The sequence below is a fragment of the Nocardioides sp. J9 genome (assembly GCF_007829375.1).
GTDB lineage: Bacteria > Actinomycetota > Actinomycetes > Propionibacteriales > Nocardioidaceae > Nocardioides.
Genome location: NZ_VLJQ01000051.1, coordinates 1 through 57,671, shown reverse-complemented (window position 1 = coordinate 57,671; position 57,671 = coordinate 1). Strand labels below are relative to the sequence as shown.

Here is a 57,671-nt window from a genome sequence, read left to right as displayed (position 1 = left end):
GCCGGATCTAACTGGCGTGCTTTCGGCCGAACTTGGCGTGCCGATTCGATGGGTCGATGCTCCCTATGCTGCGCTCTACCCGGGGCTTGAGTCCGGGCGCTTCGATGTGTTGATGGCTGGAGCTGCCGTGACCCAGGAGCGTGTTGACTTGTATGACCCGGTGACCTACCTCGAGGGGGGATCGGCGCTGGTGGTGCCAACTGGGAACCCCGAGGGCATCGACGACGTCGACGATCTTTGCGGCCACACGATCGCCGTGGTGACCGCGACTTCCCAGGAGACTTTCCTCACGGATACGGCAGAGACCTGCAGCGGCGACGCACCGCTTGAAATTCTCTCGCTCGAGTCCGACACGTCCGGGCTTCTGCAAATTCGGCAGCAGCGTGCCGACGGTCTTCTTGCCTCGGCCATCGGGGCGTCCTACTACGTCAAGACCTCTGATGGCGCGTTCGAGATGGTGCTGCCCGACATTGAGCCCGGCCTGTTCGGACTTGTTGCCGCGCCAGACGATCCCGCTCTTGGCGAGACCCTCGCCGAGGGCTTTAACGGCGCGATCGAGTCCGGCACGTATGCGGATGTACTCGCCAAGTGGCAGATGGACGAGCTCGCCATCGACACCAGCGAAGTTGACCCGACCCCAAATTGAAGTAGGTCTGCGTAACATGAACTCAACGCCCTCCGGCGGCTATGCGCGAAGTGATGCGTCGAAGATCGTTCCGACCCGCAAGTATGGACAATGGGTCTCGCTGGCCGTCCTGATTGCGGTTATCGCCCTCCTTGTGTCCGCCTTCGCAAAAGCTGACATTGATTACGGGCTGATCCCTGAATACATCTTCGACCCACTGATCGTCACCGGCGTGGTCAATACGATCAAGCTCACGGTGGTATGCATGGCCGTCGGGGTGGCGCTCGGCACGGTTTTTGCGATTATGGGCCAGTCGTCGAACCTGTTTCTTCGTACAGTGGCGGGGCTTTACAGATGGTTGTTCCGTGCCGTCCCCGTCCTCGTCCAACTGCTGATTTGGTTCAACCTGGGCATCATCTTCCAGACGATCTCAATCCCGGGGGTGTTCTCAGTCCAGACGAACGAGTTCATCACGCCATGGGTTGCTGCGGTCCTCGGGCTCGGAATTGCCGAGGGCGCCTACATGTCGGAGATCGTGCGTGGGGGTCTCATCTCGGTGGGCAACGGCCAGCGTGAGGCAGCCCAAGCGGTTGGAATGACAGGCGCCATGACGATGCGGAGAGTGGTTCTACCGCAGGCACTCCGAGTCATCATTCCTCCCACTGGCAATGAGGCTATCGGAATGCTCAAGTTCACATCGCTCGCATACATCGTTTCCTATTCCGAACTTCTGAGCTCCGCAACCCGGGTGTATCAGACGAATCTCAAAGTGATGGAACTGCTGTTTGTCGCCTCGATTTGGTACATCGCACTAACCACATTGCTGATGATCGGGCAGTACTTCCTCGAGCGACGATTTGGACGAGGCTTCGCTGCCTCGAAGGTTAAGACGAAGACAGCGACGAGAGGATAGACGTGGCCCTCGCTAGGAGCATCATTGAGGCGCGTGGAGTGGAGAAGTACTACGGGTCGCTCCATGTCCTGCGTGGGATTGACCTGACAGTGTCGCCTGGGGAAGTAGTTTGTATCCTCGGCCCCTCGGGATCCGGCAAGTCGACTTTGCTTCGATGCATGAATCATCTTGAGCGCGTCGACGCTGGCGAGTTGCTAGTGAACGGCGAGCCAATGGGTTATCAACTGAAGCACGGCCGTCTCCACGAGCTGCCAGAGCGCGCAATCTGTCGCCAGAGGCAATCTATCGGGATGGTATTTCAGCAATTCAATCTGTTCCCCCACATGACGATCTTGGAGAATGTGATCGAGGGGCCGATTCGGGCGAAGAAGGAGCGTCGAAAGGTCGCGATTGAGCGTGCCGTCGCTCTGATTTCCCGAATGGGTCTCGAGGAAAAGCTCGATGCGTATCCTGGTCAGTTGTCGGGAGGGCAACAGCAGCGAGTAGCCATTGCCCGCGCACTCTGTATGGAGCCTGCGTTGATGCTGTTCGACGAGCCCACCTCAGCCCTTGATCCGGAACTCGTCGGCGAGGTACTCGATGTGATGCGTGAGATGGCAAAGTCGGGACTGACGATGGTCGTCGTCACGCATGAGATCGGCTTCGCTCGTGAAGTTGCGGACACCGTTGTCTTCATGGATGGGGGCGTCATCGTTGAGTCCGGCCCCCCGTCAAGCGTCCTGCAAGCTCCGGAGCACGAACGGACGCGTTCGTTTCTGTCAAAGGTTCTCTGATCGGTGTTAACGGTGAAACGTCGTCACGACCCGTTGTGCCTTGCGCGGCAGTGAGGTGCTTAAGGAACCAGTTCGCGATCGAGTAGGCGCTCGGCGGTCGGCGTTTGCTGGGCGTCCCCGGAGGGCGACCGGCTTGGGCTTTCACCCTGGGCAACAGACGCGATGCTGGGCCGCGCCGGTCACGGCTCCGGCGCCGTGGGGTTGTTAGCCGCTCAGTGGGTTCGATGCGCGACCCAAGAAGCAGTCGAGAGAAGACAGAGCAAGGGGCAATCTCTAAGGAGTAGAAGGTTTCGGTGCCTAGGCCTCAAAAGATCTTTGCGACGGCAGCGTTTAGTACTCCGCCGCGGACGAGCGTCGACGATTCTCCTCGTCCCAATTCAGAAGTGCACGCAAAGGCACTCGGCACGATCACTACTATGTGTGGCCGATCGGCGTTGACTTGGGAGACATTCTGGAATCTGAGGTTCCAAGACGCTCAAGGGATGATGTGTCCCGATTGCGCCAGGTTAGTGATTGAGCCGCGCCGACGTCCAGCGGCCGGCCCGCGGTGACCCGCGAGTGGAATGCGGCGAGCCCTAGTGCTGGTTAGCGCTTCCCCTAATGACCGGACCCCGGCATTTCGAAGCGGTCGGAGAAGCTGACAGTTCCGGGTTGGGCCGCCAAGTCGGGGATTCAACCTGCTGCGCCACCGGGTGTTCAAGGCACGGCCCTGCATTAGTCAGAGAAAAAGCCCTATAAGAGAGGTAGATCGAATGGATCTTGGACTGAGTGAGAAGCGAGTCCTGATCACCGCCGGTGCGTCCGGCATCGGATGGGCGATTGCGCGGCAGTTTGTAGCCGAGGGTGCGCAGGTACTTGTCTGCGACATCGATGCGGAAGCGATCGCAAGAATCGACCCCGGGACTGGCGTCATGGCCATCCGGGCCGACGTCTCCAACTCTGAGTCAGTTGACTATATGTTCCAGGAGGTGCAGCGTCGTCTAGGCGGCCTCGACGTACTTGTTAACAACGCAGGGACGTCCGGTCCGGCGAGGCCTGTCGAGTCGGTAAGCGACGATGAGTGGCGCGCTACGATTGGCGTCAATCTCGACGGCGCCTTCTACTGCGCGCGGTCGGCGGTTCCCCTCTTGAAGGAAGCGGGAGGGGGTACGGTGATCAACCTGTCGTCGGTTGCCGGGCTGTTTCCGTTCGCGTGGCGCTCTCCGTATAGCACGGCCAAGTACGGAGTCATTGGCTTGACTGAGGTCTTGGCACGTGAGCTCGGTAAACACAACATCAACGTCAACGCGATTTGTCCGGGCAATGTCGATTCCCCTCGGATGGAACGCGTTTTCGCGATGAACGCTCAGTCGCGGGGGATTTCCGTCGAGGAAATTTCGGCGGCAGTGCGCAATCAGAACTCAATGCAGAGGTGGGTGAGTGTCGACGAGGTCGCCAGCGTCATTGCGTACCTCTGCAGCCCCCAGGCTCGCATAATCTCTGGGCAGTCGATTGCGGTCGACGGCCACACAATTGCAACGGAGTACTGAAAGCTAGCAGGCCGACGTTACGCACACCCTAGGACCGCGCCGGGTGACCCGGGCACGAGCGCGGCAGTTCCGCGCCAGAGAATCGGTCGTCGGCAGCTGGACGCGATCGACGTCCAGCTGCCGAGCCACCGAGAGCGACCCGGCTCGAACGTCAGTGTCACCTCCGAGCGAAGGCATCGAGGCGGCCGAACTCCCTGGCCACGGCATGTGTCGCGTCTTCTTGCGCGATCTCCCGCAGCACCGTGATCCGTACCCTTGACGCACTCCCCAAGCTCGTGCGCGAGACAGCGGCTGCCTACTCGTATGACGGGGTTCACGTAGATGACCCGCTGTTGCTGGCAAAGGAACGAAATGCGGGCGGAGCGGCACCCGCCCGTGACTTCCATGTGCGCCTTTCCGTCGGCCTTCTTGCGGTCGTAGTGTGCCCGGCCCTCGGTGGGACGGCGTAGCTGTAGCGGGCCATGGTGCGCAGGACCGAGTTGATTTGGCGGTTGCCTCTGCGGGACGGCCGGTGCCGGACCTGGTCGCAGGAGGAGGCAACGCGTGGTGCGGTGCCAGGCCGCGAGGTGCGCCTTGTTCGGGAACCGGGTGAGGTCGCCGACCTCGACCGCCAGCCGCGGCGCGGGTGGGCCCGATGTCGTGCTGATCCAGCAGGCTTGTCCCGTCTCCTTCACGACCTCGGTGAGTTTCGTGTTCGCGGCCTTCTTCTGGGCATGGATTCGCTACAGATCTGCGACCAGCTCAGTAGCAATCCGGCATCAAGTCCTGCCGACTGAGCGAGCAGCGTTTGGCCTACGCGGCGGACAGGTGGCGCTTCGCCCCGCCGGGGATCCGCTCGAGCAGCGGCCCATGCAGCAGATGAATGCCGCCGTTGGCGCAGGCGCGGGGATGAGCAGTGCGACCGTTAGATGGTCGCGGAAGGGCATTGCAATGATCAGGTGTCATACGTATGATGATTGGCGCCGCCATGGCTATATGCGAGCCCGAGCGCCGCGCACGCACAGGCCTCAAGGCGGCGAGCGACCAAGAGTTTCGAGTCCCAAAGGGGAATCCGTGAGCGAAAACCTGACTGCCGTAGGCCGCACGGAGGACGAAGTTGCCTCAGTGCCGCGCGAGACGAGCAGCATGCCGGCGTCTGATCTGCATTCTCCCGTCCTCGACGCCTGGGTTCGCTTCGTAGACGCGCCCGGGTCGCCCTTCACCATTCCGGGACACAAACAGCGCTCGGGCAGAATTTGGGTCGACATGGGTCGCGTCAATGCGGGCGACGTCCCTCTACTGGGGGGCATTGCTCCCTTCAAGGACGCGTATGCCTTCCTGGCGCAGTCCGAGGCCGAGGCAGCGGCGCAGTTCGGAGCGGACTGGTGCCGATACTCGACCGGGGGCTCGACCCATGGCAACCAGACCCTCGCGCTGGCCGTGGGACAGCACGGAGACCGCGTGATCGTCTCGCGCACAGCGCATCGGAGCACCTTGCTGGGTCTGATCCTCGCCGGCCTTGTTCCGGTGTGGGTCCCTGCCGCGGTTGACGAGGCTACTGGTCTGCCCGCAGGCGTTGACATGCACGAGTTGGCGGCGGCGATCGAGGCGAACCCCGACGCTGTCGGCGTGTTCCTGACCGAGTCCAGCTACGTGGGCTCGCTCTCTGACCTGCCAGCCGCTGTCGAGCTCGCTCACCAGGCTGACATGCCGGTGCTGGTGGACCAGGCGTGGGGCGCGCACTTCGGCTCCCACCCGGCCTATCCGAAGCACGCCATCGCTGCTGGTGCTGACGCCTTCGTGATCAGCGGTCACAAGACGCTCCCCGTCTACAGCCAGGGCTCGATCATCGTGGCCAAGACCGAGCGACTGGACCCTGATCGGCTAGAGCGCGCGTTCGACGCATCAGCGACCACCAGCGCAGCGGGGTCCATTCTCGCGAGTACCGACGCGGGTCGAGTGCTCCTCGGTTCAGAACTTTGCACGCGTCTGCTCGACGACCTCCTGGGCGTCGTCGCTGGCGCGCGCACCCGGCTGCGTGCCGCGGCGCCGTTTAAGGACGCGGTGATTGTCGAGCCCTCCGACTTCGGTCCTGGACGGTTTGACCCAGCCAAGCTGGTCATCCTTCTGGCCGGAACCGGACTGTCCGGCAACGAGATCGAAAAGGAGATGATCGCCGCCGGCCTGCCACTCGAGATGGCCGATCGCGATGCGATCATCCCAATCATCACGATCGCCGACGACGAGTCGACGGTGGACCGACTCTGCACCGAACTCATCCGGATCGCCGAGAAGCTCGACGCCGCGCCGCCCAGAGACATCACCGTCGCGGGCAGCTGGCGGTCGCGGATCCCCGTCGCTGCCATGACGCCCCGCGAGGCGTTCTTCGCGCCGCACGAGACCGTCCCGGCCGAGTCCGTGCTGAATCGCATTGCTGCCGAAGTGATCTGCCCGTACCCGCCCGGTGTGCCTGTCGTAGTTCCGGGCGAGGTAATCAGCAGGGAGGTGCTGGACGCGCTCCACACCGCCCAGACCAACGGCGTCCGCATCGCATACGCATCCGATCCGACGCTCGCGACCTTCCAGGTCGTGCGCGACGTCGCCAGTTGCGCATAACCACTCGTCCACTACCGGATTCGAGGAAAACATGACCACAACTCCCACGCTCTGGGGAGCCGGTGTCGAGCACGACGCCGCTCAGCTGAGCGCAACGGCCTACGAGCACCTCTGGATGCACTTCACGCGCCTGTCCTCGTACGCGGACAACCCGGTCCCGACGATCGTTCGGGGCGAAGGCGCACGGATCACCGACGCCAACGGTCGGACCTACCTTGATGGTCTTGCCGGACTGTTCGTAGTCCAGGTCGGTCACGGCCGGGTCGAGCTCGCAGACGCAGCCCACAAGCAGTCGACGGAACTCGCCTACTTCCCCCTGTGGTCCTACGCTCACCCGAGGGCGATCGAGCTTGCGGACCGCCTCGCCGAGTACGCACCGGGCGACCTCAACCGGGTCTTCTTTACCTCCGGCGGTGGCGAAGCGGTTGAGACGGCATGGAAGCTTGCCAAGCAGTACTTCAAGCTCGTCGGCAAGCCGCTCAAGACGAAGGTGATCAGCCGAGCTGTCGCCTATCACGGAACCACGCAGGGCGCTCTCTCGATCACGGGGATCCCCGACGCCAAGAAGGACTTCGAACCGCTCGTTCCTGGAGCGCTCAAGGTCCCCAACACGAACTTCTACCGGGCGCCGGAGCACGGCGACGACCCCGAAGCCTTCGGGCGTTGGGCTGCCGACCAGATTGAGCTCGCCATCGAGATGGAGGGGCCGGACACGGTCGCCTGCGTCTTCCTGGAGCCGGTGCAGAATTCCGGAGGGTGCTTCCCGCCCCCGCCCGGCTACTTCGCGCGCGTTCGTGAGATCTGCGACCGCCACGACGTCCTCCTGGTCTCCGACGAGGTCATCTGCGCCTTCGGTCGGCTCGGCACGATGTTCGCGGCAGACAAGTTCGGCTTCCAGCCCGACATGATCACCTGCGCCAAGGGGCTTACGAGCGGGTACGCGCCACTGGGCGCATGTCTTGTCAGCGAGCGAATCGCGGAGCCGTTCACCACAGGGACCAACTACTTCCCGCACGGTTACACCTTCGGCGGGCACCCGGTCTCCTCGGCAGTAGCCATGGCGAACCTCGACATCATCGAACGCGAAGGTCTGAACGAGCACGTCCTGAAGAACGAGGGCGCCTTCCGTGCGACGCTCGAGCGGCTGCACGACCTGCCCATCGTCGGCGACGTGCGCGGTGACGGCTACTTCTACGGAATCGAACTCGTGAAGGACAAGAGCACCAAGCTCACCTTCGACGCGGACGAGTCCGAGCGGCTCTTGCGCGGATTCATGTCCCGCGCACTGTTCGAAGCCGGCCTCTACTGCCGCGCAGACGACCGAGGGGACCCGGTCATCCAGCTCGCGCCGCCTCTGATCATCGGCCAGCCCGAGTTCGACGAGATCGAGTCGATCCTCCGAGGCGTGCTCACGGAGGCATGGAGCCTCCTCTAGGCCGAGCCCACGCCGGGGATCAGATCGCCGGCTCCCTGGTCAAGGTGACCACTCTCTGAACTACAGTCCAAGGAGTCCGAAGTGCACCAGTTCATCGACGGTGAGCGCCGCGAAGGCAGCTCCGGGAACGACATGCCCATCCTGGATCCCTCGACCGGTCGCACGATCGAGACAATTCGGTTGGCATCCGTCGAAGACGTCGACCATGCCGTGGCTGCCGCACGCAGGTCGTTCCCAGGCTGGTCGCGGACGACCCCAGCCGAACGTTCGGCGATCCTGCTCCGGCTTTCTGCCGTCCTGGACGAGCGTGCTGAAGAGCTCATGAAGGCTGAGAGTGCGAATGCTGGAAAGCCGATTCGCCTCGTCCAGGAGTTCGACGTTCCCGGGTCCATCGACAACGTCAACTTCTTCGCAGGCGCAGCCCGCACGCTGGAGGGCAAGGCAACGGGGGAGTACAGCCCCGACCACACCAGCTCGATCCGCCGCGAGGCGATCGGCGTAATCGGCTCGATCGCACCCTGGAACTACCCGTTCCAGATGGCAGTCTGGAAGGTGTTGCCAGCGATCGCTGCGGGCAACACGATCGTGCTGAAGCCATCAGAGCTCACCCCACTCACGACGCTCATGCTGGCTGACGCCGCGGCAGAGGCAGGACTGCCGTCTGGGGTGCTGAACGTCGTGACAGGCACCGGCCGAGACGTCGGTGAGTACCTCGTCGGACACCCCGACGTCCGGATGGTTTCGTTCACCGGTTCCACCGCCGTTGGCAAGAGCATTGCCGCGACTGCTGCCCAGACCGTGAAGCGAGTGCACCTCGAGCTCGGCGGCAAAGCGCCTTTCGTCGTATTCGACGACGCGGACCTCGACGCTGCCATTCATGGTGCTGTCGCCGCCGCCCTCATCAACTCCGGCCAGGACTGCACCGCCGCGACTCGCGCCTACATCCAGCGACCCCTCTACGCCGATTTCGTAGCTGGCGTGGCTGACCTGATGAGCAGCATGAAGCTCGGGCCCACTGACGACCTTTCGACGGACCAAGGGCCGCTGATCAGCATGGAGCACCGTGACCGCGTCACGCGGAAGGTGCAGCAGGCCGTCCAGGACGGCGGCAAGGTGCTGACCGGCGGGAAGGCGCCGGGCGGGGGCTTGGCGGCAGGCAGCTACTTCGAGCCCACGCTGATCGTCGATGCGGACCAGAAGTCCAACATCATGCAGGAAGAAGTGTTCGGACCGGTGCTCGCAGCGCTGCCCTTCGATGCTGACGACGAGGCGTTCGCGCTCGCCAACGACACCCCGTACGGTCTCGCAAGCTCGGCCTGGACGCGCAACGTCTATCGGGCCCTCCGAGCAACACGCGAGATCGAAGCAGGCGCCGTGTGGATCAACGACCACATTCCGATCATCAGCGAAATGCCCCACGGGGGCTACAAGGGCTCCGGCTACGGCAAAGACATGAGCCAGTACGTACTCGACGAGTACACCCAGATCAAGCACGTCATGTACGACGCCACCGGCTCATCGACCAGGCCGTGGCACCCCATCGTGCTGGGGAACTGAGTCGATCCACGACTCGCTCGTCATGGTCTAGCCCAACCCAAAGAAAGCAGTGTTGAGATGCGCATTGGTGTGCCGAAGGAAGTCAAGAACCACGAGTACCGGGTCGCGATCACGCCGATCGGCGTGAACGAGCTCGTGGCGCACGGTCACGAGGTCGTCATCGAGACCGGCGCCGGTGTCGGGTCCCAGATCCTCGACGAGGAGTACGCCGGCGCGGGGGCGAAGGTCGTCGCCACGGCCGAGGAGGCGTGGGGCACTGACGGCGGCGTCGACATGGTGCTCAAGGTCAAGGAGCCGGTCGCGGAGGAGTACGGCCGGATGCGGGAGGGCCTGACGCTGTTCACCTACCTGCACCTGGCGGCGGACAAGCCGCTGACCGAGGAGCTGCTGCGGCGCGGTGTCACCGGCATCGCCTACGAGACGGTGCAGCTGCCCTCGGGTGGGCTGCCTCTGCTGTACCCGATGTCGGAGGTGGCCGGCTGCCTGGCGCCGCAGGTGGGTGCGTACTCGCTGATGAAGGCGCAGGGCGGTCGCGGCGTGCTGATGGGCGGCGTGGGCGGCGTCGCGAACGCGAAGGTCGTGATCATCGGCGCGGGCGTGTCCGGGCAGAACGCGGCGAACATCGCGCTGGGCATGGGCGCGGACGTCACGCTGCTGGACACCGACCTGGACAAGCTGCGGATGTCGTTCTGGCGCTACAACAACCGGGTCCACGGGCTGGCGTCGAGCAAGCTGGCGATCGAGCAGCAGGTGATGGAGGCCGACATGGTGATCGGCGCGGTGCTGATCCCGGGCGCCGCCGCGCCGAAGCTGGTGTCGAACGACCTGGTGTCGCGGATGAAGCCCGGTTCGGTGCTCGTCGACATCGCCGTGGACCAGGGCGGCTGCTTCGAGGACACGCACGCCACGACGCACGCGGACCCGACCTACGAGGTCCACGACTCGATCTTCTACTGCGTGGCGAACATGCCCGGCGCGGTGCCGAACACCAGCACCTACGCGCTCACGAACGCGACCATGCCGTACGCGGTCGCGCTGGCCGACAAGGGCTGGGCTCAGGCCTGCCGCGACGACCGGTCACTGGCGCTGGGCTTGAACACGCACGCTGGGCAGCTGACCAACGGTCCGGTCGGCGAGGCCGTCGGCATCGACGCGGTCACACTCGACTCGGTCCTGGGGTGATCGGCCATGGCCGCGCAGCCCCGCGTTCTGACAACTGACGCGTTTTCGGTGGCGCTCACCGAGGAAAGTCACCCCGGCATCTGGGTCGACGGGGGCTGGCCTACCGCACGGGCGGCCCTGCTTGCCGATCTCGGCGGGGCTGGGGTATCGGTCTGGGAGATGACCGACGGCGTTGTCTCTGACATCGAGAACGACGAGTGTTTGTTGATCCTATCCGGTGCGGGCACGGTCAGCTTCGAGGACGGCGAACGCATCGAGCTCGGGCCGGGCGTGTGTCTCCGGGTGCACGCAGGTGACCGGACCGAGTGGACTGTCTTGGTCACTCTCCGAGCGCTGATTGTCACCAGCCGCTGATCTGGAGGGACCAGGCGGATAGAAGCCCCTACCTAGGCGCACCCTTCGCAGCGCTAGGCCGGGTCTTGGTTAGTGAGCAGCACGCACGCCTTGGAGATACAAGCTGGACCGCCGCCGCAGCTTGCGGATCGGACCGCATCAACCATCGCGATCCGCTCGCTCGCGACGACACCTTGGAACAACAACCGGACCGGCAGACCGCGTCCAAGAAAGCCATAGGAGAAGGTCAATGACAAGCTCGAGCGAGTTGCGCACGCAAGGCGACGACGCTGCGGTTGGCACCACTCGGGTCAAGCGCGGCATGGCGGAGATGCTCAAGGGCGGCGTCATCATGGACGTCGTCACGCCCGAGCAGGCGAAGATCGCCGAGGACGCCGGCGCGGTCGCGGTCATGGCGCTCGAGCGCGTGCCGGCCGACATCCGCGCCCAGGGCGGGGTCTCGCGGATGAGCGACCCGGACATGATCGACGGCATCATCGAGGCCGTCTCGATCCCGGTGATGGCCAAGGCCCGGATCGGGCATTTCGCCGAGGCGCAGGTCCTGCAGTCGCTGGGTGTGGACTACATCGACGAGTCCGAGGTGCTCACCCCGGCCGACTACGAGAACCACATCGACAAGTGGGCGTTCACGGTGCCGTTCGTGTGCGGCGCGACCAACCTGGGCGAGGCCCTGCGCCGCATCACCGAGGGCGCGGCGATGATCCGCTCCAAGGGCGAGGCCGGCACCGGTGACGTGTCGAACGCCGTCACCCACATGCGCACGATCCGCCGGGAGATCCGCCGGCTCGGCGCGCTCGAGGGGGACGAGTTGTTCGTGGCCGCGAAGGAGCTGCAGGCGCCGTACGACCTGGTCAAGGAGGTCGCGGAGAGCGGCAAGCTGCCGGTCGTGCTGTTCACCGCGGGCGGCATCGCGGCGCCGGCCGACGCGGCGATGATGATGCAGCTCGGCGCCGAGGGCGTCTTCGTGGGCTCGGGCATCTTCAAGTCCGGCAACCCGGCGCAGCGGGCCGAGGCGATCGTGAAGGCCACGACGTTCCACGACGACCCCGACGTGGTCGCCAAGGTCTCGCGCGGTCTCGGTGAGGCCATGGTCGGCATCAACGTCGAGGAGATCCCGCAGCCGCACCGCCTCGCCGAGCGCGGCTGGTGAACGCCCGCTGCCGACGAGACCGGCCCCCGCGCCGACGGAGCCTTCCCGCTCGAGCCCCTGAACCGCAGGAGCAGCGCACAAATTGCGCAGTCTTCGGACTTCGATGTCCAAAGGAGAACCCAGTGACCAGCAGTGAACGGACGCTGTCAAGCCTTCTGAGAGAGGACCGTCGGTTCGAGCCGCCGGCCGAGATCGCGGAGCAGGCGAACCTCGAGGCCGAGGCCTACGGCCGGGCGCGGCAGGACCGCGAGGCGTTCTGGGCCGAGCAGGCCGAGCGGCTGGACTGGGACACGAAGTGGGACCGCGTCCTGGACTGGGACGACCCGCCGTTCGCCAAGTGGTACGTCGGCGGGAAGCTCAACGCGGCGTACAACTGCGTGGACCGGCACGTCGAGGCCGGCCGCGGCGACAAGGTCGCGCTGCACTGGGTCGGCGAGCCCGTGTCCGAGGAGGGGGTGGCCGACTCCCGGGACATCACCTACGCCCAGCTCAAGGACGAGGTGTCCAAGGCCGCGAACGCGCTGACCGAGCTCGGCGTCGGTGCGGGGGACCGGGTCGCGATCTACCTGCCGATGATCCCCGAGGCGGTCGTCGCGATGCTGGCCTGTGCGCGCATCGGCGCCCCGCACACGGTGGTGTTCGGTGGGTTCTCCGCCGACGCGCTCGCGTCCCGGCTCGAGGACTGCCAGGCGAAGGTGGTCGTCACCTCCGGCGGCGGCCCCCGCCGTGGCTCGGCGTCGGCGCTGAAGCCGGCCGTCGACGAGGCCCGGACGAAGACGGCCCAGAACGGGCACGTCGTGGAGAAGGTGCTGGTGGTCCGGCGTACCGGTCAGGACCTGGGTGAGGACGGGTGGGACGACGCGGTCGACGTGTGGTGGCACGACGTGGTCGACTCTGCGTCGGCCGAGCACACGCCGGAGGCGTTCGACGCCGAGCACCCGCTGTACGTCATGTACACCTCGGGCACGACCGGCAAGCCGAAGGGCATCCTGCACACCACGGGCGGCTACCTGGTCGGCACGTCGTACACGCACTGGGCGGTCTTCGACCTCAAGCCGGAGACGGACGTCTACTGGTGCTCGGCCGACATCGGCTGGGTCACCGGGCACTCCTACATGGTCTACGGCCCGCTCGCCAACGGCGCGACGCAGGTGATGTACGAGGGCACGCCCGACTCCCCCGAGCGCGGCCGCTGGTGGAAGATCATCGAGGACTACAAGGTCACGATCTTCTACACCGCCCCCACCGCGATCCGGTCGTTCATGAAGCAGGGCCGCGAGATCCCCGACCGCTACGACATGTCCTCGCTGCGGATCCTCGGGTCGGTCGGCGAGCCGATCAACCCCGAGGCGTACGTCTGGTACCGCCACGTCATCGGCGGCGACCGCACCCCGGTCGTGGACACCTGGTGGCAGACCGAGACCGGGATGATCATGATCAGCCCGCTGCCGGGCGTGACCGCCGGCAAGCCGGGATCGGCGATGACCCCGATCCCCGGGGTCGCGGCCGAGGTCGTCAACGAGGACGGCGAGCCGGTCCCGAACGGCTCGGGTGGCTACCTCGTGCTCACCGAGCCGTGGCCCTCGATGCTGCGCACCATCTGGGGTGACGACGAGCGGTTCAAGGACACCTACTGGTCGCGGTTCGCCAAGGAAGGGTTCTACTTCGCCGGCGACGGCGCGAAGAAGGACGACGACGGCGACATCTGGGTCCTCGGCCGCGTCGACGACGTCATGAACGTCTCGGGCCACCGGCTCTCGACCACCGAGATCGAGTCCGCGCTGGTCTCCCACCCCAAGGTCGCCGAGGCCGCCGTCGTCGGCGCCAAGGACGAGGACACCGGCCAGGCCGTCTGCGCGTTCGTCATCCTCCGCGAGAGTGCACTGGTCGACGGCGCCAGTGATGAGCAGAGCGACATCGTCTCCGAGCTGCGCCAGCACGTCCGCAAGGAGATCGGCCCGATCGCCACCCCGCGGCAGATCATGATCGTCCCGGAGCTCCCGAAGACCCGCTCGGGCAAGATCATGCGCCGCCTGCTGCGCGACGTCGCCGAGCACCGCGAGGTCGGCGACGTCACCACCCTCGCCGACTCCTCCGTCATGGACCTTATCAGTCAGGGCATCGACTCCGGCAAGGGCGAGGACTGAATCCCGTCGAGCTCCGTTACTCACTGCGCGCCCAAAGCGGGCCGCCGAACTGGACTACATCGCGAAAGAGGCATTGATGCATCAGGTGAAGGGCGTGGTCGCCCGAGGCAAGGGTCAACCCATCGAAGTCGTGACGATCAACGTGCCGGACCCGGGGCCGGGGGAGGCGTTGGTGAGGGTGCAGGCGTGCGGGGTGTGCCACACCGACCTGCACTACCGCGAGGGTGGGATCAACGACGACTTCCCGTTCCTGCTGGGCCACGAGGCCGCGGGCATCGTGGAGGCCGTCGGCGAGAACGTCACCGGTGTCGCGCCGGGCGACTTCGTGGTGCTGAACTGGCGCGCGGTGTGCGGTGAGTGCCGTGCCTGCAAGCGCGGCGAGCTGCAGTACTGCTTCAACACCCACAACGCGACCCAGAAGATGACGCTGGCTGAGGGTCCGGATGCCGGCACCGAGCTGTCGCCGGCGCTGGGCATCGGCGCGTTCGCGGAGAAGACGCTGGTCGCGGCCGGGCAGTGCACGAAGGTCGACCCGTCGGCCCGCCCGGCGGCCGTGGGCCTGCTGGGCTGTGGCGTGATGGCCGGCATCGGCGCGGCGATCAACACCGGCGAGGTCTCGCGCGGCAAGTCGGTCGCGGTCATCGGCTGCGGTGGCGTGGGCGTCGCCGCGATCGCCGGCTCCGCGCTGGTCGGCGCGTCCCCGATCATCGCGGTCGACATCGACCCCAAGAAGCTCGAGACCGCGAAGAGCATGGGCGCCACCCACACGGTCGACTCCTCGAAGGAGGACGCCGTGGCGCGGATCAAGGAGATCTGCGGGAAATTCTTCGTCGGCGCGGACGGTGCCGACGTGGTCGTCGAGGCGGTCGGCCGGCCCGAGACCTGGCAACAGGCGTTCTACGCCCGTGACCTGGCCGGCACGGTCGTGCTGGTCGGCGTACCGACCCCGGACATGAAGGTCCCGGACATCCCGCTGATCGACGTGTTCGGCCGCGGCGGGTCGCTGAAGTCCAGCTGGTACGGCGACTGCCTGCCCACGCGCGACTTCCCGATGTTGGTCGACCTCTACCAGCAGGGCCGGCTCGACCTGGACGCGTTCGTGACCGAGGAGATCGGCATCGGCGACATCGAGGCGGCGTTCGAGAAGATGCACCACGGCGACGTGCTGCGCTCGGTGGTGATCATCTGATGACCCACCATGGACCTACACGAGTTGATCACGAGACGACCTTCGGGACCTTTAGCCTCGACGGGGAGACCTTCTACGTCGACAACAACGTCTGGGTTGTCGGCGACGACACCGAGTGCGTCGTGATCGACGCCCCCCACGACGTCGAGGCCATCCTTGCGGTCGTCGGCGACCGCAGACTCAAGGCGATCGTGTGCACCCACGCCCATGACGACCACGTCCGCGTGGCACCCGACCTCCGCCGACGAGCCAACGGGGGAGCGGGCGCGCCGATCATGCTGCACCCCGACGACGAACCCTTGTGGAACCTCACTCACCCAGACCAGAAGTGGGACGTCGACCTAGACGGGGGACTCACTATCGAGGTCGGAGGTACGTCGCTCGAGGTGATCCACACCCCGGGCCACGCACCGGGTGCGGTCTGCCTCTACGCGGCCGACCTCGGCTGCATCTTCACCGGCGACACCCTCTTCAACGGCGGTCCAGGGGCGACCGGCCGCTCCTTCTCCGACGCCAGCGTCCTCAACGAGTCCATCCGGACAAGACTGTTCACCCTCCCCGCGGACACGGTGGTCCACACCGGCCACGGCGACGACACCACAATCGCTCAAGAGCGAGCACTCCTGGCTGCCGAGACCATCAGGGAACGCATGCGCCACCGCCTCCCCGGTGAGGAAGTCGTCCCATGACGACGTCCTGGACCCCAGTCGCGCCGTGACGGACTCCGACCACAACCCTGAGCCGGCGCTGAAAGTCCGAAACCCCCAAGATCACGCCGCTGGGTTGAAAGCGGTCACTATCGCCCTCACTGGGGCCGTACGTGACATGGGTCTCATGCGGGCGGCGCGCACCCTGACACAGGTCAACCAGAAAGGAGGCTTTGACTGCCAAGGCTGCGCTTGGCCGGACCCAGAGCATCGCCATTCAGGTGAGTTCTGTGAGAACGGCGCCAAGGCGGTCACCGAGGAGGCGACGAAGCAACGCGTGACGCGTGAGTTCTTCGCTTCTCACCCCGTTGAGGTCCTCGAGAGCAAGACCGACTACTGGCTGGGACGACAGGGCCGGCTGACTGAGCGATGGTGAGGCGTGCCGGTGGCACCCATTACCAGCCGGTCTCCTGGGACGAAGCGTTCTCCATCATCGGAGGCCATCTCCAGAAGATGGCCTCGCCCGACCATGCAGTCTTCTACACCTCCGGAAAGACAAGCAACGAAGCCGCATTCGCATACCAACTCTTCGCGCGCGCACTCGGGACGAACAATCTGCCTGACTGCTCCAACATGTGTCACGAATCGACTTCGGTGGGGTTGGCTGAATCGATCGGCATCGGCAAAGGCTCTGTGTCGCTTGAGGACATCCACGAGGCCGAACTCATTGTCGTCGCTGGTCAGAATCCTGGAACGAACCATCCCCGCATGCTGAGCGCACTCGAGCAGGCGAAGGATAACGGTGCTCGGATCATCGCGATCAATCCTCTGCGCGAAGCTGGCCTGGTCCGATTCAAAAACCCGCAGCGTGCTCGCGGGATGGCCGGCCATGGCACCGCCCTCGCCGATCTTCACGTACCCGTGCGGATCAACGGTGACCTGGCCTTGTTCCAGGGCATTGCGGCTCGGCTCGTGCAGTGGGATGCGATCGACCGAGACTTCATCTCGCGCCACACAACCGGATTCGACGAGTATCGCGAGCATCTGGCCAAGATCGACTGGTCGCTGATCCAAGCTGCCTCAGGTCTCAGCATGTGTCAGATCGACGAAGCTGCGACCTTCTTCAAGACTGCTAAGTCGACAGTGATCTGCTGGGCGATGGGAATCACCCAGCACCGCAACTCCGTCGCGATCGTGAAGGAGATCGTCAACGTCGCGCTACTGCAAGGGAATATTGGTCGGCCGGGCGCCGGTCTTTGTCCGGTGAGAGGACACTCCAACGTCCAAGGCGATCGAACGATGGGCATTTGGGAGAAGCCTCCGAGCACCTTTCTCGACGCTCTGCGCGACGAGTTCCACTTCAACCCGCCGCGCCATCACGGGTACGACGTCGTTGCGGCGATCGAGGCGATGCGCGACAACCGCGTAGATGTGTTCATCGGTATGGGCGGCAACTTCGTGTCAGCCGCGCCCGACACCGAGGTCACCGAGCTCGCGATGAGTAGCGTCGGACTTACCGTTCACGTCTCGACCAAGCTCAACCGCTCCCACGTTGTTACGGGACGAACGGCGCTCATTCTCCCTGCCTTGGGACGAAGCGAGCGTGACACCACGGGCGGATGGGAGCAACGAGTGACTGTTGAGGACTCCATGTCTGTGGTCCACGCGTCGCGGGGCCCACTCGCACCCGCATCGGACTTGCTGAAGTCCGAGGTTGACATCGTCTGCTCGATCGCGGAAGCAGCTCTCGCTGACGGCCCCGACATCCCGTGGCAGCACTTCCGTCAGGACTACGCGGAGATTCGTAGACGGATCGAACGGGTAGTCCCTGGCGCAGAAGCCTATTGCGCCAAGACTGATAGGCCCGGCGGCTTTGTCATGCCGCATCCGCCACGTGATACACGCACCTTCCCTACGAAGTTGGGAAAGGCCGTCTTCACGTCGAGCCCGCTGGAAGTGCTCAACGTCCCCGACCGAAGTCTGATCCTGCAAACTTTCCGATCGCACGATCAGTTCAACACGACCATCTACGGACTCAACGACCGCTATCGGGGAGTCGTGGGCGGCCGGCGAGTCATCTTTGTCAACCCCGCTGACATCGCCGCCCTTGGGCTGGCTGAGGGGCAGATCGTCGACATCACCAGTCATTGGATCGACGGGACCCGCCGCACCGCGCCAGACTTTCGTGTGATCGGGTACGAGCAGCCACGGGGATGCGCCGCGGCCTACTACCCGGAGACCAACCCTCTCGTGCCGTTGGAGTCCGTCGCAGAACGCAGTAAGACCCCGACGTCGAAGTCGATCATCGTCACCCTGGCTGCTGCTGCCAATCCGGGCCGCTCAAACAACAGCGCGAGCGCAATCGGGGGCAAGGTGCGCTAGGTACCGTCGCGAGGGGCGCGAGCTCAGGGGGCAGCCTCTAGCGCTATGAGGGCTCTGTCGGCCCAGGTGGACAACGCCGCCGGCGGGCCCTCCGCCGCCGGGTTCCGGCTGAGTCGCGGCCACGGGCCGGGCGACGGCTCTTGGGCGACGACGCCTCGGCCAGGCGCGCCGGGTAAGGGGCGAAACCTCGTGCCTGCCCTACCTGCTACTCCCGATCATGCATGTCGGGGTGAGCGTTCGCCCACGGGCCCTCCCGATGACTAAGTCCGTAGAGGCGGAGTCGTCGACTGCCAAGAAGTAGACCTCGTGCAGTCGGGGAGTGACGGTTCCGGCGCGCACAACCACCGTCAGGGATCCTTCGCAGTCGACGCTCGCCGGCAGCTCGAGTTCGTCATAGCCGGCAAAACAACCGGACGTACCAGTAAGAGCACGGGAAAGCTCACGGCGCCCATCCTCAAAGGCTCGAAGGATCGCGGCGGCCGAGAGTGTCGTTCCTGTTCGATCGCCGGCTGGCGTGAGGACTCGTTGGACGGTCAACTCGGTGCGGGCTGGCGCAGGTGCGCTCACGTCGATCATCGTCATCCCCTCTGAGGACGTGTGCGGGCGATCGTGAATCGTGACAACAGACAGGTTCCTAGTGGTGGCCGCCGGACGCGGTGGAGCGGATGCGCCCGTACGTAGAGCCTTGGACCCGAGAGGCCAATCCCGGCCGGCCGCCTCTTGACTCAGGCGAAGGACCGCTCCGATGCGAAGTCAGCGGCGGCGGCCGGCGCGTCGTTGGAGTTACTGACTCAGTGACACCGAGATGTGCTTTCGCTCGGTGTAGCTCTCGAGCATGCCCTCGAGCGAGAACTCTCGGCCGAGGCCGCTGGTCTTGGTCCCGCCGTAGGACTGACCGAGAAACTGGCCACCACCCTGATTGACCTGGACCCATCCCGCCTCAATCCGGTGAGCGGTCCTGAGGGCCTTCCCGAGGTCCTTGCTCCACACGAACGCCGCCAGGCCGTAGTGCGAGTCGTTTGCCATCGCCACAACCTCGTCCTCATCCGTCCACGGGATGACACAGACAACGGGACCAAAGATCTCCTCGCGAGCAACTCGCCAGCTCGGTTCGACATCCGCGATCACGGTCGGGGTGAGGTAGTAACCGTCTGCGCGCTCATCCGGTACGCCCCCGGCCAACAGGCGGGCTCCGGGCTGGGCCGCTCCCTCCCGGATGTAGTCACAGACCTTCTCGAACTGGGCCCGGTTCACGATCGTGCCCATGTCAGTCTTCTCGTCCAGCGGATCGCCGACAACGAACGCGGAGAGTTGCTCAACGAGCTTGGCGGTGAACGACTCGAAGATGTCTGCATGGACGAACAGCCGCGACCCGGCTGTGCACGACTGCCCCTGGCGGAAGAACCTCATCCCAGAGACGACCCCAGAGACGACCCAGTCTTCGTCCGCGTCGGGGAAGACAACCTGCGGACTCTTGCCGCCGAGTTCGAGCGATACGGGCACCAGACGCTCGGACGCCTTCTCCATGACACGGCGCCCGACCGCGGTAGATCCTGTGAACGACAGCTTGCCGACACCCGGATGGGACGTGAGTGCTTCGCCGGCCTCCTTGCCGTAGCCAGTGACGACGTTAAGCACGCCTGGGGGCAGGAACTCTTGACAGATCCGCGCAAGCTTTAGAACTGCGAACGGGGCGTCTTCCGCGACCTTGAGGACCATGGTGTTGCCCATCGCAAGGGCCGGAGCGATCTTGATGGCTGACAGCATGAGGGGCGCGTTCCACGGCACGATCGCGCCGACGACGCCGATGGGCTGTCGCAGTGAATAGTCGAGGGCGTCCGGGCGGATCGGGATGGTCTCACCCTTCGCCTCCTGCGCAAGACCCGCGAAGTAGCGGAATGCGTCGACGATGAAGGCAGCCTCGCCGCGAGTCTGGGTTCGGAGTGCGTTTCCGTTTTCGGCGGAGGAGAGCCGAGCGATCTCCTCGACGTGCGGTGCGACGGCATCTGCAATCTGGCGCAGCAGGTCGCCACGCTGTCGCGCAGATTTCTCCCTCCACCTCGGGAACGCGGCTGCGGCTGCGCGGACCGCGTCATCGACTTCAACCTCGCCGGCTCGCGGAACGCGACCCAGAATTGAGCCATCGCGTGGACTCTCCACGTCGATCCACCCGGCTACCGCCTGTGCGCCGACTCCGTTGACGATCATCTCCTGGTCGCCAACCGTCACAGGCGGCGTCTCGAGCCTTGTGTTCATACCTGCAGGATCGCTGAGACGAGGCACGCTCGGACCAGACGGTATGTCGGTTCAGGCCCGCTATGCCGTCGTATCGTCGCCGTTTAGTTGCAGGGCCACTACGGCGACGTGAAGAGAAGTGCGGATCCGGGGATCGTCCAGGTCGACTCCGAGAATTGACTCGATCCTGGCGATGCGTTCGTAGAGCACCGGCCGCGACAACAGCAACTCCTTCGCGGCCATGGTCTTGCCTCCTGGCGTCTCGAGAAGCGTTGTTAGCAACTGAACCAGCGACGTGCCCTTCTGCTGGTCGTACCTGAGAAGAGGGCCAAGCTCACGGTGCATGAACGCGAGTAGGCGGTCGTCGTCGCGAAGGAGATGGAGCAGTCCACGCAGATGAACATCTTCAAGCGTGATCCAGGGCCGTTCGTCTGCCGAGTCGGCGGCCGCGAGGATGTTGSGGGCGTCCGTCAGCGTCTCGTGAGCCTCCGAGACCTGGCCGACGACTTCTCCGCAAGCGATGGTGAGCCCCGCGGACTTGCGGAGCTCCCTGGTCAGACGGCCCATCATCGCCTCGAGCGTCTGCTGCGCAGGGAAGCTGACGAACGTGATCACGTGATCTGTGTCGACGGCAACCAGAGTCGGAAGGCGCAGCGCCCGCGCAGTGGCGGCGACGAGTGAAGCAAGATCGGCCAGAGACCACGGCCGGTCCGAGCTAGGTGTTCGCTGACGAAGAGCCACGGCCACGAAGTGACGTCCCCGGGTCGGCAAGCTAGCAGCCTCGAGTCGCGAGATGACCTCAGCCGTGACTCGTCGAGCGCGTAGCTCTGCGAGCAAAGCAGTGTGAGTGTTGCGTTCGACGCTGTCCCGGGCCCGGGCCCGCATCTGATGCAACGTAAGAGCCGCCGCGGCGCGCTCGATCAGGGAGTAGTCGCGGCGCCGAGGCACGTGATCGGTCAGTAGGACGAGTCGGCCCCAGTCGTCGCCCCGGGAGCCCACGATCGTGGTGAGCCACCCAGAGCGAGCGTCGTAGCCGGTACGTCCCGAGACCACCACACCCCGGGAGCGGCGCGTCCAGTCGGCGAGAAGGTCCGTGGCTGGGCGTTCGGCCGCGTCGTACCCGATCACCTGGTTTCTCCGCGACTCAAGTACGACCGGGAGACCCGAGAGCCTGACCACAGCGGCCAAAATCTCCTCGGGCCCAGCTGCGTCGACGTCTAGGCGGGTGAACGTCTCATGCATGCGCTCACTAGCGCGCAGGTCCTCAACCTCCGCCTCGTGAATCTGCGCGCCCACCTCTTCGACCACCGCGGCGAATCTCACTTCACGATGCAGCACGACGAAGGTCAGGTCCACGTCGCGACACGCGTCGATAAGGACCTCGGGTGCCTGCGCCCAGCGTCGCCCGAGTTCTAGAAACAAGCCGGCGACCCCCGCGGCCGCCAGCGATTCGGCGTAGGCCCTGACCGCTGTTGGCTCGTCGGACAGGAACATGCCGGTCGTTAGCACAATCTCGTCGCCACGTAGTAGGTGCGCGATGTCCTCCACCTCGGCGGGATGGAGCCAGCGGACTGGTCGATCGAGTTGCTCGTCCCGCGCGTGCACCTCGGGCTGCGCAGCTGTCAAGAGCGGCGTCCGAAGAACGTCGCGGACCGATGGGAGCACCGGCAACCAACTCTCGTGCCGCCCGACGGAAGGTCGGACATAGGTGTGATGACCGACGAATTGTCGGTCCTGGAAAGGATACGCGGCCGCGAGGGTTAGGCGACCCGGAATCGCTGAGGAGGCACTCTTAATGCTGTCGGACCTGATCGTGATCGACATGACGCGAGCGCTGGCAGGGCCCCACGCCGGGATGATGCTTGCCGACCTTGGGGCGCGTGTCATCAAGTTCGAGCCGCCTCAGGGGGATGACACCCGCGGGTGGGGGCCTCCGTTTGTTGGCTCAGAAGGTGATCCTGTCTCCACGTACTTCCTCTCGTGCAACCGCAACAAAGAGTCGGTGGTCGGCGACCTGAAAACCGACGCTGGACGCGAGCTCTTCGAGCACCTGGTCTGTCGCGCCGATGTGTTGCTTGAGAACTTCCGCACCGGGGTGCTGGATCGGCTCGGATTCTCAGTCGAGCGTCTGCACGAGCTCAACCCTCGGCTGGTCATCACGAGCATTACCGGATTCGGCCACGATGGTCCTGAGGGCCACCGGCCGGGATACGACCAAATCCTGCAGGGCGAAGCCGGCCTGATGAGCATCACCGGCGACGAGCATGGTGAACCGACCAAAGCGGGCGTACCGATCGCTGACCTTCTAGCTGGCCTGAACGCGACCGTCGGAACTCTCGGCGCGCTCTACGAACGCGTCAACACCAACCGGGGGAAGGTGGTGCGCGTCAGTCTGCTTTCCAGCATCGTCGGCGTTCATGCCTTTCAGGGGACGCGGTGGACCGTCGCGGGGGAGGAGCCTGGCCGGATCGGCAACCACCATCCGTCGATCTCCCCCTACGGCTTGTTCAGAGCCGCAGATTCGTTGGTGCAAGTTGCGGTCGGTTCGCAATCGCAATGGCGAAACTTCGCTGAGTTCATCGGCGTCGATCCTGACTCCCCAGACTTTGCCGACAACCCCGCGCGAGTAGGAAATCGCGAGTTGCTGACCGAGGCTGTCAATCTGGCGTTCTCTCGGATGTCGGCGGACGCGGTCCTTGCCGAGATGGACCGGATCGGTGTCCCGGCGGGGCGCGTGCGGTCTCTCTCGGAGGTCTATGACTGGGAACAGGTGCACTCTCAGGGGCTCGTCATCGACGTGCAGCACCCGACGCTGGGCCCGATCAGTCTTCCTGGACCGGCCATCCGCTTCGATGGACACGACGGAGCTGGAGCCCGTGGCCAGCACATCGCACCGCCAGCTCTTGGCGCGCACACTGAAGAAGTCTGGCGCTGGCTCAAGGGGGAGGACGATCGCAGTTGCGCTGCAGCAAGGACTGAGGCTCGCCGTCCTGAGTCGGCTGGCCGCCTGACGGACGCACCGTGACCGTGACAACTGGTCGAGTTGAGCGGTCCACGGTTTCCTTCGCGGACATCGTCCAGGCTGTGACGGATGAGCGCGACGCGAGTATCGCTGACATTGCTCGCGCTATGGGCTGGACGGCTCCGCGCCTCCAGGCAGCCGTTGACCTGAACCCGACGGTCCCGGCGGCAGTCGCTGCGGATCTGCTCATCAGCCTCGGGGTGACGCCGCTCAGCTCCAAGGAGCGAGCGGAATGAGGCGGCGTTCCCGGCAGCAGGGGAGTCCTGCGTCTCATGCTGTAGGTTCCGTCTGCCTACTTCGAGGCGAACGTACTCAGGGCCTGTCCGGCCAGCCCATCCGGAGCGTAGCGGTGCCGTCGAGGCTGTCAGCTGAAGTAGGCGTCGGAGAAGAGCCGATCCATGAACTCGTTGTACTGAACGGGATTTGAGGCCGTCTCGTAGTGCGCCACCATCGCCTTAGTGGCAGCCTCCGCGTCACCGGCCTTCAGAGCGTTCAGGATCGGCAGGTGTTCCTCGAGCTCCCAGTCGCCCGAGATCGTTCGCAGCACCGAAGCCGCACTGCTGACGATCGTCAGGTCGGCCATCGGTCGCAGCATCAACGTGAGTGCGGGCATGTGAGCCGATTCGAGGAGGAGAGTGTGGAAGCGGGCGTGGCAAGTGCCGGCCGCCAGGTCGTCGTTGCGTTCGATAGCGTCAGCGAACTCGTCGTACGTGCGCTCCAGCTGCTCCCAGTCCTCTGGCGTCCCGTTGCGAGCGGCGATAGCGACGAGGCTCGTCTCGATCGCCGCTCGAGCGGCGAACACATCCCCCATCGTCAACGCAGAGCGAGCCAGCAGAACGAGCAGCGCGTTGCTGTATGCCTCGCCGCTCGGCTCCGCGACCGTCGTCCCGCGGCCCTGACGCACGTTCACCAGGCCCTGGGCCACCAGCCGTCGCACGGCGTCCCGGATGACGCTGCGACTGACGTTCAACAATTCACACAGTTCAGTCTCGGTCGGCAGCTTCGCGCCAGGCGCCAGTTCGCCGCTTAGGATCTTCCGCTCGAAGGCTGCGGCGATCCGCTCGCTCTTCAAGTCTCCTTGCTGTGCGGCGCCGGCCGCGATGTCGGCCAGAGCCGGAGACACCTCGGGCAACGTCGTTGTCGCTTGCATGGACCATCTCCCTCGTTCAAATTCATCATACATGCGTTAATTGACTCGACCCGGAGTCATCAAGCGCGGCGCTGAACGCGAGCGCCGTCCCAGACCCGTCGTGAACAGGACTACGGCGAACCTGACTTCTGCCGGCCTCGGTTGGCGGCTTGAACCCGGACTAGCGGCCCGAAATTTGCGTTACTAGGCAGCTGAAGCCGTTGCCGAGACCCTATCATCATACGTATGATGCCTTGACGATCAGGTTCCAAGAGGAAGGCATAGTCCGTGACTGAGCGCATCACCGATCCGGCCCGGCCGGTCGGACCGGGAATGGAACGAACCTGTCCGTTCGCTCCGCCGGAGGAGCTCGAGAGGCTGCGCGACAACGCCCCCGTCGCGCCGTTCCAGTTCTTGGACGGTCATGTCGGGTGGATCGTCACGAGTCATGAACTGATCCGCAGGATCATGGGCGATCCGCGGTTTAGTCGCGGCGCTTCCGGGAATCCGCTCACTCCGCCGGAGATCCAGGCCGCCCTGGTTGCACAGGCCATCGACACCGATGACACCTTCCCGGATGACGCCCGCAAGAGGGTAGAGGACCTCCGTGCCGAGAGCCGGCTGGTCGACCTCACTTGGGACCCGGTCGTGGTGCGGGCCTTGCACGACTCGCCGCTGCGGATCCTGCCGTTCTCCAACATGGACCCGCCGCACCACACCCGAATGCGTAGGCTCCTCACCGGCTTCTTCACCGTTCGTAGCGTCACTGCCCATCGCGACCGGATCACTGAGATCGTCGACGAGTGTCTCGATGAGATGGAACGTCGAGGCGGCCCGGTCGACATTGTCGAACTGTTTGCTTTCCCGATCCCGTTCCGGATGAGCTGCGAGATGCTCGGCGTCCCTGAAGAGATGCGTCCAGCCCTGGAGCTCCTGAGCTCCGACCGCAACCGTGCCGGTGCGACCGAAGAGGACGTAGTCAACGTCTTTCTCGAGCTCCGGGAACTGACCGCGAAGGTCATTGAGCTCCGCCGGACCGAGCCCGGCGACGACCTGTTGAGTCGACTCGTCCAGGACGGCGAGATGACCGAGGTCGAGCTGGTCTCTGCTGCAGTGCTCTTGACGCTGGCCGCTGTTCTGACAACTTCGAACACGCTGGCCGGCAGTATCGCTGCACTTCTTCGTGACCGCGAACAGTGGGACCTTCTCGTAGCAGGGGCCGTAGGTCCCGCCGCTGCGACCGAAGAGCTGCTCCGATACACCTCGGCTGTGCAGGCGGCCGAGACCCGCACCGCCCTCGAGGACGTTGAGTTGGCGGGCGTGACAGTCAAGGCCTACGAACGACTTGCGCTGTCGCTGGCCGTTGCCAACCGAGATGAACACGTCTTCGCAAATGGTGGACGGCTCGACCTCACGCGCAAAGCAACCAACCACGTCACGTTCGGACACGGGGTGCACCAGTGTTTGGGACAGCAGTTGGTCCGCCTCGAAGTCCAGATTGCCATCAGTAGGCTCGCCGAACGCTTTCCGACGTTGAAGCTGGCCGGTGACATCACCTGGCCCAACGAGGAGGTCGACATCCACGGCCCGGTGCGGGTGCCGGTCAGTTGGTAAAGGCCTGCTGCATCGAGACCGAGAACGGCTCGGTATCTCCATTCGACCGCGCTAGCGGTCGCCCGAACTGAGAAAGGCGAGATCATGCATATCGAAGTTGACGAGGAGAAGTGCGTGGGCGGCGGGCAGTGCGTTATGGCTGCCGCTCAGGTGTTCGATCAGGATGACGACGGGATTGTCATCCTGCTCAACCAGTCTCCCAGCGAGGAGCTGCACGAGCCGGCACGCGAGGCCGCGATCCTTTGCCCTGCCGCGGCCATCCGGATCACTGAGTGACGCCGGCGATGGACCGGGTCGTCGTCGTTGGCGCGTCGGTCGCAGGCATCACGGCCGTCGAGACACTCCGGAGGCGAGGTTTCGCCGGGTCCATCAGCTTGGTCGGGCAGGAACTGCACTTGCCCTACGACCGACCGCCGCTCTCCAAGCAGGTGCTCACCGGGCAGTGGGATGCAGATAGGGCGATCATCCGAGGCCGATCTGACCTCGAACAGCTCGGTCTCGATCTCAGGCTTGGGGTCCGCGCCAACTCGCTCTTTCTCGACTCCCGTCAGATTGAGCTCTCGGACGGCGAGCGCCTGGGGTTTGACGGCCTGATCCTGGCCACGGGCGTTACACCACGCCAGCTGCCCAACGGGCACGAGCTGAGTGGCGTCCATGTGCTCCGCACGATCGAAGACGCACTAGCGCTCCGTGCCCAATTCGTGCGAGGCCGGCGACTGGTCGTCGTCGGCGCCGGCTTCCTGGGATGCGAGGTCGCGGCCGCGGCAACCCAAGCAGGACTGCACGTCTCCCTCGTCGACCCGCTTCCCGCGCCGATGATGCGGCAACTTGGAGCCGAGATGGGAAGCCTCGCCGCGACACTGCACCGCGATCATGGCGTCGAGGTGCTGTGCCACACCGGTATCGACCGACTCGTGGGCGACAACGCGGTGACCGGAGTAGAGCTGAGTACCGGCACCGTGCTTCCTGCCGACCTCGTCCTGGTGTCAATCGGAGCCGTTCCGGTCACCGATTGGCTCGTCGGGAGTGGGCTCACCCTGGACGACGGAATTGTCTGCAACGACAAGTGCGAGGCCGCGCCCGGGGTCTACGCAGCTGGTGACGTGGCTCGGTGGTGGCACAACGGCCTCAACGCACACGTGCGCGTCGAGCATCGCACCAACGCAACTGAGCAGGCGATTGCTGCCGCTGAGAACTTGCTCGGGAGCGACCGGTCGTTCGCGCCGGTCCCCTACTTCTGGACAAATCAGTACGACACGCGCATCCAGGCGTACGGCACGTTCCCGACCGGCAGTCGACCCACGATCGTCACTGGTAGCACCGAGGAGGGGCGCTTCATCGCTCACTACGTGAGCGATGACCGCATCACGGGCGTGCTGTCGTGGAACATGCCCAAGCAGATCCACGTCGAGCGTGAGGTTGTTGGCAATCGAGCGCAGATCCCGGCTGTGTGACCCGACCTACTGCGATGCCGCCCCTCTAGGCGAGAGAGCCGAAGCTCGCCCCGCCGACCTCGGGTTTCGTCGCTGCTCTGGCTGACGCGTGCTCGAGAGAAGTTGATCCTGCCTCAGACGAAAGGTGTTTGCCGTGTCGACCGCTCGCATCTCGCAGGTTCCGATCGTAGGCCCGCCGTTTCCAGCACATGAATMCCTGCGCCGCCAAGCGAGCGTGCTCGAGGAGATGGCGCAGGCAGGAATTGACGCACTGGTAGTAACTGCGTATGGGCATCTGGAGTACTTGACCGGCTATGACGGGCGCGGGGGCTACTTCGCACCGTTCCCGTTCATCCTTGCGCCTGGAGTACCGCCGACATTCGTTGTCCGTGAGTTCGAAGTTGGTGCAGTGACGACGGAGAGCTGCGTTGATGAGATCTACGGCTACAGGGAGCTTCGCGACTTCGCTCCAACGGTAGCTGAGGTAATGCGTAGGCACGGGCTGCACAACCAGACCGTCGGTTTCGAATTGGGCTGTTGGAACTTGGCGCCGGCGGATCTCTTCGTCTTGCAGGAGCAGATGCCCGACATGCGTGTGGTTGACGCGACCAGGCTCGTCGCCACGATGACGGCGGTCAAGACCGAGCTCGAGCTGCAGACCATGCGCGACGCCATGGCAATGACGGACCTAGCGGTAGACATCTTCCGAAGCGCGCTGCGACCGGGGCTAACCGAGAACGAGTTGATGGAGGCAATCGAAGCCGGGGTGGCGGATCGTGGGGGACAGATTTGGCAGCCGGTCGTCACGCTGGTCTTCGGGGAGCGGACGAAACTTGCGCACGGCGCGCCGACCGACAACCCCATCGGAACGGATGAGCCGGCAATGCTGGAACTCGGCGGCGTCAAGCACGGGTACGCCGCGGGAATCGTCCGCGGCGCAGTACTTGGTCGGCACAAGGAGGCTGAAGAACTTCATGCAGTCGCCGAGGACGCACTGGCTGCAAGTGTGGCAGCCATCCGGCCTGGGGTTACTGCCGGCGACGTAGACGCCGCCGGTCGAGCCGTCATTGCGAGTTCGAACTACCCAGACGCTCTTCGCCATCGAGTCGGCTACCACACGGGGATCAATTGGCTGGAGCGAGGCAACATCAGCATCGAGCCGGGAGCCAATGACGTTCTTCGTCGTGGAATGACGCTGCACATGCCCTTCATCTTGGAGGGGCCGAGCGGCTATCTCTTTGGCACGAGCCAGCACGTGGTGGTGACCGCGAACGGCGCCAGCACGCTCAGCGCTACGCCGCCAACCCTGTATCAATGCTGAGGTCGGGGCTGCATGCGACTGAGCGCTGGGCGTGGTAGACAGCTCCCCGCCCACCGGCAGTCGTCAGTCCTTCCGGGGCCAATCCGCGAAACCTCGCACACCCCCACCTTGGACTGCACTTGCCATCCTGCTGGACGTGCGAGGTCAAGGATCGCGAACTGCGTCCGCGTGGACGCACGGCGAAACTGTCCGGTGCGCCGCCAGCGTACGTGTCGACCTCTGTCCCGCTCGTGCTGTCGCCACACGCGTCACGATCGCGATCTGTCGTCACGGTTAGGTGAAGGATTTCAGAAGTTCATTGACAAGTACGAGGTCATACGTCTTATCTTTGGGCATGATTTAGATCTCTTTGCTCGCGGGCGGACACGTTGCATGACGAGTCCGGTGACCCAGGTGCAGGCCATGTACACAGTCGTTCAACGTCTTCCGGGTCCGCCCGCGGCGTCACTGCATCTGGGGCAAGAGGGATTGCGTTGGTAAGGCCCGATCACAACGTCACAATCGGAGGAATACGGAACATGCGCCGACTTCACCTCACCGTGCACGCAGCCTGTGCCGTCCTGCTCGCCGCAGCGATCGCCGGCTGCGGCGACTCTGAGGACTCGTCCTCGGGAGATTCGTCCAGCCCTGGCTCCGACGCCACGCTCGGCGCAGCGGCAACGCTCGTGCCAGCCGACCTAGAGGGCGAGAGTCTGAGCGCTGTCGTCATGCAGGACTATCCGCCGTACGGATTCGTCGACAACGGCGAGATCGTCGGTCTGAATCCCGACATCATCCGGGCCATCAGCGCGGACTCGGGTCTGGACTTCAAGATCGACGGGTCTTCGTGGGACGCAATGATCCCCGGTCTGCAGGCGGGTCGGTGGGACCTCATGCACGCCTCGGCCATCATTACGCCCGATCGGCTGGAGATCTTCGACTTCGTCAGCACCGACAAGAACTACACCGCCTTCGTCACCGAAGCCGACTCTGATGTCACGATCGAGGAGGCCACCGACGTGTGCGGCCTCAGCTTCAGCGTCGTCAAGGGCTCGGTCGATGGCACCACGGTCGAGGACATCAACGAGAACGAGTGCGAGCCGAATGGCCTTGAGCCCGCCACGCTCCAGACGTTCGCCGGCAACGACGCCGCGATCCTGGCAGCGACGAGCGGGCGGGTAGACGCGGTCTCGATGTCCGGCTCGACGGTCCCCGACCTGATGGAGAAGACGGGCGACAAGTTTGTTGAGCAGCCGTTCCAGGGGGGCGTCACGTACGGCGGAATCGCCCTGGAGAAGGGTAGTCCGCTCGGCCCGGTCGTCCTCCAGGCGATGAAGGACCTGGTCGAGAATGGCACCTACGAGGACATCTACTCCAAGTACAACTCGACCGCCAGCATGCTGGACGAGCCCGAACTGATCACGGGGTAGCGTCCCCCGGCGGTGGTCGCAACGGATTCCGCGGCGCCCACCGCCGGGTCAGATCGGCTCACTTCACCAGCGAACGCTGTACAGGCGACCTGAACTATTCGCACTCTCGTGGCAACTGACATAGCTCAGAAATCAGCAAGGATGAGATCATTGGTCACTCGAAAGACCGCGAACCCGGCTTCGCCCGAAGGCACGCAACAGAGATCTGACGCGGTTGGAGCGCCCGGCGGGCAGAGTCCGTCTGGCATGGGCACCGCGGCGACCGGAACTGGAGTGGCGACTCACGACCTCCCTCGCACGATCCAGATCCCATACCTTCGCGTCGTCGGAGGCGGTCTCGCCCTCCTCGTTCTCTTCGCCATCGTGCGGATGCTTGTCACGAACGAGAACATGGAGTGGGACGTTGTATGGCACTACCTGTTCCACGAAGACATCCTGTGGGGCCTTGTCAGGACTCTGCAGTTAACGGTCATCGCGATGGTGATCGGCGTCGTTCTGGGCGCCTTGATGGCGTTGATGCGGCTGTCCTCGAATCCTGTTCTTTCGGGCGTGAGTCTTCTTTACATCTGGTTCTTCCGAGGCACTCCGCTTCTCGTGCAGATCATCTTTTGGTTCAACCTCTCGCTTCTCATTCCTGAGATCTCCTTCAGCATCCCGTTCGGGCCCGAGCTCTATCACGCTGACACCAACGACTTGATCACCCCGTTCTTCTGCGCCGTGCTCGCGCTCAGCCTGAACGAGGGCGCGTACATGGCGGAGATCGTCCGAGCAGGCATCCTCTCGATCGACCCCGGTCAGCTCGAGGCCGCGCACACGATCGGACTCTCCCGACGTTCGACCACGCGCCGGATCGTTCTGCCGCAGGCCATGCGCGTGATCATCCCGCCCACCGGTAACCAGGTCATCGGGATGCTCAAGACCACAACCCTGGTGAGCGTGATCGCTATGCCTGAGCTCCTGTACTCGGCACAGCTGATCTATGTGCAGACGTACCAGACGATCCCGCTGCTGATCACCGTCAGCATCTGGTATCTCGTCGTGAGCTCGATCATGACCTACATCCAGGGTCATATTGAGCGGCACTACTCCAAGGGTTCACGGGTCCCGACGTCCGCGAGCTACACCACGAGGACCCTTCGTGCGATTCGCGCTTCGATCGGCCGGCGGCGAGTGACTAACGGAACGGAGGCCGGACGATGACGCAGTCGGTAATCCGCGCAGTAGATGTTTGCAAGTCGTTCGGGGATCTCGAGGTCCTGCGCAAGGTCAGCTTCGAGTTGAACCTGGGCGAGGTGCTTTGCCTCATCGGGCCGTCGGGCTCCGGCAAGAGCACCCTGCTTAGGTCGATCATCGAACTCGAGACCATCGACAGTGGCGGGGTCTATCTCGAAGGTGAACTTCTCGGATACCGAGCTCAGGGCGGAAAGCTGCACCGACTGAGCCCCAGCCGTGCCGCGAAGCAGAGACAGCACCTGGCCATGGTGTTCCAGAGTTTCAACCTCTTTCCCCACATGACTGTCCTCGACAACGTGATCATCGGGTTGACCGTGGGTAGGGGAGTCGCGCCCGAGGTGGCCAAAAAGCGAGGGTTGGCGCTTCTTGATCGAGTGGGGCTGGCTGCGAAGAGCGGTGCGTACCCGCGGACACTGTCGGGCGGTCAGCAGCAGCGGGTGGCTATCGCGCGAGCTATGGCGCAAGACCCTCGCGTCATCCTGTTCGACGAGCCCACGTCGGCGCTGGATCCGGAACTGGTTGGCGAAGTCTTGGAGGTCATCAGGGACCTCGCCAGCGACGGGATGACGATGATGGTCGTGACGCACGAAATGCAGTTCGCCCATGATGTTGGGGACCGATTGATCGTTATGGATCAGGGAAGCATCATCGAGGAAGGCGCGCCGCGGGAGGTCATGGCGAACCCGGTCCACGAGCGCACGAAGCGGTTCCTGGGGATGATGCAGATCGCTGGCTAGCCCAGTCTGGTTGGCTGGCCGCGCGGATAGTGCGGTATTGGACGGCTGGAGCGCGGTCGGCTTGCGCCGTCGGCGACCTCACGCACCGATGTCGTCTTAACTCGGCAGCATGGCTCTGTGGGTCAACGGACGTGGGACGAGGGTAGACGACGATAAAGAGGGCAGGCGCTGGTGTAGAACAGCCGCGGGTGCACGCCTTGGCCGAGTGGAAAGCACTTCTGAATGTGATCTTCAGTCATCACACCGACGGAGCGCTCCGAGCAGCCGTCTCACTCGCAAATAGCATGAGCAGCCAGGAGCTACTTTCGACGGAGCATCTCAAGAGGTTCTACGACGAGTTTGGCTACACGGACCGTCGCGACGGCGAGCAAGAAGAACTCTCGACTGTCCAGGCAGTCCGTCCGACCCTGCGAGCTCTGCTCACAGCCAGAGGCGAGGATGCTGTCGCGATTGTGAACAATGTGCTGTCCGAGATTCGGGCTGTACCTCGGCTCGTCCGGCATGACCCATGGGGCTGGCACGTGCACGCAGTTGCCCCTAGCTGCGACTTCGCTACGAGGGTGCTCGTCGAGACCGCGATGGCGATGATCGACGTGATCCGGGCAGACGAGCAATCGCGCCTCAGCACGTGTGAGCAGGCAAACTGCTGCCGTATCGTCCTTGACTTGTCCCGAAACAGATCGAAGCGCTTTTGCTCGACCGGCTGTGGCAACCGCGCAGCGGTCTCTGTATACCGTGCACGCAAGAAAGGTCATGCGGTCGCGAAGTCGCCCAAAGTGGATCGGCAGTGAGCCGAGTCAAGTCGCGACGATGTCCACCTCGAGCTAGGGCGTGTACCCCCGACTTGCCCCCGCGGTGCAATTCCTGCGGACTACCAGTTGCAGGGCTTGATGCCAAGCGCTCGTAAGCGTGCACGGCCCTTGCTCAGGCCATTCGCAATGAGACGGCTAGGCAACCCAGGCTCGTCGGCTCACCTAGACCCTGGTGATTCCAAGCTTGCCCCGGGCGTACCCCGCCGCACCTTGGTGCAGCGGGACGAACTCAGGTCGCCAGCAAACCCTGTGTGCGCGGTCGGGTGAATGGTGATCGCCAGGGGTGCTGTCCTCGCCATAGGTGAATGCAAGAACTGGCACTCATTGGGAGGCACAGCATGTCGCAACAGACAGCTAGACAACGAGCACGGCGGGCCGCACGAGAGTTTGCTTCAAGACGCCGCCGCGAACTCATAGAAAGGGAGAAGCGGATTGTCGCTCTCGCGGAGGAGGTGATGGTCGCGATCGCAGAACGTGACTTTGCCGTTGCGGAAGCGGAGGCGCGAGCCGGTGAGGCACTTCGGCGATTGCTGGCAGAGGAGCATCTTGCCTTATGCGAGGCGCTGGTGTGGTGTGGGGATGTGGTGCCGGCGCGGGAAGCTCGTCGGTTGCGCCGGCTCGCTGAGATCGTAGACACAACGGACTCGAACGCCAGCTGAATGCGGTTACAACACTCAGGTATGAACCGCCGAGTTATGTCTGAACGACGCGGAGCGTCGCGACAGCTGGAGGTGCCTTAGAGGCGGGTGCTGCTTGCATGCTCCGAGCGATCATCTGGCCCTCCGCGGGGCGTCAGTCGCGATCAGCAGGTCGGTGCCAACGACTACTGCGGGCGTCGTAGGAAACTTGGCCTGACTTCCGGAAGCCTGCTGCGTCGTGGCAGCCGGCTCGACTCCGCTTGCGCCGCTCAAGGCGCCCGACCGGCTCGAACGGCGGAGTCGACTTCGGCCGATGTGATCGCTGCCGGGCCCGGATGACACCTAGGTGACTGCGGGACCCATCAGCGTCGCGCAGTCACCCAGGAGGAAGCCATGTCCACCACCGTCACCTTCGCCGGCAACCTAGCCGAGTCGCCGGAGCCGTACCACGCCCGGGAGAGCAAGCCGTTCGTCACCTGCCGCGTCCTGGTCAACCGCCGGGTCCAGAACGACCAGGGGGAGTGGGTCAGCGACGAGCTCACCGCCCACTACGTCAAGATCTTCGGCTCGGCCGCCACCCACGTGCACGACAGCTGCGGATCCGGTGCCCCGATCTTCGTCCACGGCCTCGAGCGCACCGAGAGCTGGCCGGACAAGGAGACCGGGGAGAAGCGCACCGAGGACGTCGTGGTCGTCGACAACCGCTTCGGCGAGGTCGGCATCTCGCTCAAGTACGTGTCCGCGCGCATCGACCGCGCCCCGCACGCGGCCCAGGCCAGCTGAGGAGGTTTGCTCCGATGGATCTCGTCGTTCAGTCCCCGGACGAGCTGCTCGCCGCGGTGCCGCACGTCCTCGGCTTCAAGCCCGAGGAGTCGATCGTCCTGGTGCCCTTCCGGCCCGGACTGCCGATCACCCGCGTTGACCTGCCCCGGACTGCCGCCGATCGCGAGGAGGTCTGGGACGCACTCAGCGGCCCGTACGGCCGCCACGCCCGGCCCGGTGCCCGCCTGGCCATCATCTGCATCACCGAGGACCGCCGCAGCGCCGAGCTGGCCAGCCAGCACCTGTCCAATCGTCTCCAGGACGTCGGCATCACCACCCACATCAGGCTGTGGGCCAACGGCGAGCGCTGGCGCGAGTTCAACACCGGCCAGACCGGGCTGCAGACCCCGTTGACCGCCGAGCGGATCGCGGCCGCGACCGTACTGACCGGCGCCGCCCAGCCGGCCGCCAGCCGCGAGTCCCTGGCTGCCTCGATGGTCGGCGACCGTGAGCCGATCGCCCAGCTGATCCGAGTGGCCCGAGCCGTGGCCGAGGCCAGCACGCCCGCCCTCGAGCGGGACTGGGCACTGGACCGAGTCGAGCAGTTCCACGCCGACGGAAACCGGCTCTCCGACCTCGACGGCGCACGGATGCTCGTGGCCCTGGAGACGATCAGCACCCGCGACGCCCTCTGGGAGGACATGAGCCGGGAGAATCGCACCTCCCACATGGCGCTCTGGAACGACCTCACCCGCCGAGCACCCGACGAGGTCCGCGCGGCGCCGGCCTCCATGCTCGGCTTCGCCAGCTGGCTGCACGGCGACGGCGCCAAGGCCTGGTGCGCTCTGGACCAGGTGCCCGGCGACCGGCCCTACTCCATGGCCGCCATCGTCGCCTCGGCCTTGCAGAACGGCATCCACCCCCGCGAGTGGGAGCGATACCAGACCCAGATGCGCGAAATCGCCGCCGACCTGGACGAGTCGTTCGTCCCCAAGCCACCCGGCCAGCAGCGCGACATCCCGGGCACGCAGCCCGTCACCGACCGCCCGGCCCCGGGCCGCTGAGGAGGACTGCGATGAACCCCGACGACGACACCCCGGTGCAGGACAGCGCCACCGAGCGAGAGCTGCGACGCCTGGTCGTGCCCGAGCCCGCGGCCTACGCCGCCGACAAGCGCCTGGACGTCATTCACGAACCCGACCTCGACCTGCTGTGGGGAGACCAAGAATGAGCACCCCGCACCCCGCGCGCCGACGTCGACGTCGACAGGGTGGCCCGCGTTGCCCGGTGCGACCCATCCGCTCAGCTTGAGAGAGTCGGCCGAGCTTGCCGCGCTGCTCGTCGGCGCCGATGACCACCCGTGGCCGCTCGAGCTCAGCACCCGCTAGCTGGGGCGGTTCAGCCGCGAGCCGGTTGCTCGGCGGCGAGCGGATGGCGGCGTATTCCCGGTCGCGAGGTGCTGACCGGCGATCACTCTGGTGGCTCCGAGGTTGGTCGTCAAGGTCGAGGCAGATACGGCGTTCGAGTACGGTCGCTGGCGGCACTTGACCCGTTACTGCGGCGTGCGACGGGATCTGTGCGGCTTAGCTGCGGTCGACGGCGGGGTGCGCAGGATGCGGCCAGCTCTTCGGGGTATGCGCGCGCTACGGCGCTGCGGATCAGTGCGTCGCGGTACGCGCGCGGCACGCGTCCTGCGGGCAGATGTGGCGGACGCTGGCGGTGTCCGTGCTCGTGTTGAGCAGGAGCGCGAACTTGCAGCCCTCGACGAGACCGAACTTGGCGGCGACCGCGCGCAAGCTGGAAACCTGGGCATTGCTCGTCATCCGCGTGACGCGCACCTCGCCGTGGCCCTCGGGGAAGGTAAAGTACCTTGTCGACGGCGCGGTTCTGAGGCCCAGATGCCAAGTGAGCCAGCGATTCACGGGTATGCCGCTGCCGCGAAGGATCTCGCGGTCGACTACGAGTTCGATGCCCACCACGTCTCCGCTGGTCTTAATGGTCGGAGGCTGCTTGGGTTCCGTGTCCTCGACGGGGACAGCGCCCCGTTCGGCCAGGTCATACAGGCCGGCGGGGTTAAGCCCGATGAGGTTGCTCGACAGGCACTGGTTCACGCGCCAATCACTGACGGGGTAACGGCGCTGTGTCTCAACGCGGAGTTGGTCGACGGGCAGCGGCCCGAGATCTCGGAGAACCTCAACCAGGGCGTCAACGGCGGAGCTATAGCGGTTCTCTGCGCCGGGGACGCGCCAATCGGAGAGCGCCCAAGTGCCCTCTGGTCGAACTTGTGAGAAGGCAGGGTCTCGTCGCATGTTCTCCCGCGCGGCATGTTCGCTGCATCCTGCCTGTGCTGCGATCTCATCCGCAGGTCGTGGTTCGCCTTCAAGCTTGAGCCAGAGATACGCCACGTCCCGGGTGACTCGCGCGGGACGAATCCAACCCAGATTGTGGGCGGCCAGTTTCCTGTTGCTCTGCGCGAGAACACTTCGCCAATCGAGATCCTCGGGGAGGCCAAGCTCGGCGGCGGCTTGATCAGCTTCCTCGTGGGTCAGGGGTGCGAGCTCGACCATGCGTCCCAGTTGTTGTCGCAGTCCGTTCGGCCGAAAGGTCCAGTACTCGGAGAGCGCCTCGGCCCAGGTGTGGGGATGGCTGACACCCAGGGTCTTGAGCAGACACCCCAGCGCGGTCGCGGAGCGAGCGTCCACAAGCGTCGCGATGCGACGGTCCGCCACGGCCGGGGAGTCGCCGAGCTCCGTGTGCAAGGCGGACATGAGCTGCGGGGCCTGTTGTTCCATCGCGCTCACGAGCGCGCTTTCAGAGGTCTTCTGTACCTGCCGGACGCGTTCGCGGGTGAGCTCCAGAGCCAGTCCGATCTCATATAGTGTCTCCCCAGCGAGGCGCCGGCGCAGGATGTCACGGCTGCGTTCCGGGAGAGTCGCCCAGGCGTCATCCAGCCACCCACGAGGCCCGAGGTAGCCTTGGTCATCGACCGTCTCGGCGCCGCCAGCTCTGGGCTCACCAGCGCGTCTGTGCTCATCCTGGGCCGACTCATCCGGCGCTCGAGGCGGGAACATGGTGACCCAGTCGGGTTCGGCGGGATGGTCGTCGCTCATAGTGAAACGTGCACGAGCCGGAGGTTGCATCGCTCGGCGAGTCGAAGGTGCGCCTTCTTCTCGTTGGCTGGAGTGGGTCTGGTGAAGGTCTCGATCACACAGATCACCCACGGCCGATGATCGCCCTCGGCACTCGCTGTCAGGGCGGCCCAGCACAGGTGCTTGAGGTCGCGGGCTTGAGCCCAGGTCAGGACGGTTTCCTCCTCCCCTTTGCGGGCGGTTAGGCGGAGTGGCTTGGAGCGGATGGTCTCGGGGTCCAGTTCCCAATCTGAGCCCAGCGCCTTACGTACCAGGGCTACTGGCACGTTCTGGGCACCGTCGACCAGCCGCGCGTACTTGCCGACACCACTGAGGGACCGACTCCATTCCTTCATGGGCCCGTCCTTGATCCAAACGCGCGTGTCGCCGTCAGAGAGGTACTCCCGTAGGCGGCCGCCGACCTCAGGGTCATCCACCCACTTGGCGTACTGGGCCGAATGCTCCTGCGGCGTCAGGCTCGCCCAGTCGAGCTTCTTTGCGTCGGCGTAGAGGCGCGTGACCACCTTCGTCTCTACTTCACGGGGAATACGCATCATTCGAGACCGATCGCTGTTGGGAATTGGAGGCGTACCTCATCCGCCGCTGTTTCAAGGTCGGCGGCGTCGCGGATCCAGTAGTCGAGGAGCGTGCCGGCGGTCTCGTCGTTGAACGTGATCTGCGAGCCACCGGAGAGCGGGAGGGAGAGTTCCTCGATGTCTCCGCCCCGGATCGCCGCAAGGGTTCGCTTGAGGTCCAGGCCGGCGGCGACGCGCCGCACGTCGGTGACAAAGTCGAGCACCTTCAGACTCTCCTTGCCCTCGCGCAGTCGGAGGCCGCGGCCGAGCTGCTGGACGAAGATTCGTCGGCTGTGGGTAACACGGAGGAAGGCGATGAGGTTGACGTCGGGTACGTCGACTCCTTCGTTGAAAACGTCGACGCACGTGATGATGGGAACCCGGCCGAGTCGGAAGGCATTGAGCAGGATCTGACGTTGCTGTCTGCTGAGCCCGCTGTGCAGGTACGAGGCTCTGCGCCAGCTCTGATCCGCGCCAGCGAGCAGAGTAGCCATACGCTCCGCGTGCTCGATTGTCTGGCAGAAGACGATGGCCCGCGGGTCGCGGATCTCCCGCCAGGCCTGCCTGAACTCGTCGACGATCTCCTCGTCGCGTTGCGGCAGGAAGAGAGCCTTGTTGAGTTCCTTGATGGAGTAGCCGTGCTCGCTGGCGTGGCGGACGAAGTCCCAGTCGAGGTTGTCCACGTACATGCGGTAGTCCACTTGGGCGAGATACCCGTCCGCCATGCCTTCGGCAATGCCGAGGCTGTACGAGGGTTGCCCGAATCTGGACGTGATGTCGAACTTGTCACCTCGCCATGGCGTAGCCGTCACCCCGAACTGGCGGGCGTCCTGACACTCGTCGAGGAGCTGGGCAAACATGCCCGTCTCTCCGACGTGGTGGGTCTCGTCAATCATGATCAGCGATGGACGCCAGCCCGTTCTGACAAGGCCAAGCACTGAATCGATTGTCGCCACGGTGACGCCTTCAAAGGAAGTGGGTCTGGTGTCGCCGGTGAGGACCTGGGTTGGCACTGACTTGTCCAGGTGACGCCATAGAGCCTTCTCGAGCTGCTCGACGAGTTCCTTCATGTGGGCGACGACCAGGATCCTGGCGTCTGGGTGGCTCTCGAGGTGACGCCGTATGACCTCGCCACCGACCACCGTCTTACCGAGTCCGGTCGCCAAGACGAGCAGGGCTCGGTTTGTGTCCTCGAGGTCCGCTTGAATCCGTTCGGCCGCTTCAAGCTGGTAGGGGCGCAGCTCGTACTTAGACAGGACGCGTGCGGGCATCTTCGCGTAGATAGCCTCAAGGGTCGGGCCAGCCCAGGCGTCGACCTTTATGCCGATCCCGCCGAGGGCCTTGCGACGTGCCTCGGCGGTGGCGTTGAGGCTCGTGTTGGTGACGACGACGGCATGGTCCGCTCCGTAGCGCGACCGGGCCCGCTCGGCGTCGTCGACGCCCGTGCGGTCCACGGCGCCTCTGCTCGAGAACTTGCACTGCAACACCCACTGCTCACGGTCCCGGACCGCCAGGATGTCCGCTCCCTCGTCGCCTGCGCCGTCGATGATTCGGACGTCCGTGAACCCCAGGTGCCAAAGCGTCCGCTCGGTTGCGAGGGTGAGTCCTCGTGGGCCGCCCGCGAGGAGCGCGCGAGGGGCAAGGAACCCGCTCACTGCTCCTCCGGAGCGAGTTCTTGCTGGAGGAGTTGGAGGCTCAACCGCGTCCGGCGAAGCTGGCTGACGCTCGGCGATGCCTGGAAGGTGAGGAGTGTGGCGACGTCGTTGAGGTATCCCACCACGCGTGCGAGGCTGAGTCGCCTCGAAGAGGGCGACGTCAAGGAGGTGTAGGGACCTGCGAAGACGTTGCCCTCCATGAAGGGTTCCGGCCAGTTCTCCAGCAGTTTCACCAGGTAGAGCGGAGGGGCGTGGAGCAGGAACCGGCCGCTTCCTACCAGCGACGCGGTGAGTGTGTCGCCCCCGTCGGCGATCAGAGCGTTCTCGGTCTGCGTCTGCTCGTCGGGGTCGAGGTAGCTCAACGCCCGCTGAGTATCCGAGTTCACGTTGTCTGCCATGCGCTGTCTGATGTCGGCCAGTAGTTCGGCGGCCTGCGCGCGGATGACGGCGGGGTCCACGGCTGTGTCCGGCAAGCAGCTTGCGCGCAGCCGTGCTGCGATCTGCGAGTGGGTCAGGTGACTGTCCGCCTTGACCTTGAGTGCCGCACTCACTTCGGCCACCAGCAGTTCGGCGGGCTCGAGGCCGAGCTTGGTGAACGCTTCGTGCGTCAGGTCGATGAGGGCGGTGGCGGTGCCTCCTGGCCCGAGCGCGAGCCAGATCGGTGTCGGGTGGTTGTCGGCGTCCTCGATGTGTTCATGGAGCGTGCGCGTCTCGACCTGAAGCTGTCCCAGGTCGGGTAGTCCGAATGTGCGACTCAGTTCCGGCATGATCTCGCTGGAATCCACGTATCGGGCGAGCCGCTCCTGGACCGTTTCCGGCTTTGCCGGCGCGGTGCGTTCGGGTTCGGGTGTGGTTTCCTCCGTCGTCGAGGGTTCGTCGGTGGGAGTGGAGCCCTCTCCTCCGAGCGCGGCGATCACCGCATCTTCGTCGGCCTGGTCCTTGGAGTCGCCGGTCGCTTTCGCCAACTTGGCGGTCTCGACACGCTCTTCGTGGATGAGGACCTGTGCCCACCACTTCTCGTCTGTTTGGTAGTCCGGATCGCCAGCCCAGAACTTGCGCGCCCACTGTCGAGTCTCCTCGTGCAGCGGCCGGTTACCGTCGCCGGGGACCAGACACCTGCGCCCGGCGGCGTTCCTCCGATATCCCTTGTGGAGCCGGGCAAGGGGGGAGTTGTTCTCCGGGTATCCGGCTGCCTTGGCCTTCTCGGGCTGAAGCGGGGCCTCGCCGCGCAGGTAGTCGACAGCTGCCTTCCAAGCGCGGTCGCTGTACTCGAAGGCGGTCTTGTCGTAGTGAACTGGGACGTAGTCGAGGTGGATCTCACCGATCAGCCGTCCCCCCTGGTTGACCAGCTCGATCGGGTACTCGACGTCCACGCCAGCGGTCGGGTCGTTCGGATTGGTCCAGTTGAACAGCCGCTTGTCGTACTGCAGGATCTTGCGTCCGTTGCGCAAGAAGTCGATCCCGAACTCGCGCTTGTCGAGGTGTCGTTGCACTCCGAGCCAGCCGTGCAGGCGCCGTTCGCGCTGACGGAGTTCGGAACTGCCGCACTGGTCGCAGATGTCCTTGCCGAGGTTCTGCCAGTTGCCACATATCTCGCAGGCGTCTGCGGGCTGGAAGGTCTGGTCGATCTCGATGTACGCCGGGATTTTCTCGGCGCTCGCCCCGTTGCCGTAGATGATGAATCGGTCGTCGCCCCAGCGGCATAGCTTTCGAGGCTTGACCTTGGTCCCCTGGACCCATAGCTCGTACGGCTTGTTGTCCAGGAGCCAGCCGTATACCCGCCCCAGGGTCGTGCGGAGGTTCTCGGCGTTGCGTTGGAGCCATTCGGCTCGAGCGAGATGCAGATTGCTGACGATGATCTTGGTGCCGTGCTCGCTCGGGTCGTCCTTGGGTTCGTTGATGTCTGGTGCCTCGAAGTCGGGGCCGAGCTTGTCGAGGTCGATTTCGACACCGATCCACTCCGGGTCGCCTTCGCGAGTCGTGAGGACGCGCGTGCGGCGTCCGAGCCGAGCGGTGCTCACGTTGAATCCCATGCCGAACAGCCCCAGCTTGTCGAACCTGTCGTTGCTGGACCATCCGGCTTTGACCGCCTGCTCGAGCGTGGTCCGGGTCATGCCCCGGCCCGTGTCCTTTACGACCACTTCGGCCCCAGCGAGGCTCGCGCCGGGCCCGGGGAGGGTCACGCTGACCTTGTAGCCTCCAGGCCAGGAGTGACCGCCTTCGATGATGTCGGTGAAGTCGTCGAAGGCGTTGTCGACGAGTTCGGCGATGCACTGCCACTCGTCGAACTCGATCTCGCCGAGCATCCGAAGGATGCGTGGGGAGGGGGTGATGTCCATGAGCGCGGTGGCCCTTTCAGGTCGTGGGACTCAGGGCCGCAGGCGGCGCCTGTGGGTTGTCTGCGTGGACGCGGTTCCATGCGTCGCGTAGCGCGCTGGACCGTTCGGCGTTGTCGGAGACGTCTCCGATGTACCGCTCTGCGGTCCGTCCGGAGCCGTCCGACCACCGGAGGTATGCGTAGACGCGCCGGCTGTCGCTGTAGCAGCGCAGTGCGACGCTTCCAAGAGCCGTGGCGCCGTCCTGGCGTCTGATCAGGCGCGCTTCATGGCCACCGGCAGCCATATCCTGCTCTGCCGCGCGTTCGCTGCTTGTCAGTCCCTTCGCGGGCAGATACAGGGCGGGGTCGGGCTTGGTTGCTCGGACGCGTCGGGTCATAGGTCTTCCCGCAGGGCGATAATGACGCGGTCGGCTGCTGCTTCTGGATCGGCGATGATGTCGCTCGCCCAAAGGCGCAGCACCCTCCATCCCCGTTCGGCCAGCTCGCGGTCGACGTCTTGGTCCCGTCGGACGTTCCGCTCGATCTTGTCGACCCACCATTGGGTCCGGGTGGGGAACAAGCCAGCCAGATCGTCCTTGCCTCGACGTCGCCACTCTGCGGGGTTGCCATGCCAGAGGTCGCCGTCGACGAAGATTGCGATCTTCTTGCCGCGCACCACCAGGTCTGGGCGCCCCGGCACGTCCGCCGCGTGCAGGCGGTATCGGCCGCCGCGCGCATGCACGGCGCGGCGGAGTAGTAGCTCGGGCTTGGTGTCTTTCGCGCGAACCGCGCTCATGATGCGACTGGTCACGGCCGGATCGCGCGGCCGGGCTACTTGCGCTCTGGTCTTGGTCATCGTTCGCGCAGAACCTTCGCGATCTCGCGACCCATCACTGCACCGAGACCGACGGGGACGGCGTTTCCAAGTTGGCGCATTTGCTCGCCCCGCGGACCCTCGAGCCGCCAATCGTCGGGGAACGTCATGATGCGCGCGACTTCGCGGACAGTCAGGTATCGGATGCTCCCGTCATCACGCCGAAGAACTGACTCACCGCCAGGTACGCCGTGTACGCCTGCCTTCACGGTCTTCGCCGGCCTGTCCAGCACATTGGCGGTGTGCCCGGGATACTCACGAGCGCCTGGCCAGCCGATGTGGTGGATGTAGCCCGGCGTCTCCTGGCGCTCCACCGGTTCGGGCAGGTCGTGGATGGCGTCCCTCAGGGTCTTCCATGGCCGGAGACCGTCCTCCGGTGGCGTGACGCCGGGATGCTCTTTGATCGGCGCCTGGGGATGCCGATCTGAGTACTCTCCGGACAGCTGGGCGCGCAGAAGAGCGCCGGCACTGTGAGTGGGATCGGGGAAGTTCCACGAGATCCCTAGATCCTTGCGGAAACCGACCAGCACAACTCGCCACCGATTCTGCGGAACGCCGTAGTCGGCGGCGTTGACCAGCTTGAACGCGATGTCGTATCGCTCGGTCGGATCGCCGCCGCCACCGCGCAACGCCTTGACCAGACGGCGGTCATGATCGGCCCATGGTTCCCCGTCGACGCGCTGCTCGAATGGGGCAGCCAGTTCTCGGCGGATGTAGTCCCAATAGGGCTCGAAGGAGGGCCGGAGGAGGCCCCGCACGTTCTCGGCGAGGATGACCAGTGGTCGTGTTTCCCGGACACAACGGTTGAACTCAGGCCACAGGTTGCGTTCGTCGAGGTGACCCTTGTGGGCCCCGCCAAGGCTGAACGGCTGGCAAGGTACGCCGCCAGCGACGACGTCGACGTCTCCCAGGAACGGCGTGAAGTCGACTTCCCCAATCCCTCCTTCGATGAGGGGCCACGGGTCGGCGAGCGTCGCGGGAGGTGTCTCGTCGGGCAGGTAGTCCACGGCGTTGTTGGCCCTGAGGGTCGCGCAGGCACGCTTGTTCAGCTCGTTGAGCAGAAGGTGGCGAAAGCCAGCCTCGTGCAGCGCCATTGCGAGCCCACCACCACCGGAAAAGAGCTCGATACAAGTGCCAGAGTCGGCGTCGTCGGCTGCCTCCGGAGCGTCGTGGACCATACCGCGGGACGCTACCGCGGACCTCCGACATGAGGGGCGTGAACACGCGTCTTTAGGAGGGCATCGTCCGACCCGGACGGCACCTAGCTGGTTGAACGACTTTGACCCGTCGTATCACCCGTCATCGTCTTGGGGGAGCACCCAGACGCAACCTGCGAGGTCGTAAACCGCTCGGCCGTCAGTGGTGGTACCAACCTTTGGAAACTCGTCGACGTAGTCGTTGGCGTCGGACCGGGTGCAGACGAGGGTGTCGCCAACCTCGGTGACGTAGCCCCAAATGCCGTTGGGGTCGTTGGCCCGCCAGGCGTGGAGGAACTCGCCGAGCGCCTCTGCGGTCGCGAGGGGTCGCACCCACCCGTTCCAGCGCTCTTCCAAGACACCCTCAGCGTTCAGGGTCAACTCGTGGACCATGTCCTCCGGAGCGCTGTCTATGTAGTTCATCGCCTTCCTCGCCCTCGGAGTCGTCGAGCGCCGATAAGTTACCTTTCGTCGCCCGACGCCGGGCGACATCGCCTGCTGTTGGCTGCGGCGGGCAGCGAGCCTCCGCTCGGATGAGATTCGAGCCATGCCGCGTTTATGTCCCGAAAACGGTGTCGCAAGCCATCTAGCGACGTCAGATAGCATCAAGAGGATTGAGCGCCGTCGCCTCGTTCGCTGTGCGTTTGCGCAGGTCAGAGCGCGAAGCAGCAAGAATCAGCAAGCAGGCTCGCAACCCGTCACCACCGAACTGTGAGTCCAGAGGTCGCAGGTTCAAATCCTGCCCCCGCTACTGGAAAGTGGCCCGTGACCTGCGTAAATGCAGGTTACGGGTCACTCGTCATTTTGAGCCATTCCGGCTTGTGTCGCGCTTTGTGACCCATAAACGGCTAGAGGACCTGGCGCCCGTGTCGGTACGGGGAGGTAGATGTCGTGGTGAATTGACCAGACGACTGGTCAGTTGCGACATGGCGGCGCTGGTTCGAATCGTTAATCGCACTCGGACTGGGGTGTTCCGGTCAGCGAGCATCTTGCGGGCAGACGAGTTCCGCAGTCACGCCACTTGGACGGTCTAGATTCATATAGAGATTTGCTGATTCCTAGGTTGATCTTGACGTCCGAGCGGACCCCGGAGCAGCCTGCTCGCGGCTGTCTGCTGACGTCGCCTCTTCGGGATCCGCGGGGGCAGGCTGGTGCCGCCGCACCGGACTCTCAGGGATGCTGGAGGCGCTGAGCGCTACGGCCTCCATGCGGGGATCGTCGGCTGCGCCAGTCCGCGGTCACCGGCCGGTCGCTCTCCGGGACGCCCCTTCGGGCAGGCTGAGAGAAGAAGGGCTGAGCGGTTAGGCGCGAATGCCGTAGGCCTTGATCTTGCGGTACAGGCTCGAGCGTGCCATGCCGAGGTGTGCGGCGGCGGCGACCCGATTGCCGTGGTGCTCGCGGAGCGCGTTCACGATCGCGTCGCGCTCGGCCGTCTCGAGCGGAGTCAACTGGTGCCGAGCCGCCGTCTGGCAGTACGCCGGCAGGTCGTCAGCCTGAATCTCGCCGACCGGTCGCTTGCGGAGTGCCTGCTCGAGCGCTTCCGAGAGCTGTGCGACGTTGCGGGGCCAGGAGTACCGCGAGACCAGGCGGTGAGCTTCAGGGCTGAGGCGGACCCGCCGGTGCGGTGCCAGGGTGCGCAGCAGCGAGCCGATGATTCCGGTCAGGTCCTCGGTTCGGCACCGTAGCGGGGGCACGGTCACGGAGACGTCGAAGTGCTCGAGTAGTGGGTGGAAGGGCAGGTCGGAGTCGAGCGCCGAGTCGGACAGGGTGGCGACACACCACGCGGCAGTCTCGCTGGTGCGGATCCGCTCCAGGAATGAACCGAGCTGGTCGGCGGCTGCGGTTGAGGCGGCGTCCAGGTTGCGCAGGATGTAGAGGGTCGGATCGCCGTCGGTGGCCAACAGTGCGTCCATGTCGGCGGGCTCGCCTGCCACGGTGACGTCGGCCGCATCGACCGCGACGCTTCGGCCTCCCGGCAAGGTGCTGTGGAACAGCTCGCCGACCAGCGTGAACTTGCCGGTGCCGGTTTCCCCGAGCACGACCGTGGCCTGTTGGTTGACGAGCGCGGTTCGGAGCTCGTCGCAGGCCCGCAACCAGGCGGGGGAGCGTCCGGCGCTGATCTCGTCGTACGGCTTGCCCAGGTCGCCCGCGATGCGTGAGGTCGAGCTGGTCGCGACCGCGACCGGGGGCAGCACGTGTTCGACGAAGTCACCACCGGTGCTCGGCTTGGCCTCAGCCACCACCTCGGCGATCACCACGAGCCCTGCGACTTCCGAGCCTGTCAGGATCCGGGTGCCACGAACCTGCACCATGCGGCCGGTCGGCAGCTCGAGAGTGTCGCTGGCTCGGTCGCGCCGCCCGGTCATGAAGGAAGCGTGGTCGCGCAGGATCCGCTGTTCAGACGGGTCGAACTGTGCCTCGGCAGCCGGGTTCGCCATGAAGATGGAGTCGCCGAAGGCGAAGACGGCCTGTCTGGTGGACTTCGCTTGGACCTGCAGGTAGGTGTCGAAGATTGCCTGCTGGGACTGGCTCCGGTCGAGGAGGAGGTTGCGGCTGATGTCCTGCGCCGCGCTCTTCGCCAGGGTGTGCATGAGTGGGCTCCAGCTCTGACTGAGCGTGGAGATGTCGAGCACCCCTTCGATCCGGCGGGTCACCGGGTCGATGATCGGTGCACCCGTGCAGGCGAACGCGTGCAGGTTCTCGGCGAAGTGTTCGGGGCCCACGATGCTGACCGGCTGTCCGGACTCGAGCACCGTCCCGACGCCGTTCGTGCCCATGGTGGACTCGGAGTAGCTGAATCCTGGCGCGAATTCGACCCGGTCCAACAGCCGAGCAACGGCGTTCGAGGTGTCGATGCGCTGGACCAATCGGGCTCGGTGGTCGGTGACCGCCACGACGATCGGTACGTCCGCCGTGTCGCTCCCGAGCTGGCGCAGGACCGGCCGCGCGCAGCGCACCAGCAGTGAGCTGGTGTCGATCTCGTCGGTGAAGTCGCTGTGCGGTCGCGCGCTGTCGACGCCGGCTTGTTGGCTTCGCTCCCACGAAGCCGCGAGCAGGCCGGGGATGCCGGCGGCTCCGGGAAGACCGCTGTCGAGGAAGTCCGCGCGCGCGGCGGCAACCCGCAGCATGCGCTGAGCAGAGTCCGGCACGGCGCCCCCGTCGGTGTTGGTGTTCCTGACACTTCCATCGTGGCCGTGATGGGCGCCACATGAAAGCCCCTGGCTGTTCGATCTTGGGACACCGGCTGCGCCCGGGACGGCCCGCAGAGTGGTCGTCGTCACACCGTCACCGACGAGCCGCAGCCACTCGGCTCATGACCGAAGGAGCGCGATGAGCACGCTCATCAACATCGACAACGGGGGCACCCTGACCGACATCTGCGTCTGGGACGGGGACGGGTTCACCTTCACCAAGACCCTCACCACTCCGCACGACCTCTCCGAGTGCCTGTTCGCCGGCATCGAGAAGGTGTCCGCCTCCCTCTACGGCGAGGCCGACACCGAGCGCCTGCTCCACGCCACCCAGCACATCCGCTACTCGACCACCCAGGGGACCAACGCGCTGGTCGAGCGGCGCGGGCCGATGATCGGCGTCCTCACCACGCTGCCGGAGCTCGAGACCGCACTGCGCAAGTCCGAGGCGGAGCAGGAGCTCTTCGACGACCTCGTCGGCGATCGCGTCCTCACTCTCGACCCCGACGCCACGGCAGAGGAAGTCGAGTTCGAGGTCGTCCAGCGGGTCAACCGGCTCACCACGCTCGGCGCGGCGCGGGTCGTCGTCGCGGGCAGCAGCCCGGAGGAGGAGCAACGGCTGCGGACCGTGCTGCTGCGGAAGTTCCCGCGCCACCTGCTCGGCTCGATCCCGCTGATCTACAGCTGGGACCTCGCCGGCGACCGGGAGGACGCGCGCCGGGTCTGGTCGTGCATCCTCAACTCGTTCCTGCACCCGACCATGGAGCGCTTCCTGTACGGAGCCGAGCGGCGGCTGAAGGAGTACCGCGTCAGCAACCCGCTGCTCGTCTACCGGAACGACGGCGCCTCCTCGCGGGTGGCCAAGTCGGTGGCGCTGAAGACCTACTCGTCGGGACCGCGCGGCGGCCTCGAGGGCACCGCGGCCCTGGCCCGCGCCTACGGGCTCTCCCGGGTGGTGATGATGGACATCGGCGGCACGACCACGGACGTGGGAGTGGTCGAGGGCGAGCAGGTCGACGTCCAGGAACGCGGCGCCATCAAGGGGGTGCCGATCTCCTACCCGATGAGCAACGTGCACTCGCGCGGCGTCGGCGGGTCGTCGGTGATCGCCGTCGAGGGCGGACGGATCACCGTCGGGCCGCAGTCGGTCGGCGCCGCTCCCGGGCCCGCGTGCTTCGGCTTCGGCGGCAAGCAAGCGACCATCACCGACGTCAACCTCCTGCTCGGCGTGCTCGACGCTGACACCTACCTCGACGGCACCTTCCGACTGGACGCCGCCCGATCGCGGGCGGTGATCACGGAGACCGTCGCCGAGCCGCTCGGGATCTCGCTCGAGGAGGCCCTGGTCCGGATGGAGCAGGCCTACTTCCAGGCGGTGTCGGCGGCCTTCGCCGACCAGGTCGACGGCGACACCACGCTGGCGGCCTTCGGCGGCGCCGGCCCGATGAGCGCCACCGGCGCGGCACGCCCTGCGGGCGTCCGCAAGGTGCTGGTCCCGCGCAGCGCCGCCGTGTTCTCGGCGCTGGGCATCTCCTTCTCCGACGTGGGCAAGACCTACGAGGTCGGCGTCAGCGAGCCGACGACCGCGAGCGCCACCGCGACCTACCGCGACCTGCTCGCCCGGGCCGAGCGCGACATGTTCCAGGAGGGCTACGCGCTGGCGGACTGCACGGCCGACTGGGAGCTCATCGTCGAGGACGTCGATGGCTCGCAGCTGCACCGGGCGCCGTACGTCGAGGGGAGCCCGGCCGACCACCCGGGACACTTCGCGTCCCTGCGGCTGACCGTGACCGCGCCGCTCTCGCAGCCGGACCTGGTGCCGGACGAGCCCGTCGACCCGGTCCCCGCGCCCGTGGCCGGCACCCGCGAGGTCCGCTCCGCGGTCGACCGGGTCGACACCGTCCCGGTGCACGTCCTGGAGCAGCTCTCGCCCGGCCACGCCGGCGACGGCCCGGCGATCGTCGAGGGCCCCTTCTTCACCGCGCGCGTCCTCCCGGGCTGGTCGTTCCGGGTCACCGCCGCAGGCGACCTGGTCCTCGACGACCTCAGCTGATCCCACCCACCCCAGGAAAGGAGGACTCCCGTGCGAGTCCCCATGACCGAGTACCTCGTCATCGACCTCGAATCCGAGCGCTGGGTGTGCCGCGTGTGCGCCCACGATCTCGGGTCCGCCCACGACAACTACAAGCCCGGGACGCTGGTCTACGACCGCGACCCGCGCGAGATCCACCAGCCGATCATCGACCCGGAGCGCTACGAGTACACGTTCAGCCCGGACCCGACGTACTGCCGGATCCTCGAGTACTACTGCCCAGGCTGTGGCACCCAGATCGAGGTCGAGTACCTCCCGCCCGGCCACCCGCCGACCGTCGACCTGCTGATCGACGTCCCGGCGCTGCGCGCGCAGTGGGAGGAGCGCGGAGTCGACGCCGAGGAGGTCCACAACTACGGGCCCGGCGACGACGCCCAGCAGCAGACAGCGGCCCTCAGGGCCATCGGCCACGTGCGCTGACGCGCCGAAGCAGAAGGAACAGACCCCGTCATGAAACGAATCTCCGTCGACATCGGTGGCACCTTCACCGACTGCTTCTTCGTCTGGGACGACCTGTACGTCGACGCCAAGGCGCTCACCACCCACCACAACCTGGCCCTCGGCTTCAACGAGGCGCTCGACCTGGCCTGCACCCGCGCCGGCCTCGACCGGGCGACCGTCCTGTCCGAGGTCGACTCGGTGCGCTACGCCACCACCCTCGGAACCAACGCGCTGATCGAGCGGAAGGGACCGAAGGTCGCCGCGATCGTGACGCACGGCTTCGAGGACACCATCCCGCTGTCCCGCGGCCGCGGGTACGGCGAGGGCCTGGACTACTCGATGCAGCAGAACCTGCCGGCCGCCGAGCGTCCCGAGCCGATCGTGCCCCGCTCAATGATCCGCTCGGTCAAGGAGCGGATGAACTCTGCCGGCAAGGTGGTCGCTCCGCTCGACGCCGAGGACGTCCGCAAGATGGTGCGCGAGCTGGTCAACGCCGGCGCTGAGGCGATCGTCGTCTCCCTGGTCAATGCCACCGAGAACCCGGCCCACGAGCTCGCCATCCAGGAGATCATCCTCGACGAGTTCCCGCCTCACGAGCTCGGCGCGATCCCGGTGCTGCTGGGCCACCAGGTCTCGGGACGCAAGGGCGAGTACGTGCGGTCAACCTCGACCATCATCGACGGGTTCCTGCACGAGATCATGTTCCACGCCCTGAGCCAGCTGTCGAACAACTTGCGGGACTCCGGCTACGACAAGCCGATGCTCGTCATCCACAACTCCGGCGGTATGGCGCAGATGAACTCCACCGACGCGCTGCAGACGATCCACTCGGGACCGATCGCGGGCGTCGGCGCGGCCGAGCACCTCTCGACCGAGACCGGGCTCGGCCATGTCATCTCCACCGACATGGGCGGCACCTCCTTCGACATCGGCCTGGTGCCCGAGGGAGGCGTGAAGCACTACGACTTCCTGCCGACCATCGACCGCTGGCTGGTCTCGGTGCCGATGGTGCACCTCGACACCCTCGGCGCCGGCGGGGGCTCGATCGCGTCGTACGACCGGATCCACAACTCGATCAAGATCGGTCCCGAGTCGGCCGGCTCCAACCCCGGACCTGCCTGCTACGACCGCGGCGGCCTGCGCCCGACGGTCACCGATGCCGACCTCCTGCTCGGCTACCTCGACCCGGACAACTACGCCAACGGCTACATCAAGCTGAACCCGCGGCGTTCGAGCTTCGCGATCGAGGAGGCGCTCGCCGATCACCTCGACATGGACGTGCTGGACATCGCCCGGGTCATCAAGGACGGCGTCGACGAGCAGATGGCGATCGGGATCGGCAAGGAGCTGCGGGTCCGCGGATACCTGCCGGAGGACTTCACGATGCTCGCCTACGGAGGAAACGGCCCGCTCCACGCGTGCGGCATCGCCCGGCACGCCGGCATCAAGCGGGTCCTGGCGCCCCCCTTCTCGTCCGTCTTCTCCGCCTGCGGCGCCGGCAACATGAAGCAGCTCCACTTCCACGAGCGCGGCGTGCACGTGACGATGTACAACGCGACCACCCGCGCCCTCTACGACCGCTACGACGAGTTCAACGCGGTGGTCGCCGAGCTGGAGGCACGTGGCCGGGAGGACCTGGTCCGCCAAGGCTTCGACGCCACCGACGTGCGGCATCGCCTCGAGGTCGACATGCGGTACGGCAACCAGCTGCTCACGCAGGCGGTGGCGCTGGAGGACATCAGCCGGATCGACGGCGTCGGCGACGTGCTCGGGATCATCAAGACCTTCGGCGACGTCTACAGCCACCGCTTCGGCGCGGCGTCGGCCGCACCGGAGGCGGGCATCCGCTGCAACACGATCCGGGTGGCGTCGTACGTCGATGGGGACGTCGTGAACTTCGAGCCCCTGGACGCCGGCGGGGAACGGACGGAGCCGAGCCCGGTCTCGCGCCGGCAGGTGCACTTCATCGGCCACGACGCGGCGTTGGACACGCCCGTCTACGACCAGGGCGCGTTGACCCACGAGCGGGTGATCCATGGCCCGGCGATCGTGACGACCGAGAACACGACGTTCCTGGTCGAGCCCGGCTGGCGGCTGGAGCCCACCCGCCAGGGCGCCGTGTGGTTCCTGCAGGACTGACCCGCCCACCCGCTATCCAACGCAAGGAAGACTGACATGACCGCAGTGCACGAGAACCCCGGCCGGGTGCTCACTCCGCAGGAGCAGGAGTGGGTCGACAAGTTCATGGACGAGACCACGCTGTTCCTCGGCCCCGACCCCGAGATCATGCGCGACCACGGCATCGCGCCCCGCAGCGACCACGAGGAGCTGGCGATTGCTGCCGGTGTCGACCGGCTCGAGGTCGAGCGGATCCGCAAGCGGATCGCCGGCGCCCTCGACGAGGGCTACGAGATGTGCGAGGCCCAGGGCGCGGCACCGGGCGCCAAGTGGGGCGACCTGACGACTGCCATCTACACGGCGTCGGGCGACGTCTCGTACCTGTCGTGCCACGGCGTGATCGCCTTCAGCGCGATCCTGCACCACCCGATCCGCTACATCATGAAGTACTGGAAGGACGAGCCGACCGTCGGCATCAACCCCGGCGACGGCTTCATCCACAACGACGCGCGGTTCGGGAACGTCCACAACACCGACCAGTCGATGATCATGCCCGTGATCCGCGACGGCCGGATCATCGCCTGGGTGGCCGCGACCATCCACGAGGGGGAGAACGGCGCCTGCGAGCCGGGCGGCATGCCGTCGGGCTCCGAGACGCCCTTCGACGACGGCCTGCGGATGAGCCCGTTCAAGATCGTCGAGGGCGGCGAGCTGCGCCGCGACCTGCTGACCTTCCTCCAGCACTCGGTGCGCGACCCGAAGCTCCAGCTCGCCGACCTGAAGGTGAAGATCACCGCGGTCCGCAAGATCATGGAGCGGGTCGACGCGGTGATCGACGAGGTCGGCGTGGATACCTTCGTCGCTGCGCTTCGCACCACCGTCGAGGACGTTGAGGTCGAGGTCCGACGGCGGATCAGCGAGCTGCCCGACGGCACCTACCGCTTCGACCAGTTCATGGACTCGACGCTGAAGGAGAACATCCTCATCAAGTTCGCCTGCAAGATCACGGTCAAGGGCGACCAGATGACCGTCGACCTGCGCGGCACCGGCCCGGAGATCCTGAACCGGGCCATCAACTCGCCGTTGTGCTCGGTGAAGTCGATGTTCATGCAGGCGATCCTCGCCTTCTGGTGGCCCGACCTGCCGCGCTGTACCTCGGCGATGAGCTGCATCGAGATCATCTCCGACGAGGGGACGTGGGCCGACGCCTCGTACGACGCCCCGATGGGCCAGTCCCTGCAGGCGTCCTTCCGCGGTTTCTCGGCGTTCCAGGCGCTCTACAGCCGGATGTCCTTCTCCACCCCGCACAAGTACAGCAACGTGGTGGCCAACTGGTTCAACCAGATCAACACCTTCCTGTGGGGAGGCATCACCCAGCACGGCGACATGGTCGGCAACCTGTGCGCCGACCTCAACGGCATGCCGGGCGGCGCCAAGCCGTTCCGCGACGGCGAGGACGCCGTGTCGCCTCTCTTCTGCGCGATGGCCGACACCGCCGAGCAGGAGGTCATGGAGGAGGAGGTGCCCTTCATGCAGCTGGTCTCCAAACGCCTGGTCCGCGACAACATGGGCTTCGGGAAGTTCAACGGGGGCATGGGCTACGAGATGATCGTCGCCGCCGAGGGCACGCCGCAGTGGGGCTTCATGACCGTGACGTCCGGCGCGAAGTTCTCCTCCATCTACGGCATGTACGGCGGCTACGGCTGTGGCACCTACCCGCTGGCGATGGTCAAGGGAACCAACGTCTACGACCACATCCGGCGGGACCCGTCGAAGTTCGACCTGTCCATCGAGAAGGTCATGAACGAGCGTCCGTTCGAGGAGGGCCGGTACTCGACGTACCACATGGGCCTGCAGTTCGACATCGCCAAGGACGGCGAGCTCTACATGATCAGCCAGGGCGCCGGCGGCGGGTACGGCGACCCGCTCGAGCGCTTGGCCGAGTCCGTCGTCCGGGACGCCGAGCTGGGCCGGATCACGCAGAAGGTCGCCGAGGAGATCTTCGGGGTCCGCTACGACCCGACGAACTTCCGGCTCGACGTCGAGGGCACAGAGGCCGCGCGACGGACGGCGCGCGATGCGCGGCTGCGCCGTGGCAAGCCTTTCGCTGAGTTCTGCGAGGAGTTCGTGACCCCGGAGCCGCCGGAGAGCCTGCACTACTACGGCTCGTGGGGCTCCGAGACCGACGACATCACGGCCACCGTATTCACGATCGACGGCCCGGAGCGCGTGAGTGCCCCGCTCGCCGAGCTGCCGATCGTGATGATCCCCGACCGGCGTGAGGTGCGGATCGCCGAGCTGGAGGCCCGGGTCCTCGAGCTCGAGGCAGCCCACGGCGTGGAGGTCAAGCGGCTGGCCTGAGGCCGGACCTTCCCGCCACCGGCGGTGGGTGACCGGGTGGTCGACCCCGGTCGCCCACCGCGTCCCTGAACGTCATCGACCCCGCCGGATCGGCGGGGCGGAAGGAACCCACCATGTCCTCCCTGTTGAGCCTCGTCAGTGCCGTTCCCAGCGGCCGTCCGCGGCCGGTGCTGCTCGACCACCGCGACTACGCCACGGCCGTCATCCGCCAGGGTGCTCCCGTGCCGTGGACGGACCTGGCGGCGCTGACCGGCCACATCCAGCAGGTGCACGCTCTGCTCGATCCCGACACCACGTGGATCGACGGCGGTGCGCTGTACGCCGCACACCTCGCCGCCCATCCGGAGATCGTCGAGCAGATGGGTAGCCGGTCCCGGACCTGCTCGCCGACGACGCCGGCGTGGAGCGGGTGGTGCGCACCGCCCGCACCCTCGCCGAGGCGTGCCGCCGGCCGCTGGTCGTGTCGGTGCCCTCGCCCGCCGTGTGGCTGGGACGCGCGCACGCGCTGACGGGCCACAGCCTCCCGGGTATCGACGAGATCGCCGCCGACACGGCGTCGATGTACCTCGCCGAGTGGCTGGGGAAGCTCGGTGCCCTTCCCGTTGCGCTGATCGTGCTCGACGCCCGCACATCCCCGGGAGATCCCGTCGTGGAGGTTCCGGAGCGGCTGGGGGCGCTCTCGGCCGTCACCAACGTGGCAGCGCACTTCGAGTGGAGCGTCGCTGTCCGCCGCGACAGCGGGGTGGAGGTTGAGGGAGTCGCCGTCGGTGTGGTGCCGGACGGCTTCTGGGCGGGGGCTGCGGACCTGCCGGACGGCGATGCGCTCCTGGCCACCATCCCGGCGTCGGCGACGCCTGAGCGGGTCCTCGACCAGCTCGCGGCCCTCGGCTGAGGGGACAGCGGTGGACAAGACAGTGCTGAGTGCCGCTGAGGCCGTACGCCGTGTGCGCGACGGGATGACAGTGGCCACCGGCGGATTCGGAGTCTGCGGCGTCCCGTCGGTCCTGCTCGCCGCGCTGGCCGACCAAGGCAGCAGGGACCTCGAGCTGGTCTCCAACAACTGTGGCATCGCGGGGGTCGGCAACTCGCGGCTGCTGGAGAACGGTCAGATCCGTCGTCTCGTGGCTTCCTACGTCGGAGAGAACAAGGAGCTGGAGCGCCAGTACCTCACCGGGGAGATCGAGATCGAGCTCACGCCTCAGGGGACGCTCGCCGAGCGGCTGCGGGCCGGCGGATCAGGCGTCGCAGCCTTCTACACCCGGACCGGCGTCGGCACCCAGGTGGCCGAGGGCGGCCTGCCTCTGCGACACGCACCGGATGGCACCGTTGCCGTGGTCAGCCGTCCCAAGCCGGACGCAGTCTTCGACTGGGACGGCGAGGAACAGGTCTTCGTCATGGAGGAGGCCCTGCGCCCAGATGTCGCGTTGGTGCGGGCCCACAGGGGCGACCGACACGGAAACCTGGTGTTCCGCATGGCTGCGCGCAACTTCAACCCCCTGTGCGCGATGGCGGCCCGGTTCACGATCGCCGAGGTGGAGGAGCTCGTCGAGCCCGGCGAGATCCCGCCCGACGAGGTGCACCTTCCGGGCATCCACGTGCACCCTCGACCCGTGCGCGGACATGTCATTTACAAGACACCGCCACGGTGGCGGGTCGGATATACCGCGAGTCACGCGCGCGGGCCAAGGAGCAGCCTTCCAGTCGGCCACGGGCCAGCCAGCACCCATTACAGATCTACCCGCTCGTCCGCGAGCTGGCCGCGGACCGGATCCCTGTCGCGGTGACGTCCCGGGTCCTCAAGATCGCCCGCCAACCCACTACCCGGGCCAACGCCCTGTCCGACGCCCACCGCGACGACCCCGAGTTCGGCTACCGATTCCTCCTCGACGAAGCGCGCGATGTCGGCGAACCAATGGTCGAAGAGCGATGTCTTGTCTGCGTCGTGACTCTCGTTCACCGCAGCACGCCTTCCGCCTCGTTCAGAGCAATGAGGTGCTGGGACACCTCGGGCACCTAGGGCGAGCACTGCGATCATGCCTCGGGCGGGTGTGTGCGCCCCTGAGGTGATCGGGATGCTCGGTGACGTCGAAGGCGGCCGCTGAGCAGGGGCCAAGCCCCATAGAATGCGTCGGGGTCCGCGTGACCGCCAAGACCAAAGTACCGCCGCCCGGCTCATGGAGTGCGGCGGACAGAGCCCGTCGACCACTTCGCCGATGTCGAGCACGGGCGACAACCGGCCGCTATCCCGTGCGGGAAGGCGGCAGGTCCCCGCGTCAGCTACGGGTAGTAACTGGCGGGATGCTCGCTCTGGTCGTAGCCCACCGAGCGCTATCGGTCAATCCGATCTGAGATGTCTCCACGTCATCTCGGCAACCCGATGTGTCGCCTCGGGGTGAGCGCGCTGGGTCCCCTTACCCGTGCAGCAGCCTCAATTCCCACCACCCAGGTGCTCACCCAGCGGGGTGACTTGGCTGAGCCTTCTCTGCGTTAGAAACGCATGACTGCCCGGTAGTGGRGGGTCAGGAAGTCTTGCCGCCCGCCGCTCCCCTGCTCGCGGTGTCGACAGGGTCAGGGAAAAGGGGGCCATCCGTGGAGCTCTACACGCCGGTGCTGGTGCTGGCGGCTCTCGCCGCGTTGTTCGCGGTCGGCTCGGTCGCGATGAGCACCATGGTGGGCCCGCGCCGCTACAACCGCGCGAAGATGGACTCCTACGAGTGCGGCATCGAGCCGACGCCGCAGGCGCTGAGCGGCCGCTTCCCGGTGAAGTACTACATCACGGCGATGCTCTTCATCGTCTTCGACATCGAGATCATCTTCCTCTACCCGTGGGCCATGCAGCTGGACAACATGGCGTGGTTCGGGCTGGTCGAGATGGTCCTCTTCATCGCCACCGTGTTCGT

General features: G+C 65.7%; 45 protein-coding genes and 1 pseudogene (1 of these 46 running past the window's edge). 34 read left to right on the top strand and 12 right to left on the bottom strand.

Features of this window, described 5'->3' with window-relative positions; genetic code table 11:
- The 4 genes from L615_RS04470 to L615_RS04455 form a co-directional block, all read left to right on the top strand.
- Window positions 1-646 carry the 3' portion of an ABC transporter substrate-binding protein gene (locus L615_RS04470; RefSeq protein ID WP_186449730.1) on the top strand. The gene continues 167 nt to the left of window position 1, outside the view, so only the last 646 of its 813 coding nucleotides appear in the window; its start codon lies beyond the left edge, outside the window; the stop codon is at window positions 644-646.
- A 16-nt stretch (window positions 647-662) separates the two neighbouring features.
- Window positions 663-1,538 (top strand): amino acid ABC transporter permease, encoded by an 876-nt coding sequence (locus L615_RS04465; RefSeq protein WP_186449729.1) that lies wholly within the window; start codon window positions 663-665, stop codon window positions 1,536-1,538.
- A 2-nt stretch (window positions 1,539-1,540) separates the two neighbouring features.
- Window positions 1,541-2,311, top strand: a complete 771-nt coding sequence (locus tag L615_RS04460; protein ID WP_145724265.1) for an amino acid ABC transporter ATP-binding protein — start codon at window positions 1,541-1,543, stop codon at window positions 2,309-2,311.
- A 752-nt stretch (window positions 2,312-3,063) separates the two neighbouring features.
- The gene (locus L615_RS04455; RefSeq protein ID WP_145724264.1) at window positions 3,064-3,840 is read left to right on the top strand and encodes an SDR family oxidoreductase; all 777 of its coding nucleotides are present in this window, start codon (window positions 3,064-3,066) and stop codon (window positions 3,838-3,840) included.
- Window positions 3,841-4,153: 313 nt separating this feature from the next.
- Here the strand turns inward: L615_RS04455 and L615_RS24685 are convergent.
- A pseudogene (locus L615_RS24685) lies at window positions 4,154-4,384 on the bottom strand (hypothetical protein); the annotation flags it as partial.
- Window positions 4,385-4,893: 509 nt separating this feature from the next.
- On the opposite strand from L615_RS24685, the gene L615_RS04445 reads away from it, so the two are divergent.
- From L615_RS04445 to L615_RS04400, 11 genes are all read left to right on the top strand, one after another.
- Window positions 4,894-6,435, top strand: a complete 1,542-nt coding sequence (locus L615_RS04445) for an aminotransferase class I/II-fold pyridoxal phosphate-dependent enzyme (protein ID WP_261376553.1) — start codon at window positions 4,894-4,896, stop codon at window positions 6,433-6,435.
- Between the two features lie 31 nt (window positions 6,436-6,466).
- A complete protein-coding gene (locus L615_RS04440) occupies window positions 6,467-7,870 on the top strand; it encodes an aspartate aminotransferase family protein (protein ID WP_145724263.1) in 1,404 nt (467 codons plus the stop codon).
- 81 nt (window positions 7,871-7,951) lie between these two features.
- The gene (locus L615_RS04435) at window positions 7,952-9,427 is read left to right on the top strand and encodes a gamma-aminobutyraldehyde dehydrogenase (RefSeq protein WP_145724262.1); all 1,476 of its coding nucleotides are present in this window, start codon (window positions 7,952-7,954) and stop codon (window positions 9,425-9,427) included.
- A 57-nt stretch (window positions 9,428-9,484) separates the two neighbouring features.
- Window positions 9,485-10,609, top strand: coding sequence for an alanine dehydrogenase (gene ald / locus L615_RS04430; protein ID WP_145724261.1), 1,125 nt, complete (start codon window positions 9,485-9,487; stop codon window positions 10,607-10,609).
- A 6-nt stretch (window positions 10,610-10,615) separates the two neighbouring features.
- Window positions 10,616-10,963, top strand: coding sequence for a cupin domain-containing protein (locus L615_RS04425; protein ID WP_145724260.1), 348 nt, complete (start codon window positions 10,616-10,618; stop codon window positions 10,961-10,963).
- A gap of 229 nt (window positions 10,964-11,192) precedes the next feature.
- A complete protein-coding gene (gene pdxS, locus L615_RS04420) occupies window positions 11,193-12,113 on the top strand; it encodes a pyridoxal 5'-phosphate synthase lyase subunit PdxS (protein WP_145724259.1) in 921 nt (306 codons plus the stop codon).
- 122 nt (window positions 12,114-12,235) lie between these two features.
- On the top strand, window positions 12,236-14,260 hold the full coding sequence (acs, locus tag L615_RS04415; RefSeq protein WP_145724258.1) for an acetate--CoA ligase: 2,025 nt from the start codon (window positions 12,236-12,238) through the stop codon (window positions 14,258-14,260).
- A 76-nt stretch (window positions 14,261-14,336) separates the two neighbouring features.
- The gene (locus L615_RS04410; protein WP_145724257.1) at window positions 14,337-15,449 is read left to right on the top strand and encodes an S-(hydroxymethyl)mycothiol dehydrogenase; all 1,113 of its coding nucleotides are present in this window, start codon (window positions 14,337-14,339) and stop codon (window positions 15,447-15,449) included.
- Window positions 15,449-16,138: an MBL fold metallo-hydrolase gene (locus tag L615_RS04405; RefSeq protein WP_145724256.1), complete on the top strand. Its 690-nt coding sequence runs from the start codon at window positions 15,449-15,451 to the stop codon at window positions 16,136-16,138. The genes L615_RS04410 and L615_RS04405 overlap by 1 nt, the downstream gene beginning before the upstream one ends.
- 25 nt (window positions 16,139-16,163) lie before the next feature.
- On the top strand, window positions 16,164-16,532 hold the full coding sequence (locus L615_RS24565; RefSeq protein ID WP_315897771.1) for a hypothetical protein: 369 nt from the start codon (window positions 16,164-16,166) through the stop codon (window positions 16,530-16,532).
- Window positions 16,526-18,478 (top strand): FdhF/YdeP family oxidoreductase, encoded by a 1,953-nt coding sequence (locus L615_RS04400; protein WP_315897770.1) that lies wholly within the window; start codon window positions 16,526-16,528, stop codon window positions 18,476-18,478. Before L615_RS24565 ends, L615_RS04400 begins: the two co-directional genes overlap by 7 nt.
- Window positions 18,479-19,261: 783 nt before the next feature.
- Here the strand turns inward: L615_RS04400 and L615_RS04395 are convergent.
- A complete protein-coding gene (locus L615_RS04395) occupies window positions 19,262-20,734 on the bottom strand; it encodes an aldehyde dehydrogenase family protein (protein WP_145724255.1) in 1,473 nt (490 codons plus the stop codon).
- Between the two features lie 60 nt (window positions 20,735-20,794).
- A complete protein-coding gene (locus L615_RS04390) occupies window positions 20,795-22,537 on the bottom strand; it encodes a PucR family transcriptional regulator ligand-binding domain-containing protein (protein WP_186449728.1) in 1,743 nt (580 codons plus the stop codon).
- Between L615_RS04390 and L615_RS04385 the strand changes: the two genes are divergently transcribed.
- Entirely contained in the window at window positions 22,509-23,738 is a 1,230-nt protein-coding gene (locus tag L615_RS04385) for a CaiB/BaiF CoA-transferase family protein (RefSeq protein ID WP_145724253.1), read from the top strand. The two genes, L615_RS04390 and L615_RS04385, sit on opposite strands and share 29 nt — an antisense overlap.
- A gap of 361 nt (window positions 23,739-24,099) precedes the next feature.
- Here L615_RS04385 and L615_RS04380 read toward each other — a convergent pair whose 3' ends face one another.
- Window positions 24,100-24,885, bottom strand: a complete 786-nt coding sequence (locus tag L615_RS04380; protein WP_186449727.1) for a FadR/GntR family transcriptional regulator — start codon at window positions 24,883-24,885, stop codon at window positions 24,100-24,102.
- A 267-nt stretch (window positions 24,886-25,152) separates the two neighbouring features.
- Between L615_RS04380 and L615_RS04375 the strand changes: the two genes are divergently transcribed.
- The 11 genes from L615_RS04375 (at window position 25,153) to L615_RS23110 (ending at window position 36,054) form a co-directional block, all read left to right on the top strand.
- Entirely contained in the window at window positions 25,153-26,478 is a 1,326-nt protein-coding gene (locus tag L615_RS04375; protein WP_145724251.1) for a cytochrome P450, read from the top strand.
- Between the two features lie 84 nt (window positions 26,479-26,562).
- Window positions 26,563-26,754 (top strand): ferredoxin, encoded by a 192-nt coding sequence (locus L615_RS04370; RefSeq protein WP_145724250.1) that lies wholly within the window; start codon window positions 26,563-26,565, stop codon window positions 26,752-26,754.
- Window positions 26,751-27,932 carry an NAD(P)/FAD-dependent oxidoreductase gene (locus L615_RS04365; protein WP_222430441.1) on the top strand — a complete coding sequence of 394 codons (1,182 nt, stop codon included), beginning with the start codon at window positions 26,751-26,753 and terminating at the stop codon, window positions 27,930-27,932. The genes L615_RS04370 and L615_RS04365 overlap by 4 nt, the downstream gene beginning before the upstream one ends.
- A 214-nt stretch (window positions 27,933-28,146) precedes the next feature.
- Complete coding sequence (locus L615_RS04360) at window positions 28,147-29,232, top strand: Xaa-Pro peptidase family protein (RefSeq protein ID WP_222430440.1); 1,086 nt, start codon at window positions 28,147-28,149, stop codon at window positions 29,230-29,232.
- A 518-nt stretch (window positions 29,233-29,750) separates the two neighbouring features.
- Window positions 29,751-30,641, top strand: a complete 891-nt coding sequence (locus tag L615_RS04355; RefSeq protein ID WP_145724249.1) for a transporter substrate-binding domain-containing protein — start codon at window positions 29,751-29,753, stop codon at window positions 30,639-30,641.
- A 246-nt stretch (window positions 30,642-30,887) separates the two neighbouring features.
- Window positions 30,888-31,841 carry an amino acid ABC transporter permease gene (locus L615_RS04350; RefSeq protein WP_145724248.1) on the top strand — a complete coding sequence of 318 codons (954 nt, stop codon included), beginning with the start codon at window positions 30,888-30,890 and terminating at the stop codon, window positions 31,839-31,841.
- A complete protein-coding gene (locus L615_RS04345; RefSeq protein WP_145724247.1) occupies window positions 31,838-32,611 on the top strand; it encodes an amino acid ABC transporter ATP-binding protein in 774 nt (257 codons plus the stop codon). Before L615_RS04350 ends, L615_RS04345 begins: the two co-directional genes overlap by 4 nt.
- A 188-nt stretch (window positions 32,612-32,799) precedes the next feature.
- The gene (locus tag L615_RS04340; RefSeq protein WP_261376552.1) at window positions 32,800-33,402 is read left to right on the top strand and encodes a CGNR zinc finger domain-containing protein; all 603 of its coding nucleotides are present in this window, start codon (window positions 32,800-32,802) and stop codon (window positions 33,400-33,402) included.
- A gap of 1,052 nt (window positions 33,403-34,454) precedes the next feature.
- Window positions 34,455-34,844 (top strand): single-stranded DNA-binding protein, encoded by a 390-nt coding sequence (locus L615_RS04335; RefSeq protein WP_145724246.1) that lies wholly within the window; start codon window positions 34,455-34,457, stop codon window positions 34,842-34,844.
- Between the two features lie 14 nt (window positions 34,845-34,858).
- Complete coding sequence (locus L615_RS04330; RefSeq protein WP_145724245.1) at window positions 34,859-35,887, top strand: DUF4192 domain-containing protein; 1,029 nt, start codon at window positions 34,859-34,861, stop codon at window positions 35,885-35,887.
- Window positions 35,888-35,898: 11 nt separating this feature from the next.
- Window positions 35,899-36,054 (top strand): hypothetical protein, encoded by a 156-nt coding sequence (locus L615_RS23110; RefSeq protein WP_186449726.1) that lies wholly within the window; start codon window positions 35,899-35,901, stop codon window positions 36,052-36,054.
- A 427-nt stretch (window positions 36,055-36,481) separates the two neighbouring features.
- On the opposite strand, the gene L615_RS04325 is transcribed toward L615_RS23110, so the two are convergent.
- From L615_RS04325 to L615_RS04290, 8 genes are all read right to left on the bottom strand, one after another.
- Window positions 36,482-37,933 (bottom strand): sigma factor-like helix-turn-helix DNA-binding protein, encoded by a 1,452-nt coding sequence (locus tag L615_RS04325; RefSeq protein ID WP_186449725.1) that lies wholly within the window; start codon window positions 37,931-37,933, stop codon window positions 36,482-36,484.
- Window positions 37,930-38,475, bottom strand: a complete 546-nt coding sequence (locus L615_RS04320) for a hypothetical protein (protein ID WP_145724243.1) — start codon at window positions 38,473-38,475, stop codon at window positions 37,930-37,932. Before L615_RS04320 ends, L615_RS04325 begins: the two co-directional genes overlap by 4 nt.
- 29 nt (window positions 38,476-38,504) lie before the next feature.
- Entirely contained in the window at window positions 38,505-40,181 is a 1,677-nt protein-coding gene (locus tag L615_RS04315; protein WP_145724242.1) for a DEAD/DEAH box helicase family protein, read from the bottom strand.
- Window positions 40,178-42,520 carry an ATP-binding protein gene (locus tag L615_RS04310; protein ID WP_145724241.1) on the bottom strand — a complete coding sequence of 781 codons (2,343 nt, stop codon included), beginning with the start codon at window positions 42,518-42,520 and terminating at the stop codon, window positions 40,178-40,180. Before L615_RS04310 ends, L615_RS04315 begins: the two co-directional genes overlap by 4 nt.
- A 372-nt stretch (window positions 42,521-42,892) precedes the next feature.
- A complete protein-coding gene (locus L615_RS04305) occupies window positions 42,893-43,354 on the bottom strand; it encodes a very short patch repair endonuclease (RefSeq protein WP_145724240.1) in 462 nt (153 codons plus the stop codon).
- Window positions 43,351-44,550 carry a DNA cytosine methyltransferase gene (locus tag L615_RS04300; RefSeq protein WP_145724239.1) on the bottom strand — a complete coding sequence of 400 codons (1,200 nt, stop codon included), beginning with the start codon at window positions 44,548-44,550 and terminating at the stop codon, window positions 43,351-43,353. The genes L615_RS04305 and L615_RS04300 overlap by 4 nt, the downstream gene beginning before the upstream one ends.
- Window positions 44,551-44,664: 114 nt before the next feature.
- The gene (locus tag L615_RS04295; RefSeq protein ID WP_145724238.1) at window positions 44,665-44,991 is read right to left on the bottom strand and encodes a hypothetical protein; all 327 of its coding nucleotides are present in this window, start codon (window positions 44,989-44,991) and stop codon (window positions 44,665-44,667) included.
- Between the two features lie 878 nt (window positions 44,992-45,869).
- Complete coding sequence (locus L615_RS04290) at window positions 45,870-47,696, bottom strand: sigma-54-dependent Fis family transcriptional regulator (RefSeq protein ID WP_222430439.1); 1,827 nt, start codon at window positions 47,694-47,696, stop codon at window positions 45,870-45,872.
- A gap of 202 nt (window positions 47,697-47,898) precedes the next feature.
- Between L615_RS04290 and L615_RS23705 the strand changes: the two genes are divergently transcribed.
- From L615_RS23705 to L615_RS04245, 7 genes are all read left to right on the top strand, one after another.
- A complete protein-coding gene (locus L615_RS23705; RefSeq protein WP_222430438.1) occupies window positions 47,899-49,812 on the top strand; it encodes a hydantoinase/oxoprolinase family protein in 1,914 nt (637 codons plus the stop codon).
- Between the two features lie 30 nt (window positions 49,813-49,842).
- Window positions 49,843-50,271, top strand: a complete 429-nt coding sequence (locus tag L615_RS04275; protein WP_145724235.1) for an acetone carboxylase subunit gamma — start codon at window positions 49,843-49,845, stop codon at window positions 50,269-50,271.
- A gap of 30 nt (window positions 50,272-50,301) precedes the next feature.
- Window positions 50,302-52,431 carry a hydantoinase/oxoprolinase family protein gene (locus L615_RS04270; RefSeq protein ID WP_145724234.1) on the top strand — a complete coding sequence of 710 codons (2,130 nt, stop codon included), beginning with the start codon at window positions 50,302-50,304 and terminating at the stop codon, window positions 52,429-52,431.
- 36 nt (window positions 52,432-52,467) lie between these two features.
- The gene (locus tag L615_RS04265; RefSeq protein WP_145724233.1) at window positions 52,468-54,771 is read left to right on the top strand and encodes a hydantoinase B/oxoprolinase family protein; all 2,304 of its coding nucleotides are present in this window, start codon (window positions 52,468-52,470) and stop codon (window positions 54,769-54,771) included.
- A gap of 400 nt (window positions 54,772-55,171) precedes the next feature.
- Window positions 55,172-55,663, top strand: a complete 492-nt coding sequence (locus tag L615_RS23700; RefSeq protein ID WP_222430437.1) for a hypothetical protein — start codon at window positions 55,172-55,174, stop codon at window positions 55,661-55,663.
- Window positions 55,664-55,673: 10 nt separating this feature from the next.
- A complete protein-coding gene (locus L615_RS04255) occupies window positions 55,674-56,555 on the top strand; it encodes a CoA transferase subunit A (protein WP_145724232.1) in 882 nt (293 codons plus the stop codon).
- Between the two features lie 805 nt (window positions 56,556-57,360).
- The coding region (locus L615_RS04245) for an NADH-quinone oxidoreductase subunit A (RefSeq protein WP_145724231.1) at window positions 57,361-57,671 on the top strand (311 nt) is incomplete at its 3' end.

Bases quoted from the DNA above. Each gene is read 5' to 3' on its own strand.
- L615_RS04325 (WP_186449725.1), bottom strand. From the start codon at position 37,933: ATGAGCGACGACCATCCCGCCGAACCCGACTGGGTCACCATGTTCCCG.
- ald (WP_145724261.1), top strand. From the start codon at position 9,485: ATGCGCATTGGTGTGCCGAAGGAAGTCAAGAACCACGAGTACCGGGTC.
- pdxS (WP_145724259.1), top strand. From the start codon at position 11,193: ATGACAAGCTCGAGCGAGTTGCGCACGCAAGGCGACGACGCTGCGGTT.
- L615_RS04270 (WP_145724234.1), top strand. From the start codon at position 50,302: ATGAAACGAATCTCCGTCGACATCGGTGGCACCTTCACCGACTGCTTC.
- L615_RS04305 (WP_145724240.1), bottom strand. From the start codon at position 43,354: ATGACCAAGACCAGAGCGCAAGTAGCCCGGCCGCGCGATCCGGCCGTG.
- L615_RS04300 (WP_145724239.1), bottom strand. From the start codon at position 44,550: ATGGTCCACGACGCTCCGGAGGCAGCCGACGACGCCGACTCTGGCACT.
- L615_RS04410 (WP_145724257.1), top strand. From the start codon at position 14,337: ATGCATCAGGTGAAGGGCGTGGTCGCCCGAGGCAAGGGTCAACCCATC.
- L615_RS04370 (WP_145724250.1), top strand. From the start codon at position 26,563: ATGCATATCGAAGTTGACGAGGAGAAGTGCGTGGGCGGCGGGCAGTGC.
- L615_RS04455 (WP_145724264.1), top strand. From the start codon at position 3,064: ATGGATCTTGGACTGAGTGAGAAGCGAGTCCTGATCACCGCCGGTGCG.
- L615_RS04465 (WP_186449729.1), top strand. From the start codon at position 663: ATGAACTCAACGCCCTCCGGCGGCTATGCGCGAAGTGATGCGTCGAAG.
- L615_RS04350 (WP_145724248.1), top strand. From the start codon at position 30,888: ATGGGCACCGCGGCGACCGGAACTGGAGTGGCGACTCACGACCTCCCT.
- L615_RS04395 (WP_145724255.1), bottom strand. From the start codon at position 20,734: ATGAACACAAGGCTCGAGACGCCGCCTGTGACGGTTGGCGACCAGGAG.
- L615_RS04355 (WP_145724249.1), top strand. From the start codon at position 29,751: ATGCGCCGACTTCACCTCACCGTGCACGCAGCCTGTGCCGTCCTGCTC.
- L615_RS23705 (WP_222430438.1), top strand. From the start codon at position 47,899: ATGAGCACGCTCATCAACATCGACAACGGGGGCACCCTGACCGACATC.
- L615_RS04380 (WP_186449727.1), bottom strand. From the start codon at position 24,885: ATGCAAGCGACAACGACGTTGCCCGAGGTGTCTCCGGCTCTGGCCGAC.
- L615_RS04335 (WP_145724246.1), top strand. From the start codon at position 34,455: ATGTCCACCACCGTCACCTTCGCCGGCAACCTAGCCGAGTCGCCGGAG.
- L615_RS04400 (WP_315897770.1), top strand. From the start codon at position 16,526: ATGGTGAGGCGTGCCGGTGGCACCCATTACCAGCCGGTCTCCTGGGAC.
- L615_RS04345 (WP_145724247.1), top strand. From the start codon at position 31,838: ATGACGCAGTCGGTAATCCGCGCAGTAGATGTTTGCAAGTCGTTCGGG.
- L615_RS04310 (WP_145724241.1), bottom strand. From the start codon at position 42,520: ATGGACATCACCCCCTCCCCACGCATCCTTCGGATGCTCGGCGAGATC.
- L615_RS04295 (WP_145724238.1), bottom strand. From the start codon at position 44,991: ATGAACTACATAGACAGCGCTCCGGAGGACATGGTCCACGAGTTGACC.
- L615_RS04330 (WP_145724245.1), top strand. From the start codon at position 34,859: ATGGATCTCGTCGTTCAGTCCCCGGACGAGCTGCTCGCCGCGGTGCCG.
- L615_RS23110 (WP_186449726.1), top strand. From the start codon at position 35,899: ATGAACCCCGACGACGACACCCCGGTGCAGGACAGCGCCACCGAGCGA.
- L615_RS04440 (WP_145724263.1), top strand. From the start codon at position 6,467: ATGACCACAACTCCCACGCTCTGGGGAGCCGGTGTCGAGCACGACGCC.
- L615_RS04265 (WP_145724233.1), top strand. From the start codon at position 52,468: ATGACCGCAGTGCACGAGAACCCCGGCCGGGTGCTCACTCCGCAGGAG.
- L615_RS04290 (WP_222430439.1), bottom strand. From the start codon at position 47,696: ATGCTGCGGGTTGCCGCCGCGCGCGCGGACTTCCTCGACAGCGGTCTT.
- L615_RS04425 (WP_145724260.1), top strand. From the start codon at position 10,616: ATGGCCGCGCAGCCCCGCGTTCTGACAACTGACGCGTTTTCGGTGGCG.
- L615_RS04405 (WP_145724256.1), top strand. From the start codon at position 15,449: ATGACCCACCATGGACCTACACGAGTTGATCACGAGACGACCTTCGGG.
- L615_RS04385 (WP_145724253.1), top strand. From the start codon at position 22,509: ATGCTGTCGGACCTGATCGTGATCGACATGACGCGAGCGCTGGCAGGG.